This is a genomic window from Micromonospora sp. NPDC006431 (genome assembly GCF_042870725.1).
Lineage (GTDB): Bacteria > Actinomycetota > Actinomycetes > Mycobacteriales > Micromonosporaceae > Micromonospora.
On record NZ_JBIAHQ010000005.1, the window covers coordinates 238869 to 295243 of the forward strand.

The 56375-nt window shown below is 74.0% G+C and carries 49 protein-coding genes and 2 pseudogenes (1 of these 51 only partly in view); 19 read left to right on the plus strand and 32 right to left on the minus strand.

What is annotated here, in order from left to right; translation table 11 throughout:
* Both ACFYM6_RS12710 and ACFYM6_RS12715 read left to right on the plus strand, forming a co-directional pair.
* Window positions 1-899, plus strand: partial view of a hypothetical protein gene (locus tag ACFYM6_RS12710; RefSeq protein WP_387274918.1) — the 3' portion only. Its footprint begins 304 nt before the window's first position; 899 of the gene's 1203 nt are visible here — the last part of the coding sequence; its start codon lies off the left edge, out of view; the stop codon is at window positions 897-899.
* A gap of 207 nt (window positions 900-1106) precedes the next feature.
* Window positions 1107-2060: a hypothetical protein gene (locus ACFYM6_RS12715; RefSeq protein WP_387274919.1), complete on the plus strand. Its 954-nt coding sequence runs from the start codon at window positions 1107-1109 to the stop codon at window positions 2058-2060.
* A 729-nt stretch (window positions 2061-2789) separates the two neighbouring features.
* Here the strand turns inward: ACFYM6_RS12715 and ACFYM6_RS12720 are convergent.
* Genes ACFYM6_RS12720 through ACFYM6_RS12730 form a run of 3 tightly spaced genes read right to left on the minus strand, consistent with a single transcriptional unit; the run spans window position 2790 to window position 6020 of the window.
* The gene (locus ACFYM6_RS12720; RefSeq protein ID WP_387274921.1) at window positions 2790-4262 is read right to left on the minus strand and encodes a pyridoxal phosphate-dependent decarboxylase family protein; all 1473 of its coding nucleotides are present in this window, start codon (window positions 4260-4262) and stop codon (window positions 2790-2792) included.
* Window positions 4263-4296: 34 nt separating this feature from the next.
* The gene (locus ACFYM6_RS12725) at window positions 4297-5676 is read right to left on the minus strand and encodes an MFS transporter (protein ID WP_387274923.1); all 1380 of its coding nucleotides are present in this window, start codon (window positions 5674-5676) and stop codon (window positions 4297-4299) included.
* Window positions 5677-5708: 32 nt separating this feature from the next.
* Window positions 5709-6020, minus strand: a complete 312-nt coding sequence (locus ACFYM6_RS12730; RefSeq protein WP_387274925.1) for an MGMT family protein — start codon at window positions 6018-6020, stop codon at window positions 5709-5711.
* 13 nt (window positions 6021-6033) lie between these two features.
* Here ACFYM6_RS12730 and proB point away from each other — a divergent pair, with 13 nt between their 5' ends.
* Complete coding sequence (gene proB, locus ACFYM6_RS12735) at window positions 6034-7191, plus strand: glutamate 5-kinase (protein ID WP_387275088.1); 1158 nt, start codon at window positions 6034-6036, stop codon at window positions 7189-7191.
* A 44-nt stretch (window positions 7192-7235) separates the two neighbouring features.
* The gene (locus ACFYM6_RS12740; RefSeq protein WP_387274927.1) at window positions 7236-8477 is read left to right on the plus strand and encodes a glutamate-5-semialdehyde dehydrogenase; all 1242 of its coding nucleotides are present in this window, start codon (window positions 7236-7238) and stop codon (window positions 8475-8477) included.
* Window positions 8478-8696: 219 nt separating this feature from the next.
* Here the strand turns inward: ACFYM6_RS12740 and ACFYM6_RS12745 are convergent.
* The 6 genes and pseudogenes from ACFYM6_RS12745 to ACFYM6_RS12770 form a co-directional block, all read right to left on the minus strand.
* Window positions 8697-9557: pseudogene (locus ACFYM6_RS12745) on the minus strand (hypothetical protein); the annotation flags it as partial.
* A 78-nt stretch (window positions 9558-9635) separates the two neighbouring features.
* The gene (gene moeZ / locus ACFYM6_RS12750; protein ID WP_387274929.1) at window positions 9636-10817 is read right to left on the minus strand and encodes an adenylyltransferase/sulfurtransferase MoeZ; all 1182 of its coding nucleotides are present in this window, start codon (window positions 10815-10817) and stop codon (window positions 9636-9638) included.
* 107 nt (window positions 10818-10924) lie between these two features.
* On the minus strand, window positions 10925-11812 hold the full coding sequence (locus ACFYM6_RS12755) for a DUF3152 domain-containing protein (protein ID WP_387274930.1): 888 nt from the start codon (window positions 11810-11812) through the stop codon (window positions 10925-10927).
* Between the two features lie 86 nt (window positions 11813-11898).
* Complete coding sequence (locus ACFYM6_RS12760) at window positions 11899-12807, minus strand: DUF3152 domain-containing protein (RefSeq protein WP_387274932.1); 909 nt, start codon at window positions 12805-12807, stop codon at window positions 11899-11901.
* A 137-nt stretch (window positions 12808-12944) separates the two neighbouring features.
* A pseudogene (locus ACFYM6_RS12765) lies at window positions 12945-13919 on the minus strand (alpha/beta fold hydrolase); the annotation flags it as partial.
* Window positions 13920-13965: 46 nt separating this feature from the next.
* Window positions 13966-16803: a hypothetical protein gene (locus ACFYM6_RS12770; RefSeq protein WP_387274934.1), complete on the minus strand. Its 2838-nt coding sequence runs from the start codon at window positions 16801-16803 to the stop codon at window positions 13966-13968.
* Between the two features lie 149 nt (window positions 16804-16952).
* Here ACFYM6_RS12770 and ACFYM6_RS12775 point away from each other — a divergent pair, with 149 nt between their 5' ends.
* Both ACFYM6_RS12775 and ACFYM6_RS12780 read left to right on the plus strand, forming a co-directional pair.
* On the plus strand, window positions 16953-17591 hold the full coding sequence (locus ACFYM6_RS12775; protein WP_073834371.1) for a TetR/AcrR family transcriptional regulator: 639 nt from the start codon (window positions 16953-16955) through the stop codon (window positions 17589-17591).
* 65 nt (window positions 17592-17656) lie between these two features.
* Window positions 17657-17884, plus strand: coding sequence for a DUF3107 domain-containing protein (locus ACFYM6_RS12780; RefSeq protein WP_073834372.1), 228 nt, complete (start codon window positions 17657-17659; stop codon window positions 17882-17884).
* 51 nt (window positions 17885-17935) lie between these two features.
* Here ACFYM6_RS12780 and ACFYM6_RS12785 read toward each other — a convergent pair whose 3' ends face one another.
* Window positions 17936-18580 (minus strand): ferritin-like fold-containing protein, encoded by a 645-nt coding sequence (locus ACFYM6_RS12785; protein WP_387274936.1) that lies wholly within the window; start codon window positions 18578-18580, stop codon window positions 17936-17938.
* 318 nt (window positions 18581-18898) lie between these two features.
* Here ACFYM6_RS12785 and ACFYM6_RS12790 point away from each other — a divergent pair, with 318 nt between their 5' ends.
* The 3 genes from ACFYM6_RS12790 to ACFYM6_RS12800 all read left to right on the plus strand — a co-directional run bounded on the left by ACFYM6_RS12790 (window position 18899) and on the right by ACFYM6_RS12800 (window position 22538).
* Window positions 18899-20551 (plus strand): DEAD/DEAH box helicase, encoded by a 1653-nt coding sequence (locus tag ACFYM6_RS12790; RefSeq protein WP_387274938.1) that lies wholly within the window; start codon window positions 18899-18901, stop codon window positions 20549-20551.
* Window positions 20552-20811: 260 nt separating this feature from the next.
* Window positions 20812-21963, plus strand: coding sequence for a class I SAM-dependent methyltransferase (locus ACFYM6_RS12795; protein WP_387274940.1), 1152 nt, complete (start codon window positions 20812-20814; stop codon window positions 21961-21963).
* A 158-nt stretch (window positions 21964-22121) separates the two neighbouring features.
* Complete coding sequence (locus ACFYM6_RS12800) at window positions 22122-22538, plus strand: helix-turn-helix domain-containing protein (protein ID WP_387274942.1); 417 nt, start codon at window positions 22122-22124, stop codon at window positions 22536-22538.
* A 4-nt stretch (window positions 22539-22542) separates the two neighbouring features.
* Here ACFYM6_RS12800 and ACFYM6_RS12805 read toward each other — a convergent pair whose 3' ends face one another.
* From ACFYM6_RS12805 to ACFYM6_RS12820, 4 genes are all read right to left on the minus strand, one after another.
* Window positions 22543-23586 (minus strand): hypothetical protein, encoded by a 1044-nt coding sequence (locus ACFYM6_RS12805; RefSeq protein WP_387274944.1) that lies wholly within the window; start codon window positions 23584-23586, stop codon window positions 22543-22545.
* The gene (locus ACFYM6_RS12810; RefSeq protein WP_073834377.1) at window positions 23579-23809 is read right to left on the minus strand and encodes a heavy-metal-associated domain-containing protein; all 231 of its coding nucleotides are present in this window, start codon (window positions 23807-23809) and stop codon (window positions 23579-23581) included. Before ACFYM6_RS12810 ends, ACFYM6_RS12805 begins: the two co-directional genes overlap by 8 nt.
* 145 nt (window positions 23810-23954) lie before the next feature.
* Complete coding sequence (locus ACFYM6_RS12815; protein WP_387274945.1) at window positions 23955-26108, minus strand: DEAD/DEAH box helicase; 2154 nt, start codon at window positions 26106-26108, stop codon at window positions 23955-23957.
* 37 nt (window positions 26109-26145) lie between these two features.
* Window positions 26146-28017, minus strand: coding sequence for a BTAD domain-containing putative transcriptional regulator (locus ACFYM6_RS12820; protein WP_387274947.1), 1872 nt, complete (start codon window positions 28015-28017; stop codon window positions 26146-26148).
* 141 nt (window positions 28018-28158) lie between these two features.
* Between ACFYM6_RS12820 and ACFYM6_RS12825 the strand changes: the two genes are divergently transcribed.
* Window positions 28159-28980, plus strand: a complete 822-nt coding sequence (locus ACFYM6_RS12825) for a hypothetical protein (RefSeq protein ID WP_387274949.1) — start codon at window positions 28159-28161, stop codon at window positions 28978-28980.
* A 205-nt stretch (window positions 28981-29185) separates the two neighbouring features.
* Here ACFYM6_RS12825 and ACFYM6_RS12830 read toward each other — a convergent pair whose 3' ends face one another.
* From ACFYM6_RS12830 to ACFYM6_RS12860, 7 genes are all read right to left on the minus strand, one after another.
* On the minus strand, window positions 29186-30301 hold the full coding sequence (locus tag ACFYM6_RS12830; RefSeq protein WP_387274951.1) for a branched-chain amino acid ABC transporter permease: 1116 nt from the start codon (window positions 30299-30301) through the stop codon (window positions 29186-29188).
* The gene (locus tag ACFYM6_RS12835) at window positions 30298-31188 is read right to left on the minus strand and encodes a branched-chain amino acid ABC transporter permease (RefSeq protein WP_387274952.1); all 891 of its coding nucleotides are present in this window, start codon (window positions 31186-31188) and stop codon (window positions 30298-30300) included. The genes ACFYM6_RS12830 and ACFYM6_RS12835 overlap by 4 nt, the downstream gene beginning before the upstream one ends.
* Window positions 31185-31970: an ABC transporter ATP-binding protein gene (locus ACFYM6_RS12840; RefSeq protein WP_387274953.1), complete on the minus strand. Its 786-nt coding sequence runs from the start codon at window positions 31968-31970 to the stop codon at window positions 31185-31187. The genes ACFYM6_RS12835 and ACFYM6_RS12840 overlap by 4 nt, the downstream gene beginning before the upstream one ends.
* Window positions 31967-32710: an ABC transporter ATP-binding protein gene (locus ACFYM6_RS12845; RefSeq protein ID WP_357438345.1), complete on the minus strand. Its 744-nt coding sequence runs from the start codon at window positions 32708-32710 to the stop codon at window positions 31967-31969. Before ACFYM6_RS12845 ends, ACFYM6_RS12840 begins: the two co-directional genes overlap by 4 nt.
* A gap of 3 nt (window positions 32711-32713) precedes the next feature.
* Window positions 32714-33916 carry a substrate-binding domain-containing protein gene (locus tag ACFYM6_RS12850; RefSeq protein WP_387274956.1) on the minus strand — a complete coding sequence of 401 codons (1203 nt, stop codon included), beginning with the start codon at window positions 33914-33916 and terminating at the stop codon, window positions 32714-32716.
* A 241-nt stretch (window positions 33917-34157) separates the two neighbouring features.
* Window positions 34158-34412: a hypothetical protein gene (locus ACFYM6_RS12855; protein ID WP_387274957.1), complete on the minus strand. Its 255-nt coding sequence runs from the start codon at window positions 34410-34412 to the stop codon at window positions 34158-34160.
* Window positions 34409-34708, minus strand: a complete 300-nt coding sequence (locus tag ACFYM6_RS12860) for a DivIVA domain-containing protein (RefSeq protein ID WP_387274959.1) — start codon at window positions 34706-34708, stop codon at window positions 34409-34411. The genes ACFYM6_RS12855 and ACFYM6_RS12860 overlap by 4 nt, the downstream gene beginning before the upstream one ends.
* 252 nt (window positions 34709-34960) lie before the next feature.
* Between ACFYM6_RS12860 and ACFYM6_RS12865 the strand changes: the two genes are divergently transcribed.
* A complete protein-coding gene (locus ACFYM6_RS12865; RefSeq protein WP_387274961.1) occupies window positions 34961-35227 on the plus strand; it encodes a GntR family transcriptional regulator in 267 nt (88 codons plus the stop codon).
* A gap of 314 nt (window positions 35228-35541) precedes the next feature.
* On the opposite strand, the gene ACFYM6_RS12870 is transcribed toward ACFYM6_RS12865, so the two are convergent.
* Window positions 35542-36657 (minus strand): glycerophosphodiester phosphodiesterase, encoded by a 1116-nt coding sequence (locus ACFYM6_RS12870; RefSeq protein ID WP_387274963.1) that lies wholly within the window; start codon window positions 36655-36657, stop codon window positions 35542-35544.
* 106 nt (window positions 36658-36763) lie between these two features.
* Here ACFYM6_RS12870 and ACFYM6_RS12875 point away from each other — a divergent pair, with 106 nt between their 5' ends.
* Both ACFYM6_RS12875 and ACFYM6_RS12880 read left to right on the plus strand, forming a co-directional pair.
* Entirely contained in the window at window positions 36764-38098 is a 1335-nt protein-coding gene (locus ACFYM6_RS12875) for a TrkH family potassium uptake protein (protein WP_387274964.1), read from the plus strand.
* Window positions 38088-38756, plus strand: a complete 669-nt coding sequence (locus ACFYM6_RS12880) for a potassium channel family protein (protein ID WP_387274966.1) — start codon at window positions 38088-38090, stop codon at window positions 38754-38756. Before ACFYM6_RS12875 ends, ACFYM6_RS12880 begins: the two co-directional genes overlap by 11 nt.
* Window positions 38757-38827: 71 nt before the next feature.
* Here the strand turns inward: ACFYM6_RS12880 and ACFYM6_RS12885 are convergent, their stop codons facing one another.
* From ACFYM6_RS12885 to ACFYM6_RS12915, 7 genes are all read right to left on the minus strand, one after another.
* Window positions 38828-40420 carry a serine/threonine-protein kinase gene (locus ACFYM6_RS12885; RefSeq protein WP_387274968.1) on the minus strand — a complete coding sequence of 531 codons (1593 nt, stop codon included), beginning with the start codon at window positions 40418-40420 and terminating at the stop codon, window positions 38828-38830.
* A 71-nt stretch (window positions 40421-40491) separates the two neighbouring features.
* Window positions 40492-42045, minus strand: a complete 1554-nt coding sequence (locus ACFYM6_RS12890) for a fused MFS/spermidine synthase (protein WP_387274970.1) — start codon at window positions 42043-42045, stop codon at window positions 40492-40494.
* Window positions 42046-42081: 36 nt separating this feature from the next.
* On the minus strand, window positions 42082-43122 hold the full coding sequence (locus tag ACFYM6_RS12895) for a coiled-coil domain-containing protein (RefSeq protein WP_387274972.1): 1041 nt from the start codon (window positions 43120-43122) through the stop codon (window positions 42082-42084).
* A gap of 201 nt (window positions 43123-43323) precedes the next feature.
* Window positions 43324-44133: an inositol monophosphatase family protein gene (locus ACFYM6_RS12900; RefSeq protein ID WP_387274974.1), complete on the minus strand. Its 810-nt coding sequence runs from the start codon at window positions 44131-44133 to the stop codon at window positions 43324-43326.
* The gene (locus tag ACFYM6_RS12905) at window positions 44126-44578 is read right to left on the minus strand and encodes a response regulator (RefSeq protein WP_387274976.1); all 453 of its coding nucleotides are present in this window, start codon (window positions 44576-44578) and stop codon (window positions 44126-44128) included. Before ACFYM6_RS12905 ends, ACFYM6_RS12900 begins: the two co-directional genes overlap by 8 nt.
* On the minus strand, window positions 44575-46311 hold the full coding sequence (locus tag ACFYM6_RS12910) for an ATP-binding protein (RefSeq protein WP_387274978.1): 1737 nt from the start codon (window positions 46309-46311) through the stop codon (window positions 44575-44577). Before ACFYM6_RS12910 ends, ACFYM6_RS12905 begins: the two co-directional genes overlap by 4 nt.
* On the minus strand, window positions 46308-47558 hold the full coding sequence (locus ACFYM6_RS12915; protein WP_387274980.1) for a PP2C family protein-serine/threonine phosphatase: 1251 nt from the start codon (window positions 47556-47558) through the stop codon (window positions 46308-46310). Before ACFYM6_RS12915 ends, ACFYM6_RS12910 begins: the two co-directional genes overlap by 4 nt.
* Before the next feature lie 186 nt (window positions 47559-47744).
* Between ACFYM6_RS12915 and ACFYM6_RS12920 the strand changes: the two genes are divergently transcribed.
* From ACFYM6_RS12920 to ACFYM6_RS12930, 3 genes are all read left to right on the plus strand, one after another.
* A complete protein-coding gene (locus tag ACFYM6_RS12920) occupies window positions 47745-50123 on the plus strand; it encodes a M28 family peptidase (RefSeq protein WP_387274982.1) in 2379 nt (792 codons plus the stop codon).
* A 191-nt stretch (window positions 50124-50314) separates the two neighbouring features.
* Entirely contained in the window at window positions 50315-50764 is a 450-nt protein-coding gene (locus tag ACFYM6_RS12925) for an iron chaperone (RefSeq protein ID WP_387274984.1), read from the plus strand.
* A gap of 144 nt (window positions 50765-50908) precedes the next feature.
* Window positions 50909-51667, plus strand: a complete 759-nt coding sequence (locus ACFYM6_RS12930) for an MBL fold metallo-hydrolase (RefSeq protein ID WP_387274986.1) — start codon at window positions 50909-50911, stop codon at window positions 51665-51667.
* Between the two features lie 81 nt (window positions 51668-51748).
* Here ACFYM6_RS12930 and ACFYM6_RS12935 read toward each other — a convergent pair whose 3' ends face one another.
* From ACFYM6_RS12935 to ACFYM6_RS12945, 3 genes are all read right to left on the minus strand, one after another.
* The gene (locus ACFYM6_RS12935) at window positions 51749-52003 is read right to left on the minus strand and encodes a Smr/MutS family protein (RefSeq protein ID WP_013736060.1); all 255 of its coding nucleotides are present in this window, start codon (window positions 52001-52003) and stop codon (window positions 51749-51751) included.
* Between the two features lie 92 nt (window positions 52004-52095).
* A complete protein-coding gene (locus ACFYM6_RS12940) occupies window positions 52096-52464 on the minus strand; it encodes a M48 family metallopeptidase (RefSeq protein WP_073834396.1) in 369 nt (122 codons plus the stop codon).
* A 91-nt stretch (window positions 52465-52555) separates the two neighbouring features.
* Window positions 52556-53326 (minus strand): ROK family protein, encoded by a 771-nt coding sequence (locus tag ACFYM6_RS12945; protein WP_387274988.1) that lies wholly within the window; start codon window positions 53324-53326, stop codon window positions 52556-52558.
* A 90-nt stretch (window positions 53327-53416) separates the two neighbouring features.
* On the opposite strand from ACFYM6_RS12945, the gene ACFYM6_RS12950 reads away from it, so the two are divergent.
* From ACFYM6_RS12950 to ACFYM6_RS12960, 3 genes are all read left to right on the plus strand, one after another.
* Entirely contained in the window at window positions 53417-55054 is a 1638-nt protein-coding gene (locus ACFYM6_RS12950) for an ABC-F family ATP-binding cassette domain-containing protein (RefSeq protein WP_387274990.1), read from the plus strand.
* Window positions 55055-55092: 38 nt separating this feature from the next.
* A complete protein-coding gene (locus ACFYM6_RS12955) occupies window positions 55093-55410 on the plus strand; it encodes a hypothetical protein (RefSeq protein WP_387274992.1) in 318 nt (105 codons plus the stop codon).
* A gap of 140 nt (window positions 55411-55550) precedes the next feature.
* Window positions 55551-56276 carry a methyltransferase domain-containing protein gene (locus tag ACFYM6_RS12960; RefSeq protein WP_387274994.1) on the plus strand — a complete coding sequence of 242 codons (726 nt, stop codon included), beginning with the start codon at window positions 55551-55553 and terminating at the stop codon, window positions 56274-56276.
* The last annotated feature ends 99 nt before the right edge of the window (window positions 56277-56375 follow it).

Genomic DNA, 56375 nt, shown 5'->3' on the forward strand with positions numbered 1-56375 from the left:
CGGTCGGCCCCACCCCGGCGGCGCCGGACGGCCGGATCAGCAGAGCACAGCTCCTCGCCGCCCGGGTCGACCTGCCCGCCTGGCTGCCCGGTCCGGTGTGCAAGGCGGGGCCGACCCGGATCGCGGCCAGGTACCGGACCGAGGGCGACGTCCTGCTGGAGGACCTCGCCTACGGCGACGTGGACGGCGACGGTGCGGTCGAGACCGTCGCACTGCTCCGGTGCTCCGTCTTCCAGCGGGGCCCGTCGCAGGTGGTGGCGTTCGACCGAGACACCGCCGGGCGGATCGTGACCCTCGGCCAGGTCACCCGTTCCGACCGACCGACGCCGGAGTGGCTGCTGGCGACGCAGGTCACCAGCCGCGGGACGGTCCGGGTGGAGATGGCGGACATCAGCCCCGGAGGCGGCTGGTCGCTGGACTGGTCACAGCGCCAGTGGCGCGGATACCGGTGGACGGGCAAACGGTTCACCCAGGTCGAGGGGCCCACCTCGTTCGGCCCGAACCAGCATCTGGCGGACCTGTCGGTGACCGCGAGCGACCTGGCCTGGGGGCCGAAGGAAGCCGACGGCACCCGCACCGGCACGATCACGGTCACCGTCCGGAACCTCAGCCGGGTCCCGGCCGGCCTGGTCGAGGTGCACCTGCGGATGCAGCCGGGCGCGACGGCCGACGGCGGCGACTGGTCCGCCTGCCAGAACCCGCCACCACCCGACGATGCTCTCAGCTGCCGATTCGGGCCGCTCGGCCCGGGCGCGACGCGCACCTTCCGGTTCGGTCTCCGGGATTCGAGCGTCATGTCCGGCACCGGCATCGCCGAGGTGGCCCCGATCGGCACCGACGCTGACCCACTGATGGACTCGTCCTGGGAGAACAACGAGGACCGCTACCGCTACCGCTGACCCGACCTGCTCGTACGGCCCGCTCGGTGACCACCCGGCGGGCCGTACGCGGTTCTCCGGCGTTGTCGACGGCGGGGCACCGGTGCTCCTCGATCGTCGCGTTGCTGACAAATGTGATCGCAACCCAGGCCGGGTCCGGAACGTGCTACCAGCGACACCGCGGCGGACGACCCGCCGCGGCAACGGGGATCACGGGAGGACTTTGACATGACCACACGTACCGGGCGCCGGCTCGCCGCCGTCCTGATCGGCCCGACCGCGGCGCTGCTGGCGTTCGCCGCACCGGCCACCGCCGCACCGGCTGGCGGCCGGCTCGACGCCGACGTCTCGGTGGGCCGGCTGGTGCTCGACCCGACCGAGCGCGGCTACCGGGGCAGCCTGCCGGTCACGGTGACCAACCGCGGGTCAGCCGAGACGTACTTCAACGTCACGATCGTCGAGCCGGTCGCCGGTTCCATCGGCAACCTGTCCCCGGACAGCCCGTGCGGCTACGGGAGTCCGCAGGACAACCGGCGGGTGATCAGCTGCTCGGTTCCCGGTGCCAACCTGAAGCCGGGCGAGCGGCGGTCGTTCTCGGTCGCCTTCGAGGCCCTCACCACGCCGCGGAACGTGGCGATGATCGCGGACGGGGGCCGGATCTCGGTCAACGTCGGCGACGGCAACCCGGCGATCGCCGACCGGGAGAGCTTCGCGGCACTCTTCCGCTCCACCTCGGGCTCCCTGCGCAACCCGGTGCCCTACGTCCAGGACAGCCAGGCGCGGGGGTCGATCAGCGCGGCGGGTGCCGCGACGTTGGTGCGGCAGCCGGACGGCAGCTACCGCGGCCGACTGCCGGTGACCGTCAGGTGGGCCGGTGACGCCGCGCATGAATTCCTCTTCGTCGCTGCGACCACCCTGCCGGCGGACGTGCAGATCTGGGGCACCGACCCGCAGGACCTGCCGAGCTTCCCCACCAGCTTCATCGTGCCGGGCGGACCCTTCATGGCCGGCGAGGAGCGGAGCTTCGACGTGCTGCTCCGCGCCGACCCGGGCACCGTCCCGGGTGACCTCGGCGAGGTCACCTTCCAGCTCGACACGCGGTGGGGCATGGATCTGGTGCCGGACGCCGACCCGGCGGACAACCTCGCCTCGTTCACCCTGACGGCCGCCGACGCGAGTTGACCATCCGCGAGGGCCCGGGACCGCACCGCACGGGTTCCGGGCCCTCGTCATGGATGCGGGTCGCCGGGCCCGTTTCGTCCACCGGGAACACCCGCCGGCGGTCGGCTCGCTGACGACCACCGACCCGCTCGCCGGCTGTGTCTACCTCGAGAAGGTGAACGGCCTGCGCCAGATCCACTGCGGGGGCGGCGCGGTCATCGAGCCCGGCGCGAGCCAGCTGGTCCGCATCGGCTTCCAGGTGCTCACCAGGACGCGGGACTACCCGATGATCATCGGCGGCGGCCAGATCGTGGTGCTGCCGGAGACGGGCGGCATCCCCGCCGACACCACCACCTACGCCACGCTCTTCCGGTCCACCAAGGGCAAGCTCCGCAACCCGGTGCCCTACGTCCAGGACACGCTCAGCAACGCCAGCATCACCACCCATGACGTGACGCTGACCCGAACCTTCCCCGGTGCGGAATACCACGGCGAGATGCGGGTCACCGTCACCTGGAACGGCGACGCGGGCCACGATTTCCTGCAGGTCGAGGCGAACCTTCCCGCCGGGGCCCTGGTCACCGGGACGGACCCGTGGCTCGAGCCGAACGGCTTCCCCGGCACCTGGTTCGAGGTCCCCGGCCGCAAGTTCATGGCGGGCGAGTCGCGGACCCTGACCGTGTACTTCAGCGCTCCGGCGGACACCCGGGCCGGGGCCGGCACCACGTCGGTTCCCGGCCCCGGACGGGCTCACCAGGTCGGGCGTTGCAGCAGCCCGACGAACTCCACGAGCAGCCGCTCGCGCAGCCGCACCGGGGCGGCGTCGAGCAGGGTGTGCACCGCCGCCATCCGGTCCGGCGCCGGCCCGGCTCCGAGCCCCAGGCCGGCCGCCAGTCCGGCGATCAGCTCCGGGGTGAGCGCCTCCGGGGCCAGCGACGCCGCGAGCGCGCGCAGCTCCGGCGGCAGCGCGACCGGACCGGCCGCCCGCGCGGCCGCCGCCGCGCCGGCCAGCGCCGGGCCGAACTCGGCCACCCGCGGGGCCACCGCCGCGGTCACCGTCAGGTGCACGCTGGCCGGCAGGCCGGCGTACCCGAGCTGGGGCTGGGTGTGCCAGCCGCGGGCGGTCAGCTCGTCGACCAGCACGAACAGGTCGAGTCCCGGGTCGTCGCTGGTGAAGCAGACCACGGTGGACTCCGGCTCGGCCAGCAGCCGGAGCCCGTCGACCGCGCGTACCGCGTCGGCCAGCCCGGACACCGCCGCCCGGGTCAGCGCCGCCAGCCGCAGGTAGCCGGCCTCGCCCAGGTGGCGCAGGGTGGCGTAGGCGGCGGCGATCGGGCCGCCCGACCGGGTCGAGGCGATCACCGGGTTGACCATCGTGTACCCGGGCCAATCCGCGTACCCGAAGTACTGCGGCGCCCGCAGCGCGGCATCCCGGTGCAGCAGCACCGACACCCCCTTCGGGGCGTACGCGTACTTGTGCAGGTCGACGGAGATCGAGGTGACCCCGTCGACCGCGAAGTCGAACGCCGGCACCGGCTCGCCGAGCCGCCGCAGCCAGGGCAGCGTCCAGCCGCCGAAGCAGGCGTCCACGTGGCAGCGCACCCCGACGGCCGCCGCCACCGCCGCGATCTCCGCGACCGGATCGACCACGCCGTGCGCGTACGCGGGGGCGGAGCAGGCGACCAGCACGGTCTCCGGCCGGATCGCGGCGGCCACGTCGGCCACCGCCGGCCGCAGCGTGACCGGGTCCACGGGCACGGTGTCGAGGGCCACCCGCAGGTAGTGGGCCGCCTTGGCGAACGCGGCGTGCCCGCTGGCCGGCACCACGAGCCGCGGCTCGGCGAGATCCGGCCGGGCGTCCCGGGCCGCCTTGACGGCCAGGATCAGTGACTCGGTGCCGCCGCCGGTGACGCTGCCGACCACGTCCGGGGCGCTCGTGCCCGGCCCGCCGCCGAGCAGCCGGGCGGCCGCCCCGACCAGGGCGTTCTCCATCGCCAGCAGGGACGGGAAGGCGGTCGGGTCGAGCCCGTTGACGTGGGCGCTCTCCGCGTACGCGGCCCGGGCCAGCTCGTCCAGCCCGGCCACCCCGGGGTCGTAGACGTACGCGAACAGCCGCCCGCCGTGGGTCGGCCGGTCGGCCGCGCGCAGGGCCCGGATCTCCGCCAGCACCCGCTCCGCGGGCACCCCCTCGACGGGCAGCGCGCCCGTCCCTCCCTCGGTCATCGATGGCGCCCTTCCTCGTGAACGGTTCGGCGGCTCATGCGCCCGCGGTCGCGGCAGGCTGCTGCGGCGGGCCGGCGGCGAGCTGGGCGGGGGTCAGCGTGTAGGCGCGCAGCAGCAGCACCGGGGCGGCGACCAGCAGGGCCGGGAGGATGGTGAAACCGAGCAGCACGCCGAGGCGGGCGCCGGCGGGCTGGTCGGCGGCGACCCCGGTCGACGACGACACGTACCCGGAGAGCTGGAGGACCAGGCCGTAGATACCGGGGCCGAGGGCCAGACCGAACGTCTCCCCGGCCGTCCACAGCCCGGTGAACACCCCGGCCTGCCGCCGCCCGGTGCGCACGGTGTCGTACGCGATGCAGTCCGGCAGCATGGCGAGGGCGAAGACCTGCTGGCCCGCGTACCCGACGCCGATCAGCGCGACCACGGCGTAGACCCCGGCGGCCGGCAGCGCGGGCGCGGCGACGAGGGCCAGCGCGCCGGCCGCGAAGAGCAGCGACGCCACAACCAGCGCGGCCCGCTTGCCGACCCGCGCGCCCACCCGGGTCCAGAGCGGCATGACCAGCAGCGCCGGCCCGACGAAGCAGGCGAAGAGCAGGGTCGGCCCGGCCTCCGGGGCGCGGAGCACCTGGCCGGCGAAGTAGCTCACCCCGGCCAGCACGGTCGCCACCCCGGCGGACTGCACCACGAAGCAGACCAGCAGGGCCCGGAACGGCCGGTTCCGGCCGGCGACCGCGAGCTGGGCACGCAGGCTCGGCTCGCTCTCCCCCACCGTCCCGGTGGGCGTGGACCGGGTGCCGAGGAACACGCCGACCGCGCCGGCCACGATCAGCGCGGCGACGAACAGGCCCATCCAGCGGTGTCCCGGCACCCCGTCGCCGCCGGCGGTCACCACGGCCGGGGCCACCGCGCCGGAGACCAGGATGGCCAGCGCCAGCACGGCGATCCGCCAGCTCATCAGCCGGGTACGCTCCGCCGGGTCACCGGTCAGCTCGGCCGGCATCGCCACGTACGGCACCTGGAAGAAGGCGAACGCGGTCGCGGTGGCCAGGAACGCCACCGCCACGTACGCCCCGGCGGCCGGGCCGGCCCCGAACGGCGCGGCGAAGATCGCGGCGAAGAGGACGGCCAGCGCCAGCCCGCCGCCGAGCAGGTATGGCCGGCGGGCACCCCAGCGGGACCGGGTCCGGTCGGAGATCCGCCCGGCCACCGGGTTGACCAGCACGTCCCACGCCTTGGGCAGGAGCACCAGCAGGGCGGCCGCCCCGGCCGCGACGCCCAGCGTGTCGGTGAGGTACGGCAGCAGGAGCAGCCCGGGCACGGTCCCGAACGCCCCGGTGACGAGCGAGCCCAGCGCGTACCCGAGGTGCACCCGGCGGGGCAGCCGCCCGCTCGGCTGCGACCCCGTCCCGTCCATGGGCCCGAACGCTACTCACGTTATGGCGTGGATCACATCCCCTCCTCCGGCGACCAGGCCGCCGCCATGTCCACCCCCGACGGGCGCAGCGGACAGCCCTCGGCCCGCAGCCGGGCCCGCGCCTCCACCTCGTGCCCGGGTGGCAGCCGCCCGGCCGAGTTCACCACCCGGTGCCACGGCACTCCGCCCCCGTGCCGGGCCATGATCGAGCCGACCAGCCGGGCCGAGGCCCGCCCCGAGTGCTCGGCGAGCGCGTCGGCCACCGCCCCGTACGACATCACCCGGCCCGGCGGGATCCGCTCGACCAGGTCGAGCACCGCCTCGACGTACTCCTCAGGCGTCATGACCGGCCACGATATGGGAACGCGTCCGGGCCCGGGGGACCCGGACGCGCAGAATGGTCGGGTGCGCGAAGCAGTCACCTCGGCCCGCCGGATCGTCGTCAAGATCGGATCGTCCTCGCTGACCACGGCGGCGGGCGGCCTGGACGACACCCGGGTCGACGCCCTGGTCGACACCCTCGGCGCACTGGCCGGCGCCGGCCGCGAGGTGGTGCTGGTCTCCTCCGGCGCGATCGCCGCCGGTCTCGCCCCGCTCGGCCTGCCCCGACGCCCGCGCGACCTGGCCACCCAGCAGGCCGCCGCCAGCGTCGGGCAGGGCCTGCTCATCGGCCGGTACGCGGCCAGCTTCGCGCGGCACGGGCGCACCGTCGGCCAGGTGCTGCTCACCGTGGACGACGTGACCCGGCGGGCGCACTACCGCAACGCGTACCGGACCCTGCGCAAGCTGCTCGACCTGCGGGCGGTGCCGATCGTCAACGAGAACGACACGGTGGCCACCGAGGAGATCCGGTTCGGCGACAACGACCGGCTGGCCGCCCTGGTCGCCGCGCTGGTCGACGCCGACCTGCTGGTGCTGCTCTCGGACGTGGACGCGCTCTGGACCGGCGACCCGACCCGACCCGGCAGCACCCGGATCACCGAGGTGCACGGCGAGGGCGACCTGGCCGGCGTCGACGTCGGGGGCGCCGGCCGGGCCGGGGTGGGCACCGGGGGCATGGTGACCAAGGTCGAGGCGGCCCGGATCGCCACCGGCTTCGGCATCCCGGTGGTGCTCACCGCCGCGCCGCTGGCCACCGCGGCGCTCGCCGGCGGGCCGGTCGGCACGTTCTTCCACCCGAGCAGCCGCCGCCCGGCCGCCCGGCTGTTCTGGCTGGCGCACGCCACCGCGCCCCGGGGGCGGCTGCACCTCGACCCGGGCGCGGTGCAGGCGGTGGTCGGCCGGCGCAAGTCCCTCCTGCCGGCCGGGATCACCGCCGTGGACGGTGCGTTCACCGCCGGCGACCCGGTCGACCTGGTGGACGCCGCGGGCGCGCCGGTGGCCCGGGGGCTGGTCAACTACGACGCGGTGGAGCTGCCCGGGCTGCTGGGCCGCTCGACCTCGGAACTCGCCGCGGCCCTCGGCCCGGCGTACGAACGGGAGGTCGTCCACCGCGACGACCTGGTGCTGCTGTGAATCCGGGACGGGTGGCCGTCCCACTGACGCCTGAGGAGTGCAGGATGAGCGTCGTCGAGCAGGCTCGGCGGGCCCGGGACGCGGCGGAGGCCCTCGCGGTCGCCACGCGTACGGTCAAGGACGCCGCGCTTCACGCGATGGCCGACGCGCTGGTGGCGCGTACCCCGGAGCTCCTGGCCGCGAACGCGACGGACCTGGCGGCCGGGCGCGAGGCCGGGCTGACCGGGGCGGTGCTGGACCGGCTGGCGCTCGACGCCGACCGGGTGGCCGGCATCGCCGACGCGCTGCGCCAGATGGCCGCGCTGCCCGACCCGGTCGGCGAGGTGGTCCGCGGCTCGACCCTGCCGAACGGGCTGGAGCTGCGACAGGTCCGGGTGCCGTTCGGGGTGGTCGGCATCATCTACGAGGCCCGGCCGAACGTGACCGTGGACGCGGCCGGGATCTGCCTGAAGTCCGGCAACGCGGCGCTGCTGCGCGGCTCCTCCTCGGCGGCCCACTCCAACGCCGCGCTGGTCGCCGTGCTCCGGGACGCGATCGCGGCGGCCGGCCTGCCGGCGGACGCGGTTCAGCTCCTCGACGCCAGCTCGCGGGACTCGGTGAAGGAGCTGATGCGCGCGCGGGGCCTGGTCGACGTGCTGATCCCGCGCGGCGGGGCCTCGCTGATCCGGACCGTGGTCGAGGAGTCGACCGTGCCGGTGATCGAGACCGGGGTGGGCAACTGCCACGTCTACGTGGACGCCGCCGCCGACGTCGCCAAGGCCGTGGCGGTCACCCTCAACGCCAAGACCCAGCGCCTCTCCACCTGCAACACCGCCGAGTCGCTGCTGGTCCACGCGAACGTCGCGGACGCCTTCCTGCCGGCGATGCTGGCCGCCTTCGCCGACGCCGGGGTCACCGTGCACGGCGACGCCCGGGTCGCCGCCCACTCCGCCGCAGTGGTCCCGGCCACCGAGGAGGACTTCGCCACCGAGTACCTCTCCGCCGACATCTCGGTCGCCGTCGTCGACTCGCTCGACGCGGCGGTCCGGCACATCCGGCGGTACGGCACCGGCCACACCGAGGCGATCGTCACCGACTCCCAGTCCGCGGCCCGGGAGTTCGTGGCCCGGGTGGACGCGGCGGCGGTGATGGTGAACGCGTCCACCCGGTTCACCGACGGCGGCGAGTTCGGTTTCGGCGCCGAGATCGGCATCTCCACGCAGAAGCTGCACGCCCGGGGCCCGATGGGGCTGCCCGAGCTGACCAGCACCAAGTACGTGGTCACCGGGGACGGCCACCTGCGCTGACCCGCCTGGGCGCCGACCCGCTCAGACAGTCGGTGTGGCCGGCTCGGGCGACGCGGGCGGCCCCGCCGGCTCCGGCCCGGACAGCGGCACGACGGGCGGCGGCACGGCGCCCGCCGGGGGCGCCGGACGCGGTGCCGGCACCGCGGGCGGGCTCGGCAGCGCGGCCGGCTGCGGCGACACGAACGGACTGCCGGACAACCGGGCCTCGGGGGCGCTCGGCCGGCAGGCCCGGATCGCGCGCAGCGTGGTGTGCACGTCGAACTGGTGGCCGTCGTCGCTGTCCCAGCCGCCGTCACTGCGCTGGGTCTCGGCGAGCCGCTGGCGCGCTGCCACCATCAGCCACTGCTCCTCGCCCACCTCGACCCGCCGCAGCGTGGCGGCCAGCCAGGCCACGTCGGCCGGGGACAGCTGCGGGATCCGCTCGGCCAGCACCGCCTGGATCCGCGCCGACTCGTAGTACATCTGCTGGCGGTGCAGCACGGCCGCGGCCAGCCAGCCGGCGGAAAGGAAGGACGGCCAGCTCCCGTCGGGGGCGAGCTGCGCGGCGAGCGCCTGCGCCGCCGCCTGCACCACCCCGGCGTACGCCCCACCGACCCGGTGGTCGAGCGGGCCGGCGGCGCGGGCGTCCAGCCCGGCGACGGTCAGCCAGAACCCGGCGTTGGCGGTCAGGTACAGCTGCGCCTCCGGGTCACCCGGGGTGGCCCACTCGGGGGCGAACCCGGCCAGTGACTGGTCCTCGTCCCAGCCGCCGTCGGGCAGCTGCCGGGCGGCCAGCCAGTCCAGGGCGTGCCGGGCGGCGGGGCGGCTCAGCCCCCCGAGGTCGTCCAGCTCGGACAGCCGGAAGCAGGTCGCGTCGACCGAGGCGACCTTGCCGTCGAGCAGGGCGGGCCAACCACCGCCGGGTGCCTGCCCGGCCTCGGCCGCGTCGAGCAGCTCGGCCGGCACCGGAGCACCGGTGCGCAGCCGGGAGAGGCGGGCGCGGTCCACCGCGTCCCCATGCGCCACGACGAAGCCGATGGCGGCGTCCAGATCGACCACGACGGAGACGCTACCTGCGGGAACGTGCTCCCGCCTCGGTATCTCGGCTGAGGAGGGCCCGGCTCACCGGCGGGTACGAGCGGGCCCTACCGGCATCGCGGAAGGCCCGCTCGGTCCGACTCAGTAGGTGGGCAGCGACGGGTCGATCTGCTTGATCCAGGAGAGCACGCCACCCTGGACGTGCACCGCGTCCTTGAAGCCGGCGGCCTTCAGCGCGGCGAGCGCCTCGGCGGAGCGGACGCCGGACTTGCAGTGCAGCACGATCTGCCGGTCCTGCGGGAGCTTGGCGAGCGCCTCGCCGGAGATGATCTCGCCCTTGGGGATGAGGGTCGCGCCGGGGATCCGGACGATCTCATACTCGGCGGGCTCCCGGACGTCGACCAGGAAGACGTCCTTGCCGGCGTCCTGCCACTCCTTCAGCTCCAGCGCGGTGATGGTCGAGTCGACCACCGCCTCCTGCGCCTCGACGGAGACCGCGCCGCAGAAGTCCTCGTAGTCCTCCAGCAGGTCGGTGACCGTGGGGTTCTCGCCGCAGAGCACGCAGTTGGGGTCCTTGCGGACCTTGATCTTGCGGTAGCTCATCTCCAGGGCGTCGTAGACCATCAGCCGGCCGACCAGCGGCTCGCCGATGCCGGTGAGCAGCTTGATCGCCTCGTTGACCTGGATCGACCCGATGGACGCGCAGAGCACGCCCAGCACGCCACCCTCGGCGCAGGACGGGACCATGCCGGGCGGCGGCGGCTCCGGGTAGAGGCAGCGGTAGCAGGGGCCGTGCTCGGCCCAGAACACCGACGCCTGGCCGTCAAACCGGTAGATCGAACCCCAGACGTACGGCTTGCCGAGCAGCACCGCTGCGTCGTTGACCATGTAGCGGGTGGCGAAGTTGTCGGTGCCGTCGACGATCAGGTCGTACTGGGAGAAGATCTCCTTGACGTTGTCCCGGTCCAGCGCGGTGTTGTGGATCTCCACGGTGACCAACGGGTTGATCTCGCGGATCGACGCGGCGGCGGACTCGGCCTTCGACCGGCCGACGTCGGAGACGCCGTGGATGACCTGCCGCTGGAGGTTCGACTCGTCGACGGTGTCGAAGTCGATGATGCCGAGGGTGCCGACGCCGGCGGCGGCGAGGTACAGCAGGGCCGGCGAGCCGAGACCGCCGGCACCGACGCAGAGCACCCGGGCGTTCTTCAGTCGCTTCTGCCCCTCGACCCCGACGTCCGGGATGATCAGGTGGCGCGAGTAGCGACGGATCTCGTCTACGGTCAGCTCGGCGGCGGGTTCGACGAGCGGGGGCAGCGACACGGTGGACTCCCCGGGATCGGCGGCGGGACCGGGTAATTGTCACTCGCCGCGTTAGGGATCGGCCATGATGAGCGACACGTAGCCCGACATGCGGGAGCGGGAATAGTTCAGACCCCCTCGGTCAACTCCCCCTCGTAGCGGACCCCGTCAACGTACGGCCAGGCGTTGGGCAGGCAGCCGTCCAGTCCGTACGTCTGCTGCTGCATCACCGGGGCCGGCTCGCCCGGCCTCGGGCAGGCCTGGTGCAGCTCGCCGAACTCGTGCCCGACCTCATGGTTGATCACGTATGTCCGGTAGACCTCGAGCGGCGCACCGTAGTCCGGCACCGCCTCCATCCAGCGCGCCAGGTTGATGACGACCCGGCCGGGCAGCCGGCAGGAGGTGTATCGCTGGGTGCTCAGGCCTCCGTCGGCGCACATCCGCTCCGAGGTGGCCGGGGTGGCCAGGTAGATGGTGAAGTCGGCGGCGGACGCCTCGGCCACCCGCTGCACCCGCAGTTCCCGGGAGGCGATCCAGCTCCGGGGGTCGCCGAGCACCGCGTCCACCGTGGCGGCGAACTCGTCCGCGTCCTGCCCGGTGTCCTGCTCCACCTCGACCCGGTAGCGGCGCAGCGGCCCCTCGTACCCCCGGACCGGTGATCGGCCGTCGGCCGCGGCGAAGCTGCCGGGGCCGACGGTCGGGTAGCCGGTCGGCGCCACCCGGGGTTCGTCGCGCCCGCCGTTCGCCGACCGCTGGTTCGAGGTGGCCATCGGGGGCCGGTCGGCGGACCGGTGGACCAGGACCGGCAGACCGGCCACGCTGCCACCCGCCGCCAACACGGCGATCAGGAGCAGGGCGGTCCGACGGCGCCGCCACGGCAGCCGGCGCGGCCCGGGCGGGACCGGGGCGACGGTCCCCGGACGGGCCGGCGAGCGGTCGAAGTCGAGCCGGGCCGGACCGCCGGGCGGCGGTTGACCGGGCTCCGCATTCGGGCCGGAAGGGGACGGCGAGGTCATACGGCCAGCGTGTCATGCGATTCGGGTGACCGGCCGCCTTTGCCGCAAGATAACGCGAATGGTTCTCATCATGCTGTCGGGGCGCATCAGAGCGCCGGGCCGGTGTACCGCTTGCCGTTGAGGTATGGCCACGGGTTCGGCCGGCAGCCGTTGAGGAAGAGGGTCTGCTGCTGCATCACCGGTGCCGCCTTCCCCGCCCCCGGGCACCCCTCGTGATGGTGCCCCAACTGGTGGCCGACCTCGTGGTTGATCACGTAGAGCCGGTACGTGTCCAGCGGCACCTTCGCCGCGACCAGATGCGGCGCCGAGGTACGCCAGCGGTCCAGGTTGATGACCACCTTGCCGGGCACCCGGCAGGACGTGTACGGCCGCCCGCCCACCCGGATGTCGATTCCGCCGGCGAGACACAGCCGGCCGGCGGTGTCCCGGGTGGCCAGGTAGACGGTGAAGTCATACCGCTCGCCGGGGGCCACCCGCTGCAACCGGAGCCGGCCACTGTCCACCCAACTCCCGGGCCCGGCCAGGGCCCGCTGCACGGCGTCGCCGAAGGCGGGCACCTCCTCGCCGGAGCCGTCCTCCACCGCCACCCGGAAGCGCCGCAGCACTCCTGCCCGGCCCAGCACCTCGCCCGGCCGGTCGTCGTACGCGAAGCTACCCCGCCCGTGCGCGGGCACCGGACCGGGCAGGCTCAGCACCGCCTCCGGGTTGACCGGGCCCGGCGTCGGCGACGGGCTCACCGGGGCGGACGGCGTCGGCGCCGGACTCGTCGGGGCGGACGGCGTCGACCCGGTGCTCGACGGCGCCGGCGGCTGGATCAGCCCCTCGTCGCCGACCAGCACCTCGGCCCAGGCCAACGGCCGTTGCACCGCGGCGGCCACGGCGATCCCGGCGGCGCTCAGGAACGCGAGCAGTACGATCGCGGACCGCCAGCGGGCTGCCGGGCGACGGGCGGCAACCGGCGCGGCGGCGCGGCGCGGACGGGGGGCGGAGGACATCGCGCTCAGCCTGCCATGTCCCGGCGGAGGGCGCTGTCCTCCGTTCCGGCGAGCAGGCAGTCCCGGGGGTCGGCGGGCGCCGCGCCGCCCCGGGCCTCGGCGGACACTCCGCTGCCCCGCGGCTCGGCGGGCACCGCTCCGGCCCGCGACCCGGCCGCCGCCGCGTCGGCCCGGGTCTCGGCGAGCAGTGCCAGGACGGCCCGCGCCACCGTCCGGGGCACCTCCAACTGGGCCACGTGCCCGACCCCGTCGAGCATCAGCAGGCGGCTGTCCGGGATCACCCGGGCGGCCTGCGGCGCCACCCGGACGTCCACCAGCCGGTCCTGCCGTCCCCCGACCACCAGGGTGGGCGCGCGCACCGCCGCCGCCAGCCGCCACAGCGAACCGGTGCCCGGCAGGTACGACCGCAGGAAGCTGGCGACCAGGCCCCGGAACGTCCGGACGTACACGGCGGCGTAGTGGTCCGCCTCGTAGCGGATCCGGATCTCCTCGATCGCCTCCTGCCGGCGCTGGTCACAGATCCGGGTCAGGTCGGCGATGCACGCCTCCATCACCTCCTGGGCCAGCATCTCGGGGGCGAGCTGGGTCAGCCGCCAGGCGGCCACCCGCTCCCCTCCGGGGAATGCCAGCAGCGGCAGCATCCGCCCCTGCACCGAGCGGCGGAAGTCCAGGAACGGCAGCGCCGGGGAGACCAGGGTCAGCGTCCGGACCAGGTCCGGCCGCAGCGCCGCCACCCGTACCGAGACGGCCCCGCCGAGCGAGTTGCCGAACAGGTGCACCGGGCCCCGGCCGCTGTGCTCGATCCAGCGGATCACCCGGTCCGCGAAGGCCGGCACGGTGTATCGCCGGCCGGGCTCGCTGCGGCCGAAGCCGGGCAGGTCGATCGCCTGCCCGTCGAGCCGGTCGGCGAGCAGGCCGGCCAGGTCCGTCCAGTTCTGCGACGAGCCGCCCAGGCCGTGCACGTAGAGCGCCGGCTCGGCGCCGGGGCCGGTGGCCGGGGTCTCCCGGACGTACGTCACCGTGCCGTCGAGGCGTACTTCCCGGCCCGGCCAGGGCGGCGGGACATGGTGCGCGGGCAGGAGATGATCCGGCCAGAGGGCGGCGCGTTTCATGGCTCCAGTGTTCCCGCGCCCCGGCCGCCCGACACCGGTCTTCGGCTCAGGCGAGCAGCGCTTCCAGCCGGCGGTTCACCGCGGCCAGGGTCGCCCGGACCGCCGCCTGCCGGGGATCGCCGGCCACCAGCGCCGAACCGGCCAACTGCTCCACCCAGCCGGCGCAGACCAGCAGCACCACCACGGTCGCCACCTCGCAGTTGCCGAACGGCACCACCGCGGCGTGCTCGACGAAGCAGCGTCCCCGCTCCCCGGTCGAGGCCGCGCGGCCGAGCAGCTCGTCCACCGCCGCCGCGGCGGCCACCGCGCAGAGCCGCAGCACGTAGCCGTCGACGGCCGGCCCGGTGGCGTGCCCCTCCGCCGTCCGGTCCCCGGCGATCAGGCGTACCTCCACGGTGGCGTCGAGGCCGAAGGTGCTCATCTGGACGTGGTCGATCAGCACCCGGGGCCCCGGCGCGCCGCCGGTGTCCAGCGGTCGGGAGGGTGCGGTCTCCGTCGTGGTCATCTGCCCGCCCGAGTACGACGTACCGAGCGTGACCGGGCTTCCGGTGGCCGCGCCGGCCGGGGCGGCGGCGAGCGACGACTCCTCCACCGCGGCCCGGCCCCGGTGGGTCGCGGCCTGCCGGCGCCGGCGGGGCGGCTCGGCAGCCGGCTCGGCGCCCTCGGCCGGCAGCTCCGCGGGCCGGCCGGCTCGCGCCTCAGGCGCGCCGAACGGGCCCTCCGCCGACCGGCTCGGGACCGGTCGGGGCGCACCCGGTCGGTCCGCGGCCACCCGCGGCTCGCCGGTGGCCCGCTCCGGGCGCGGCTGGGCCGACCGGCGACGGACCGGGGGCGGTGCGGCGGCAGGAGCACCGGGCAGGTTCTGCGGGGCCGCGGCCAGCCCCATCCGCTCCTGGAGCAGGCGGGCCACCATCCGGCTCACCTCCGCCGGGTCGGCGCCGTCGGCGAGGTCGAGCCGGAGGCTGTGCGCCCCGGCCGGGGTACGGCGCAGCGCCGCGTCCCGGACGCCGGCCACCTCCCGGACGGCGTCGAGGATGGCGTTGACGTCGAAGCCCTCGGGCCGCTCGCGCAGCGGCGCGGGCTCGTCGTCACGGCGCAGGTGGGTGGCGATGCGGGCGAGTTCCGGGGTTTCGGCGGGCGGTTCCACAGCTGGCGGCTCCGGCACGACGGGCACGTCCGGTTCGGCGGGGACGCGCTGCGGCAGCACCGCCGCGGCGGGGTCCGTCGGCCGGGTCTCGGCGGCCGGCTCGGCCGTCGGCACCGGTTCGGGGGCGGACCGGCGGGCCGCGTAGGGGGGCGCGCTCGTCGGGGCGGACGCGGGAGTGCGGTCGACGCGGGACCCACCGCTGGCGACGGGGCCCGGTGTCTCGTCGGTGCGTGGCCGGTACGACGCGCCCTCGCGCTCCTCCGCCCGGGCGCCGGCCGGCGGGCCGTACCCGGCGGGCGGGGCGCTGGCCGGGGCCTCCCGCGGCACCGGCGGGGCGCTGGTCGGAGCGGCGTGCGGCGGCGCGCTGAACGGGGCCACCGGCACCGGCGGCCCGGCCCAGGAGGGCCGTTCGCGGCTCTCCCGCGCCACCGGCTCGTACGCCGGGCGGGACTCGGCGTCGCTCCGGGACACCTCGTACGGCCGGGCCGGCTCGGGGCGCGGTGGCCCGTACCCGGACGACGGCTCGGCCCGGACCGGCTCGTGCGGGCGGGTCGGCTCGCCGCGCGGCGGCTCGTAGGGCGTGGGCTGCTCGGCCGGCTCGGGTGTCCACTCGGCGGCGCGCTCGTCGCGGGCCCGGCGGCCGACCGGCTCCTCCTCGCGGGCGCGGCGGCCCGTTGTCTCGTCATCCCGGGCCCGGCGGCCCGCCGGTTCCGCCTCGCGCGACCACGCCGGCGCCCAGCCGCCGCCCCAGCCGGGCTCGGACCACTCCGGCTCCTCGGCCGGCGACGGCCGGCGTTCGTCCGCCGGCGCGCGCCGGTCGTCGGCCGCCGGGGTGCGGGGCTCCTCGGGCGGGCCCGCAGCCGGCCCGGCCGGCGGCGCCGACGAGGGGCGCTCGGCCCAGCCCCGGGAGAGCGACGGCGGCTCGGCCGGCGAGTCGGCCGGGGCCCAGCGCGACAGCGCCGGCGGCTCGCCCGGCCCCCGGTCGGCCCAGCCCCGGGACCCGGACGGCGGCTCGGCCGGTGACTCCGGCGAGCGCTGGTCGGCCCAGCCCCCGGACGCGGTCGGCGGCCCGGCCGGTGGCTCGGGCGGGCGCGGGTCGGCCCAGCCCCGGGAGAGTGACGGGGGCGGCTCGGCGGCGGCCCGCTCGGCGGCCGGGGCGTGGAAGCCGGGCGGGACCTCGAAGCCGGAGGCGGCCGCGCCGACCGGCGGCACCTGGAGGGCCGGCGGCGCGGAGGTGGGGCCCCTGCCCTCCGCCCGGCGCGACACGCGGCCGGGCAGCGCTTCGTCCGATGAATGCCGGGCCGGCGGCGGCTCCGCCTCGGCGGACGGCTGCTCCACCGCGGGGGCGGGCCGCTGGGCCGGGACGACCAGGCGGTCGGCGTCGGTCTCCCGGCGTGGCTCGTCGACGGGCGGGGCACTCACCGGCGCCTGGCGGGTCACCGGCGACTCCTCCCCGGCGTGGTCCACGCCGTTGACGTGGCGGCCGTTGACCCGACCCGACGGTTCCTCGGCGGGCAGCCCGGGCAGCGGGGCCGGGAGGTCGCCGTGGCGGGGCGACGAGGCGCCCCAACCGGTGAGATCGGCGCGGGGCCAGGCGGCCGGCGGCTCCGCGCCCCGGGCCCAGCCGGACGCCGGGGGCGCCCACCCGCCGCCGGTGCGGGCCAGGTCGTCGTGCTGACCCGTCCCGTCGCCGTGCTCTCCCGGGGTGGCGGCTCCGGGTTGCCCTGAATCACTCACCGCGCGCTCCTTGGTCGCCCCCGCTGAGGCTACCGTGTGGCGACAGTGGCGATAAGTTACAGCGGCGGGCCAATTCCGCGACGGGTTCACGAGCCCCGACCGGTTCGGGTGATAAGTGCCGGCTCGTACGATGAAACTCGGAGGTTCCCATGACCGCTGTGGGGAACGGTGCACAGACCGCCGGCCGGCCCACCCGCCTGCCCCGCTCGGCGCGCCGCAAGCAACTGCTCGCCGCCGCCCAGGAGGTGTTCGTCGCGCAGGGCTACCACGCTGCCGCGATGGACGACATCGCCGAGCGGGCGGGAGTCTCCAAGCCCGTGCTCTACCAGCACTTCCCGGGCAAGATGGAGCTCTACCTCGCGCTGCTGGACACGCACTGCGACGCCATCGTGGCGAAGGTGCGCGACGCGATGCGCGGCACCAACGACAACAAGGAGCGGGTCAGCGCGTCGGTGCGCGCCTACTTCGACTTCGTCGATCACGAGAGCGAGGCGTTCCGCCTGGTCTTCGAGTCGGACCTGCGCAACGACCCGGCCGTCCGGCAGCGGGTGGAACGGGTCGAGCAGGGCTGCATCGCCGCGATAACCGACACCATCATCTCGGACACCGGCGTGAGCCGGGCACACGCCGAACTGCTCGCCTCCGGCCTGGTCGGCGCCGCCGAGACGGCCGCCCAGTTCTGGCTGGCCAGCGGCCGGCAGGTGCCCAAGGCGGAGGCCGAGGCGCTGGTGGCCGCCCTCTCCTGGCGGGGCATCGCCAGCTTCCCGCTGCAAGGCGAGTCAGCCTGAACATCGGTACACCAGATCGGATAGCCTTCTCACGGCGGCTTTTTCGCCCCAGTTGAGGAGGCACCGTGGAGGTCAAGATCGGCGTGCAGTACGCGCCGCGTGAGCTGGTCCTGGAGAGCGGGCAGTCGCCGGCCGAGGTCGAGCAAATCGTGACCGACGCGATCGCCAAGGGGGAGGGCACGCTCTCCCTGACCGACGAGAAGGGCCGGCGGGTCATCGTGCCGGTCGGCAAGGTCGCCTACGTCGAGATCGCCGAGGCCGCACCCCGCGCGGTCGGGTTCACCGTCCGCTGATTTCCTGCCGGAGGCGCCGCGGCGGGCACCCCGCCACGGCGGCTCCGGGCGTCAGTTGTTCAACCCCGCGGCGGTCATCCGCGCGGTGTGCGCGTCGGTCAGCCGGCGGAACAGCGCCGGCACGTCCACCCCCTCCCGGCGCGCGATCAACGCGGTGAGCGCCCCCCGGTCCGCGGCGGCGACCCGGCCGGCCTGGGACAACGCCTCCCCGACCAGCCGCCGCGCCCACATGGAGAGCCGGTTGGCCACCCGGGGGTCGGCCTCGATGGCGGCCCGGATCTCGGTGGCGGCGAACTCGGCGTAGCGCGAGTCGTGCAGCACGTCGAGGATGAGCTGCCGGTCCGGCCCGTCGAGCCCGTCGGCGATCTCCCGCAGGAAGTCGTCGCTGACGGCGTCCCCGACGTACGCCTTGGTCGCCGCCTCCAGCCAGTCCTTCGGCTCGGTCGAGTCGTGGTACGCCTGCAACGCCTCGACGTACGGGCCCATCGCCTCGTCGGGCCGTACGCCCAGCGCCGTGATCCGGTCGGCGATCCACCGGTAGTGCGCGATCTCGGCGGCGGCCATCTCGCTGAGCGCGGCCCGCCGGGGCAGGTCGGGGGCGAGGCGGGCGTCGGCGGCCAGCCGGTCGAAGGCGAGCAGTTCGCCGTAGGCCACGAGGCCGAGCAGGTCGACCAGGGCGGGATCGGGGGCGGACACGAGCGCAGGCTACCGCCCGGCCGCCACCCCCGCTGACCCCGTCGATCTGTGGCCCAGGTCACGCCCGCTGCCCCCGGAACAGCAGCCCAGCAGCGGAATCAGGACGACCCAGGGGCTGTTCAGGTAGTATGGAACAGTTGCCGTGGGCACCGATCCGATCAGCAGCGGACATCAACCGAGCTGATCACTGTCCGGCCCCCGGCGCGCGTGCGGCCCGGTCCGGCTCGGCGTACCGCCCCCGACCGTGTGGCCCGCGCCAAACCGACCGCGCCCTGAGGACATGAGGGGCGCACCACGAGAGGGCACCCCCAAATCCATATGAGCGAGCAGATTCAAGGCCAGGAACTGGCCCCCACCGCTCCGGTTCGTCCGGAAGCTCCCACTTTCGCCGAGCTCGGCGCCCGCCAGGAGACCGTCGAGGCCCTCGCGGCCGCCGGCATCACCCGCGCGTTCGCCATCCAGGAGTACGCGCTGCCGATCGCGCTGCGCGGCGTCGACCTGATCGGCCAGGCGCCGACCGGCACCGGCAAGACCCTCGGCTTCGGCATCCCGCTGCTGGAGCGGGTGTTCGCCCCGTCCGAGGGCAGCGACGGCGTGCCGCAGGCGCTGGTCGTCGTACCCACCCGCGAGCTGGGCATCCAGGTCGCCAGGGACCTCGACGCCGCCGGCCGCACCCGGGGCGTCCGGGTGCTGGCGATCTACGGCGGCGTGGCCTACGAGCCCCAGATCGAGGCGCTGCGCAAGGGCGTCGAGATCCTGGTCGGCACCCCGGGCCGGCTGCTGGACCTGGCCAAGCAGAAGCACCTGCGGCTCGACCGGGTGCACGCGCTGGTGCTCGACGAGGCCGACCGGATGCTCGACCTGGGCTTCCTCGACGACGTCGAGAAGATCCTCGCGATGCTGCCGGAGGACCGGCAGACCATGCTCTTCTCGGCCACCATGCCGGACCCGATCGTCGCCCTGTCCCGGCGCTTCCTGCGCCGGCCGGTGACGATCCACGCCGGGCACACCGCCGAGACCGGTCCGTCGCCGCAGACCCAGCAGCTGGCCTACCGCACCCACTCGATGAACAAGGTCGAGATCGTCGCCCGCATCCTCCAGGCCGAGGGCCGAGGCCTGACCATGATCTTCACCCGCACCAAGCGGGCCGCCGACCGGGTCGCCGAGGACCTGGACTTCCGCGGCTTCGCGGTGGCCGCCGTGCACGGCGACCTGGGCCAGGGCGCCCGGGAGCGGGCGCTGCGGGCGTTCCGCGCCGGCAAGATCGACACGCTGGTCGCCACCGACGTGGCCGCCCGGGGCATCGACGTCACCGGCGTCACCCACGTGATCAACTACGACTGCCCCGAGGACCAGGACACCTACACCCACCGGATCGGCCGTACCGGCCGGGCCGGGGCGACCGGCGTCGCGGTGACCTTCGTCGACTGGGACGACATGCCGCGCTGGCGGATCATCGACAAGACCCTCGGGCTCGACATGCCCGAGCCGCCGGAGACATACCACACCTCCGCGCACCTCTACACCGACCTGGACATCTCCCGCGAGATCACCGGCACGCTGCCGACCGCCGAGCGCACCCGCGCCGGGCTGTCGGCGGAGGTCGAGGAGGACCTGGGCGGTGGCCGGTCGCGGCGCGGCGAGCGCGGTACGCGGCGCGGCGAGGGCCGGGGCCGGGAACGCGGGCGGGGTCGGGGCGGCGACGCCGCCGCGACACCCGCCGACGGCGACAGCGGTGCCGAGCCGTCCGAGGCGCCCGAGGGCAGCCGCACGCCGCGCCGCCGCCTGCGCCGCCGGGCCGGTGAGACGCTCGCCGGCGAGCCCACCGCGGCGGTCACCGCCGAGGTCGGGGCCGAGCCGGCCGCGTCGGCCGCCGCCGAGGGCGAGGGCCCGACCAAGCCGCGCCGCCGCCGGCGCCGCCGCAGTAGTGGTTCGGGCAGCGGTACGCCGGCCGAGGCGACCGCCGACTGACAGCGATGGGCGACGGCCCTCGGACCGGTCCCGGTCCGAGGGCCGTCCCCGCTTCAGATCGACTCCACGTCCCGCACGTCGCGGTGTCCGGGCTCCCTGACACCGCAACATCCCGCACCCCGAGTGGACCAACAGACCGCTGCGTCCATGGCTGCAGAGCGCTCTGCAGCCACGGGCGCAGTGCGGCAGGGATGGCGACGCGGGACACCCGCGAGACGGGGCGCGGCGGTGGCCCGCCCGGCGACGAGGAAGATGAGGCCATGCCGGAACCGTTGGACGCCGCCCTGACCGAGGTACGGGCGCTGCTGCTCGACCCCGCCCTGACCCGGGCGGTCGCCGCCGGGCGGCGCCGCGGCGAGCGTCCCTCAGTGGTCCGCGCCGAGCTGCGCCCGGTCACCCTGAAGGCCGGCCTGCGGCTACAGATCGCCACCTCGGACGGCGTCCGGCCGTACACCCGCAACGTGGCGCCGGGCGCGGAGGCCGGCGCGGCGGTCGACGCGCTGCTCGCCGAGCCCTTCGGCAACTGGCATGTGGAGACGGCCGACACCACGCTCCAGCTCCGGGTGACCAAGTCGGGCGAGGCGCAGGTGCACCGGGCGGCGGCGAGCCGACCGGCGCCGGAGCCGGGCGGCCACGACCGGGCCAAGGACTACCTGCTCGACCCGGGCGACCCGATCTTCGCCGAGATCGGCGGCTCGGCGGCCAAGCGCCGCCAGGTGGACGCGTTCCTGCGCGCGCTGGCGGCCACCCTGCCCGACGACCTGGCCGGGCCGTTGCGCGTGGTCGACCTCGGCTGCGGCAACGCGTACCTGACGTTCGCGGCGTACCGCTATCTGATCCGGCGCGGGCTGGACGTGACGCTGGTCGGGGTGGACGTCCGCGAGGACCAGCGCCGCCGCAACACCGAGCTGGCCGAGCGGCTGGGCTGGGCCGACCGGGTGAGCTTCGTGGCCGGCACCATCGCCAAGGCGGTGGTCGAGCCGGCACCCGACCTGGTGCTGGCGCTGCACGCCTGCGACACCGCCACCGACGAGGCGCTGGCCCGCGCCGTCCGGTGGAATGCCCGGTGGGTGCTCGCCGCCCCCTGCTGCCACCACGACGTGGCGGCCCAGCTCCGCGCCCGGACGACCCCGGGGCCGTACGAGCTGCTCACCCGGCAGGGCATCCTGCGCGAGCGGTTCGCGGACGTGCTGACCGACGCGCTGCGGGCCGGCCTGCTCCGGCTGCACGGCTACCGGGCCGACGTGGTGGAGTTCGTCGACTCCCGGCACACCCCGCGCAACCTGCTGATCCGGGCCCGGCACACCGGGCACACGCCGACCGCCGACCAGCGGGCGGAGTATCGGGAGCTGGTCGACCAGTGGGCCGTGACGCCCCGGCTGGAGACCCTGCTGTCCGGATCGCCGACCTGACGGCGGCCGGTCGCGGTAGTTGATTCGGGACAACCGATCTGCCGTCCCGGCCGTCCCGCCACCCGACCGATCAGTCAATTACTTCGGCCCTCGTTCGTACTACCCTGTCGGAGGCCGCACCGTCCGGTGCTTGCGCCGGAGAGGGAAGACCCGGAGGGATGGGTTCCGCAGAGGTTTCGCCGCAGATGGCGTTCGCCCGCTTCGTGCGGCGCGCCATCGACGACGCCCGCGAGGAGCGCGGCTGGACGGTGACCGAGCTGGCCACGCACACGGGCGTGGGGCGGTCCACGGTGTTCCGCTGGCTGGCCGGTGACTGGCAGGACTACCCGGAGCTGGCCAAGGTGCGCGGCTTCTGTGCCGCACTCGATCTGCCGGTGGCGGCCGCCTTCCGCGCTCTCGGCCTGCCCGACGCCGGCCAGGTCCCCCGCCGCCGCGCCGAGGACGCCCCGGTGGAGGCGGACGTCCGGGTGATCCTGGCGCGGCTGGCCGATCCCACCGTCCCGGCCGAGGAGAAGCACCACATCCGGGACCTGCTCCGCTACCTGGCACGCCGCCCGGTCCGCCGGGCCGGCTGACGCCTCAACCGACCGTCACGGTGAACGCGGCGGTACGCACCACGCCGCCGACCTGGAAGTCGAAGAACATCCGGTAGCGGCCCGGCCCGGGCGCGCTGAGCGAGAACGTGACCGGGTCGCCGTCCCGCCGGGTCTCCGGGTGCACGTGCACGTAGCCGAGGTCGCCCTCGCGGAGCGCGACCAGGTGGCCGTACGCGCCGAGGTAGGGCTCCAGCGCCGCGGCCGTGCCGCCGGGGGTGAGCACCTGGAACCGCAGCGGGGTCGCCGCCCCCGCCGTCGGGGTGCCCTCGTATCCGACGGTGAACCCGTCGACCGTGGTCGAGGTGGCCGGGGCCGGCAGCGGCCGGGGCGCGTACCCGCCGGGCGCGGCCAGGTCGGTGCCGAGGGTGACGGCGGTCTGCCGGCCGTCGTCGGCGACCGCGGTGAAGTCGGCGTACGCCCGCCAGACTCCCGCCTCGGGCAGGGTCAGCGGCACCGACCAGGTGCCGTCCGCCGCCATCGTCGGGTGCAGGTGCTGATAGCCGGTGAGGTCGCGGCGCACCACGATGAGGTGCATCGGCTTGTCGTGCACGACGGCGAACCGGGTGACCGGTCGCCGCCGCTCGTCCCGGATCTGGAACCGCAGCTCACCGGCCCGGCCGGGGGTGAACTCCACCGTCAGGGCGGTGAGCGTGTAGCCGGCCGAGCTGAGCGAGAGCCCGACCGCGTCCGCGCCGTCGCCCTGGGTGACCGTGGCCCCGCCGTGCGAGTGCGCGCCGGTGCCCGGCGCGTGGCTGTGCGTCGCGGTCGTCGGGGCGGCGCCGGACGCGGTGGTCGGCGGCGGGTTCAGCCGTCCGAGGCCGAAGCCGAGCAGCACGGCGAGCACCAGCCCGCCCACCGTCAGGGCGAGCCGCAACGTGGCCCCGTCCACCATGCCGGGGCCCGCCCCGGGTGGCGGGTCGCGGTCGAGCACGGCCGGCGACGCGTCGGGACCGGCCGGGGTGGTTGACGCGTCGGGACCGGCCGGGGCCGGTGCCTCGGGACGGGTGACGGACGGCGACTCAGGCAACGCCGCCGGCCAGTTCGTAGCCCGCCTCGTCGACGGCGGCCCGGACGGTCTCGACCGGCAACGCATCGCTGCTGGTGACGGTGGCCGTACCCGCGGCGAGATCGACCCGGACCTCCTCGACGCCGGGCAGGGCGGACAGCTCCTCGGTCACCGCCCGCACGCAGTGCTCGCAGGTCATCCCGCTGACGGCGTACGTCTGGGTGACGGGTCGCTGCTCGGTCATGCGCCCACGGTACCGCCAACCGGGGTGCCGCCCGGGGCACCGTCGGAGACGGTGGCGACGCTCGCAATCCGGCCGGCCCGGGAACTTACCCCGGCCGGTGGACGACTACCCCAGATCGAGGGCGCGACCGGAAGCCGTCGACGGATCAGCCGGCGATCGCGAGGGCCAGCGGGAGCACCTCCGGGGCGCCGGCCCGGCGCAGCAGCCGAGCCACCATGGTCATGGTCCAGCCGGAGTCCACCAGGTCGTCGACGAGCAGCACCGGCCCGTCCAGCCCGACCAGGGCGTCGGCCAGCTCGTCGGGCAGCGCGAAGGCGTCGTGCAGGGCGCGTACCCGCTGGGCGCTGTTGCCGCGCGGCCCGCCGGCCCCGGACGGGCCGGTCCGGGCGACCCGGCCGAGCAGCGGCAGCCGGCCCACGGTGGCGATCCGCTCGGCGAGCGAGCCGACCAGCGCCGGACGGGTGCGGGAGCCGACCGCCACCACGCCGACCGGCCGGCGCGGCCACGGGTCGTCGCCGTGCGCCCACGCCTTCAGCACCTCGACCACGGCCGCCGCAACGTCGTCGGGGACCGCGCCGTCCGCCGCGTCCGGCCCGACCAGGCCGCGCAGCCGACCACCCCAGCCCAGGTCGGAGAGGCGACCCACGGCCCGGCCGGGCAGCGCCTGCTCCGCCGGGGGGATGCGTCCCTTCAGGGGTACGCCCACCGCGTCGAGGCCGGTCGGCCAGAGCTTCTTCGGCGCGATCGCCACGCCGGGGCGGCCGAGGAAGGTCTGCGCGGCGGTGAGCGCGGTGTCGCTTACCTCGGCGCCGACCACCGGGCCCGCGCAGTTGTCGCAGCGGGCGCAGTCGTCCGCCCCGCCGTCGTCCAGGCATTCCCGCAGGTAGCGCATCCGGCAGCCGGTCGTGCTCGCGTACCGGAGCATGGCCTGCTGCTCGGCGGCGCGCGCCTGGGCGACGCGCCGCAACCGGGGCTCGTCATAGACCCAGGGCTCGCCGGTGGCGAGCCAGCCGCCGCGCACCCGGCGCACCGCGCCGTCCACGTCGAGCACCTTGAGCATCAGCTCCAGCCGGGCCCGGCGCAGGTCGACGATCGGTTCGAGGGCCTGGGTGGAGCTGGGCCGGTCCGGGTGCAGCGCGGCGAGCACCGCCCGCACCTGCTGCTCGGGCGGGAAGGCGAGGGAGGCGAAGTACCGCCAGATCGCCGCGTCCTCGGCGCCGGGGAGGAGCAGCACCTCCGCGTGCTCCACGGCCCGGCCGGCGCGGCCCACCTGCTGGTAGTAGGCGATGGGCGAGGGCGGCGCGCCGAGGTGCACCACGAAGCCGAGGTCCGGCTTGTCGAAGCCCATGCCGAGCGCGCTGGTGGCCACCAACGCCTTGATCTTGTTGTCCAGCAGGTCCTGCTCGGCGGCGCGGCGGTCGGCGTCGTCGGCCTGGCCGGTGTACGCGGCCACCTGCCAGCCCCGGGCGCGAAGGAACTCCGCCGTCTCGCCGGCCGCCGCGACGGTGAGCGTGTAGATGATTCCCGAACCGGGGAGCCCGTCGAGGTGGTCGGCGAGCCAGGCCAGCCGGTGGGCCGGGCTCGGCAGGTCGACCACGCCCAGCCGCAGCGACTCCCGGTCGAGGGTGCCGCGCAGCACCAGGGCGTCACCGAGCTGCTCGGCGACGTCCTCGGTGACCCGGGCGTTGGCGGTGGCGGTGGTGGCGAGCACCGGGGTCCGGCCGGGCAGGTTGCCGAGGAAGGTCCGCAGCCGGCGGTAGTCCGGCCGGAAGTCGTGCCCCCAGTCGGAGACGCAGTGCGCCTCGTCCACCACCAGCAGCCCGGTGGTGGCGGCCAGCTTCGGCAGCACCCCGTCCCGGAAGTCCGGGTTGTTGAGGCGCTCCGGGCTGATCAGCAGCACGTCCACCGTTCCGGCGTGGATCTCGGCGGTGATCTCGTCCCACTCGTCGAGGTTGGCCGAGTTGATGGTGCGGGCCCGGATGCCGGCTCGGGCCGCCGAATCGACCTGGTTGCGCATCAGCGCCAGCAGCGGCGAGACGATCACTGTCGGGCCGGCTGCCTCGCCTCCCACGCCGGCGGCGGGCCCGGCGGCGCCGGCCTGGCGGAGCAGCGCGGTGGCCACGAAGTAGACCGCCGACTTGCCCCAGCCGGTGCGCTGCACGCAGAGCACCCGCCGGCGGTCCACCACCAGCGCCTCGATGGCCCGCCACTGGTCCTCACGGAGCCGGGCGTGCTCACCCGCCAGCCGCCGCAGCACCGCCTCGGCCCGCTCCCGTACGGCCACCCGATCCTGGCTCATCCGGCATTTCTACCAGGCACCCGGGCGGCGTCCGGGATCACGAGGGCAAGTTGCCCGGCGGGGGCGGCAGGAAGAGCAGCACCTCACGGAGCGGATCGCTCACGGCGGGCGGCAGGAGGCACCGCGCGGCCAACTCCTCCATCGAGGCGTACGCGCCGCGCACACGCCGGTCCAGCACCAGGTGCTGCGCCTGCGCCGGGCTCAGCCCGGGCAGCCCGATGATCACCTGGTCCGCCACCGCGTTGATGTCGACGAGACCACCGTCGTCGTACGCCCGGGGCAGGTCGGGGCGGCCGATGCGCAGTTCCCCGCGCGCCGTCGGGTAGTGGTAGAGCAGGTAGCGGGCATGCTCTCGGCGCAGCCGACGGTCGTCCGCCGGCGGCCGGCGGCCCCAGTGGGCGCGGAACCAGTGGAGCAGCCGGCCGTTGAGCAGCACGACGTGCACCGCGCCCGCCAGCCCGGTGATCAGCCAGATGGTGATCAGGAAGCCCTCGAAGTCGGTGACCTCGTCGGTCTCGCTGCCGCCGACGCCGGCCAGGAAGGACACGGCCACCGCCAGGTAGTAGGCCGCGGCGAGCCCATTGCGCCAGCTCCGTCGCCAGATCGCGTACAGGAGCACCACCAGCCAGGTGAGGAGGCCGAAGGAGGCCAGGGCGGTGAGCGCGGACACGACGGTGGTGCCGATGCTCAGCCAGCGTGGCACGCCGCGGCGCGCGACCGCGGGCATCGGCACCGGCGGCGGGCCGCCGGCGGGCCAGCCGGCGGTGTCGGGCGGTAGCCAGCCGACGGACGGCGGAGGGACCGGTCCGGCAGCCGGGACCGACGGCGGCGCCGATATGGGCGGTGCGGCCGGGTGCTCAGGTGCGACCGGTGCGGCAGGCGCGGCCAGGTGCCCGGGTGCGGCGGGCGCGGCCGGGTGCTCGGATGCGACCGGCGCGGCGGGCGCGGCGGGCGCGGCCGGCGCGGCGGGCGCGGCGGGCGCGGCGGGCGCGGCCGGCGCGGCGGGCGCGGCGGGCGCGGCCGGCGCGGCGGGCGCGGCGGGTGCGGCGGCGGTGAGCCTCTCGGTCGGGCGCGCCGACTGGACCGGCACGGCCCGGGTCGGGTCCGGTGCGGTGAGCGCGCGCTGCGGAGGCGGGAGCAGCAGCGTGGCGTCCGAGCGCAGCATCCGTCCGTGCAGCTCCCGTAGCACCTCGCCGGGCTCAATGCCGTACTCCTCGCGGAGCAGGACGGCGAACTCCCGGTACGCGGCGAGCGCCTCCGCCTGCCGGCCGCTGCGGTACAGCGCCAGCATGAGCTGGTACCGCAGCCGTTCCCGGACCGGGAACTCGGCCACCAGCTCCACCAGTTCGCCGACCAGCTCGCGGTGCCGCCCGCTGTCCAGTTCCAGCTCGGCGCGGGTCTCCAGGGCGACGGCCCGCAGCTCCACGAGGCGGTGCCGCGCGGTGTCGAAGTACAGCCCCGAGAACCCGGTGAACGGGTCACCCTGCCACAGGTCCAGGGCGGCGGTCAGCTCCGCCAGCGCCTCGGCGGTACGCCCGGCCGCGTGCTGCTGCCGGGCCCGGTGCACACCGCGCTCGAAACGGACCGCGTCGACCGACTCCGGCGGGACCCGCAGCAAGTAGCCGGCGTCGGTGAGGGTCAGCACCCGCCCCGGCGTACGCGGGGACCGGTCCGGTTCCAGCACCCGGCGCAGCCCGGCGACGTACTTCTGCACGACGTTGGGGCCGTTCGCGGGCGGGTCCTCCGGCCAGACCGCCTCGACGACCTGTCCGGTGGAGACCGGGCGGCCGGCGGAGAGCAGCAGCACGGCGAGTACCGCCCGCTGCTTGCCGGCGCCGAGATCGAGTGGGCGGTCCGCGTACCAGGCTCGCTGCGGCCCGAGGATCTCGAAGCGCAAGACCTGTGACATGCGAGTTTCCGCTCCTACACCCCGCCCCGTACGCCGACGGCGGCCCGCGGCAGTCGAACCGCAGCATATCGGCAGCGGGACGGCCGTGGTGACCTGCCAAGATCTCCCCGCAACAGCCCCTTCGGAAAGTGAGTCAACGAAATGACGCAGCGTATCGGCACCGCCGCGACGATCCGGCGGGTCGCGGGCATCGCGACGGCCGTGCTGGCCGCCACCACCCTGTCCGCCGGGTGCGGCACGATCAAGGACGGCGCCTCCACCGGCACCGGATCCACCCCGGCGGCGTCCCCGTCCGTCGACCCGAAGCAGGCGCTCCTCGCAACAGTCCCGGACGAGGCCACGAGCGCGTTCCGGTTCACCGGCAAGGACGCCTCCAGCAATCTGAGCGGGCGGATCGATCCGGCCTCGAAGGCGCTGGAGATGAACATGGCGATGCCACCCGAGGACGGGATCACCGTGAAGATGTCCTTCCTGGTCATCGAGGACAAGGTCTGGATGAAGGCGAAGTTCAGCGGTAAGCCGGGCCTGCCGAAGCTCCCGGAGAAGTGGATGGCGCTGGACAAGGCCAAGCTGACCGACGCCAGCGGCGTGCCGAGCTACGACGGCGCGGACCAGGGCAACGCGGGCCCGCTGCTCGACGCGGCGACCTCCGTCGAGCAGCAGGGCCCCGGGAAGTACGCCGGGTTCATCGACGTGACCGGCGGCGAGGCGGCCAAGGCGCTGGACGACGGCGAGGCGGCGGCGCTCGGCGAGGCCGGCAAGCACGTGCCGTTCACCGCGCAGGTGGGGCCGGACGGGCACCTCACCTCGCTGGTGCTGGAGATGCCCGCGGCCGGTAAGCAGAAGGCGTACCAGTACGTCGTCGCCTACACCGACTTCGGCAGCACGGAGAAGATCACCGCGCCGACCGGGAGCGCGGTGACGAAGGCACCTTCGCTGGCGTACGAGCTGTTGAACGGCTGACCCACGACGGGAGGGGGCGGCGGCCACACGGGGGGCCGCCGCCCCCGCGTCGTTTCTCGGGTCAGCGGCCGAGGACCGAGCCGCCGTTGACCCGAGGACCTGGCCGGGCCGAGCTCCGTCGATCATGAGGTTAGCCCGCTCGGCGCCGGCGTGTCGTGCCGCCAATCTCATGATCAACGAGACGGGAGAGCCCGGGAGGTAGGGGTCAGTGGCGGCGGAGGGCGGACAGCACTGGGGCTAGGCGGGATCGGAGGCTGGCCAGGCCGCCGGGGAAGAAGTAGACGGCCAGGATGAAGACGGTGCCGAGGACGAAGAGCGGCTGGGACAGCGGGTGGCTGAGGAACGCCGGGAGGCTGTTCACCGCGTCGCTGGTGCCGAAGGCGGTCAGCCGGTGGTCCAGGTACATGTAGAGGATGCCGCCCAGCACCGGACCCCACCGGGTGCCCGGACCGCCGAGCACCACCATGACCAGCAGCGACAGGGTCAGCTCGGACGACGTGACGTGCGGGCTCGCACCGCCCACGATCAGGCAGTAGACCACCCCGCCCGCCGTCGCCAGCCCGCCGGCCAGGGTGAACGCGACCAGCTTGAAGCGGTACGGGTCGAGCCCCAGCACCCCGATCCGGCGCTCGTCGTCGCGCAGCCCGGCCAGCACCCGGCCGGTGGGCGAGCCGCTCACCCGGTGCACCACGAAGACCACGAGGGTCAGGTATGCCAGCGCCAGCCAGTAGAGGTTCACCGTGTTGGCGACCCCGACAAGCGCGGACGGCAGCCCGGACACGTCCAGCGGCAGCCCCTCCTCGCCGCCGGTGAGGCCGCCGAAGTCGCGAGCCACCAGGATCGCCCCGACCTGGGCGAAGGCCAGCGTCACCATGGCGAACGCGATCCCCACGGTGCGCAGCGCGACCGCGCCGAGCAGCGTGGCGAGGATCGCCCCGCCGACGACGGTGAACAGGGCGGCCTGCCACAGCGGCAGCCCGAACCGGGTGATCAGGATGTCGGTGCCGTACACGCCGGCGGCGAAGTAGAGAGCGTGCCCGAAGGAGAGCATCCCGGTCCGCCCGAAGAGCAGGTCGTAGCCGGCCGCGAGGCCGCCGAACACCAGGCAGATGGCGAGCAGTTGCAGGGTGCCCGGCGAGTTCAGCGGCCCCTCGAAGACGCCCGGCAGGTTCAGCGTCGAGTACGGCAGGATCGCCGCCACCACCAGGGCGGCCAGCGGCGCGTACGGGCGCAGCCCGAGCCAGCGGGAGTGCCCGGGGGTCAGCTCGTCGGGCACCGCTGCGGGCGGCGCCGCGACCTCGGGACTCTTCACCTCGGTCATGCGTGAGCCACCTTTCCGGCCAGGCCCTGCGGACGCAGCAGCAGCACCACGGCGAGCAGCCCGACGACGCAGAGGTCGCCCAGCCCGGACGTGCCGTAGTAGTTGACGAACTGTTGCAGCAGCCCGACCGCGACCGCCGCGTACGCGGACCCGACCACCGAGCCCATCCCACCGATGACCACCACGATGAACGCGAAGATCAGCAGCGAGCCGCCCTGCCCGGGCGAGACGGTGCCGAAGTAGACCCCGCCGAGCGCGCCGGCCAGCGCGGCGGCCGCCCCGCCGATCGCGAAGACCAGGGTGAACGCCTTGCGTACGTCGATGCCGAGCGCGGTCACCATCTCCCGGTTCTCCACGCCGGCCCGGATGATCAGGCCGTACCTGGTGAACCGGAGGAAGGCGAGCAGACCGCCGAGCACCAGCACCGCGGCGATGATCAGCAGCAGCCCGGCGTTCGGCACGTTCGCGCCGAGGATCGAGGTCACCTCGCGGGTCCACGCGGGGCGCGGGAACGGCCGCGGGTCGGCGCCCCAGGTGGCCTGGAGCAGTGCCACCCCGGCCAGCGACAGGCCGACGGTGACCAGCACCTGCTCGATGGTGCGGGAGTAGAGCGGTCGGATCAGCACCAGCTCGACCAGCACCGCCATCAGCGCCCCGGCGAGCACGCCGAAGGCGACCGCCACCACGAACCCGAAGCCGCCCGACCCGGCGCCGGGCAGGTTGGCCGCCGCCCACCAGGTCGCGTACGCGCCGACGCCGAGGAACAGGCCGTGCGCGAAGTTGAGCACGTCGGCCAGGCCGAAGACCAGGGAGAGGCCGGAGGCCACCAGGAAGTAGAGCGCCGCCAGGCCGAGCCCGGTCAGCGCCAGCAGGATCACCGTGCTCACGCGATGCCATCCTTCGTTCGCGACTGCGCGGCTCGCGGACCCGGCTCGCTCCTCGCGCTCACCGTCACCTCCGAGCCGACGCCCAGCAGCGACTTGGTCAGCGTGGTCTCCAGCAGCAGTTCCTGCGCGTCGCCGGTCCAGGCCACCTTGCCGGTGGAGAGCACCACCGCGTCCCTGGCCAGCCGCCGGACCACCGCCAGGTTCTGCTCGACCAGCAGCACCGGCACGGATTCCGCCACCCGTTCCAGCACCTCGGCCACCTCGGTCACCACCTTCGGCGCCAACCCCTTGGTCGGCTCGTCGATCAGCAGCAGCCGGTTGTCGTTGAGCAGCACCCGACCGATGGCGAGCATCTGCTGCTGCCCGCCGGAGAGCGAGCCGGCCCGTTGCCGTCCGCGCCGGTCCAGCTCGGGGAAGAGGGCGAAGACCTTGTCGTACGCCGGGGTGGTGCCCCGCCGTTCGGCGAGCCGCAGGTTCTCCGTGACGGTGAGGCCGGCGAAGACGCAGCGGTCCTCCGGCACGTAGCCGAGGCCGTCGCGGACCAGCCGGTGGGTGGGGCGGGCGAGCAGGCTGCGCGCGCCCATCCGGATCGTGCCGCGCACCTCGCCGTTGCGGGGCGTCAGCCCGACGATCGCGCGCAACGTGGTCGTCTTGCCGACGCCGTTGCGGCCGAGCAGCACGGTCACCCCGGTCGGCGCGACCTCGAACGACACCCCCTGGAGGATGTGCAGCCCGGCGATCCGCACCGACAGGTTCTCGACGCTGAGGACAGGCTCACTCATAGCGATTCCCCCAGGTACGCCTCCTGCACGGTGGCGTTGGCCATCACCGTGTCCGGGGTGTCGCAGGCCAGCAGCGCCCCGTGGTGCATCACGGCGATCCGGTCGGCCAGTTCCAGGATCACGTCCATGTGGTGCTCCACCATGAGCACCGACCGCCCGCTGTCGCCGGTCAACGACTTGATGACGGCGACCAGTTCGGGCACGTCCTCGGCGCTGACCCCGGCCATCGGCTCGTCGAGGAGCATCACCCGGGGCTCCCCGGCGAGCAGCAGGGCGATCTCCAGCTTGCGCTTCTCGCCGTGGGCCAGCGCGCCGGCGAGCGCCGTACCCCGGTGGGCCAGGCCGACCCGGTCGAGCGCCGCGTCGGCGGCGGCGGCCACCTCCCGGTCGGCCGCCGCCCGCCGCCACAGCTTCATCGAGCCACCCCGATGCGCCTGTACGGCGAGCCGGACGTTCTCCCGCACCGTCAGCGAGCCGAACACCGAGGACGCCTGGAAGGTGCGCCCCAGCCCGAGGCGCGCCCGCCGGTGCGGCGGGAGGGCGGTGACGTCCTCCCCGTCCAGCAGGATCCGCCCCTCGGTGGGCCGGCGCAGGCCGGTGATCAGGTTGAACAGGGAGGTCTTGCCGGCGCCGTTCGGCCCGATCACGCCGAGGAACTCGCCGGGCGCGAGGTCGAGATAGACGCTGTCGACGATGGCGACCTCACCGATCCGCCAGGTCAGACCGCGGGTGGCGAGCACGGATCAGCCCTTCATCTGGGTGACCGGCGGCGCGGTCTCGTCACCGGTGAGGGTCTTCTGCGCGGTCGCCGTGTACGCGGTGCCGCTGCCCGACAGCTTGGCCTGGTACATCGGCTGGAGCAGCGCGTGGTCCTCGGGCCGGATGGTCATCTGGCCCTTGATGCTGTCGAACTGCCAGCCCTCCAGCGCCTTGATCATCTTGTCGACGTCGTCGCCACCCTCCTGCGCGGCGCGGACCACCATCTGGGCGGCGGCGAAGCCGTCCGGGTGGAACAGGTCGAGGGTGCCGCCCGGGATCTTGGCCTTGGCCGCCTTGGCCGCCTCGGTGTCGCTGGCCCCGTCGAAGTAGTGCGACAGGAAGGAGATCTTGCTGCCGGCCGCGCCGAAGGTCGGCCAGGAGGCGCGGATGTCCAGGCCGGTGACGACCGTGGTGGAGGCGAGTACGCCCTGCTGGTCGAGCGTCTGCCACATGGCGGGGGCGGTCGTGCCGGCCCACGCGACGAAAAGCAGGTCCGGCTTGGCGGCCTTGATCTGGCTGGCGAACGGGGTGAACTCGGTGGCGCTCGCCGGGGCCCGGACGCTGCTCACGGTCGCGCCGGCACCGCCGATCACCGCCTTGACGGCGGCCTCGTTCGCGTCACCGAAGGCGCCGTCCTGGGCGAACACGACCACCTTCTTGCCGGTGGCGTCGCCGATGAAGGACTTGGCGGTCACCACGTCCTGATAGGACTGCCGGCCCGACCGGAACGTGTACTTGTTCGCCCCGGTCACCGCGTCGGTGGCGGCCGGCCCGGAGATGAAGAGCACCTTGTTCTGCGCGGCGATCGGGGCGACCTGGAGGGCCACGCCGGAGGAGGTGGAGCCGGCGATGATCTTCGCACCCTTGCCGATCAGGTCCTTGGCCGCGGAGACCGCCTTCGCCGGGTCACCCGCGTCGTCGACCTCGGTGAGTTCGATCTTCCGGTCACCGACCTTGCCGGTGCCCTTGGTGGCGAAGTCGAGGCCGGCCTTGAACCCCTCGATGTACTGCTTGCCGTAGCTGGCGAGCGGCCCGGACTGGGAATACACCAGCCCGACCTTGACCGGGGCGGTTTCGCCGCCGCCGGAGGCGGTGTCCTGCGGGCTGCCACACGCCGTGACGGCCACCGCGGCCGCCATCATCGTGGCGGCGGAAAGGAACACCCGTCGCGTGTGCCGGATCGTCATTGCGACTCCAGGTGAGGACAGGGGGGAACGTCAGTTGTCGGCTCACGCTAGAAGTGACGTCACCCACGAGCTATGTGGTCGAAACACACAAGTGATCGGGGTGGGATGGCCCCGTGTAACAACCCCCGACATCCTCGCGTAACCCCGTCGACTCCGGATGGCCGCCGCCGCCATCGATGCGCCGGCCGGTGTGTCGCACCCCGCCATCGCGGAGCCGTACCCGAGAGGGGCCGCCCGCCCCCTATCCGGGCACGCCCGACCCGCACTCGCCGTCGTGGTCCGCCGGGCGCGGGCAGCGCCGGCCGCCGTCGAGCAACCGGTCGCAGTAGACCCAGTGGCGTACGGACTGCGCGTCCTCCGTCGACACGGTCGCCCCGGCCCGGTCCACGTCGGCGAGGAAGCCCAAGGCCCGGCAGATGGACCGGGCGAACCGCCGCGCGCCGTCGAGGTCGGTCGCCAGCACCGGCAGGTGCACCACGAAGCGCTCCCGGTTCACCGGAGCACTCCCGGGCTGAAGCGGGACTGCCAGCTCCGGAGCGCCCGCTTGATCCGGACGTTCTCCTCCTGGATCAGGGCCAGTTCCCGCCGGGCGGCGGCCAGGTCGCCGGCGACCCGGTGCAGAAACGCGTGCACCTCGGCCGGGTCGAGCCCACGCCGGACGTTGCGGAACTGCCGCGCGCGGATCTGCCCCACGGTCAGCGGCCGGCACGTTTCGGAGCGGTACCAGCCGCCGTTCGGCGGCCGGTTCGCACGCTTCCTCGCCGGCCGAAACAGGTTCAGCACGTTTCGCATGACCACCCTCCTCGCCTGGTCGCGCCGTGGAAGGCGGGCCGGCCCACGGACAGGGGACGGGGCCGACCCGCCGGCCCCGCGACCGCAGCCCAGTCGGCGGTACGACCCCGGAGCCCACTTCTGGTCCGAACCCCAGGGTTTGCCGAACCAACCGGAGCCGGACCCCGATGAGATTACACAAAATGCTTGTGTAGGCCGACCCCTCACGGTGACGACCCGACAGCTTGTTGCAGTTACTGGTGTAGGCCGGGCATGATCGAGGACGCCGAACCAACCGGAGTCCTCACCATGCCCACAGCCGAACCGCCATATCGCACAATCGCGAACGACCTCACCGCAAAGATCAAGAGCGGCGAGCTGAAGCCGGGCGACAAGCTGCCGTCCACCCGGGAGCTGGCTGAGGCTTACGGCGTCCACATGAACACCGCCTCGCGGGCCCTCTCGCTGCTGCACGATCGGGAGCTGATCACCGGCCACCCCGGTCGTGGCACCTACGTCGCCGAGCGCCCCGGGCAGTAGGGTCCGCACTCCCTACAGACCTGATGTCGTAAACGATTCAGGCACGCTAAGCCGCGCCTGAATCGTTCGCGCCATCAGCTCCAAAGGAACCGATGAGCGCAACCTCCGCCCGGCTCGCCGATCCATTCACGTCATCAAGTTCGTAGCGTCGAACGGGAGCACTCTCGCCCCGCCCAGCCGGCCAGGCCAAGCCGGGCCACGGCAGCGCCACCGCCGCACCCAAAGGGGAAAAAAGCACGTGGGTGCCCGGACACCGCCGAGCACGTCGCGGAAGCGCCGCGCCGGGGCCCCGAGCGCCCCGGCGCGGACACCGTCTACAGGCCGGCGCGGGCCGCCACGGCGGTGTCCGGCTGGTCGGCGAAGGCGCCGTCCAGGCCGAGGCCGAAGAACAGCTCGTACTCGGACGTGATGTCACCGCGGGCGTTCGGGTCGGCGCCGATCCGGTAGTCGACCGGGAGGAACTGGTTCTCCGCGCGGAACGTCCAGGCGTGCACCAGCAGCTTCACCCGGTGCGCGTCCCGGATCACCGTGGTCGGGGCGAGTAGCTTGCCGGCCGCGTCCCGGGGCACGATCAGGTTCTTGTGCAGGCCGACGCCGTCGGCATACCGGGCCACCCAGGCCAGGCCGGAAGCTGAGGCCAGGTCGGCGTAGCTGCGCGGGTCGCCGGCGGCGGTGAAGTCGTACGGGCGGCCGGCCGCGTCCATCAGTTGGACCAGCCGTACGTCGATCATGCGGTCCAGCTTGCGCAGGTTGGCCGTCTCGAAGCTCTGGATGAAGACCGGGTCGTTGCGGTGGGTCAGCTTGTTGGCTTCGAGCACCGCGACCAGCGGCTCCTCCAGCGGGAGCCCGATCGAGGTGAAGTAGCTGGGGTGCTTGGTCTCCGGGTAGACGCCGATGGTCCGGCCCCGAGCCTTCGACTCGGCTCGGGCCAGGTCGACGATCTCCTGGAAGGTCGGCACCTCGAACTTGCCGTCGAACGCCGTGTTGGCCACCCGCACCTGGGGCAGCCGCTCCTTGGCCCGCAGCGTCTTCAGCTCGGCCAGGGTGAAGTCCTCGGTGAACCAGCCGGTTACCTGCACCCCGTCGATGGTCTTCGTCGCCTTGCGGGCGGCGTACTCGGGGTGGGCGGCCACGTCGGTCGTACCGGAGATCTCGTTCTCGTGCCGGGCGACCAGCACGCCGTCCTTCGTCGAGACCAGATCGGGCTCGATGTAGTCGGCGCCCATCCGGATGGCCAGCCGGTAGGCCTCCAGGGTGTGCTCAGGCCGGTAGCCGCTCGCGCCGCGGTGGGCGATCACGATGGGGCGGTGGGCCGCGCGGGACTGGTCGGCGGCGGCCTCGGGCCGGGCCTGGGCGGCCACGGCCGGCACCGCCACGGCCGCCGCGAGCAGCGTGCCGGCCACGCCGAGGGCGGAAAGCGTACGTCGCAACACCTTCTCCTGTCGTCGATGGGTACGCACAGCAGACCGGTCGCGGTTGGCCGGCAGTTGGTCGTTTCCTGACCTGCCGGTGAATGTCCGGACGGAAGATGACCTGGTGCGCCGTCTGCTCCGTAACCCCGTGCGGCTGGTGCCGCTCGGGTTCCTGGCGGCGATCCTGTTCGGCACCGGCCTGCTGATGCTGCCCTGGGCCACCAGCCAGCAGCGGTACACCCCGTTCGTCACGGCGCTGTTCACCGCCACCTCGGCGGTCTCGGTCACCGGCATGGCGATCAACGACACCCCGAACTACTGGAACGGCTTCGGGCTGGCGATGATCACCGTGCTCACCCAGCTCGGCGGCCTGGGCATCCTGACCATGGCGGCACTGGTGATCCTGGCGGTCTCCCGGCGGCTCGGCCTGCGCAACCGGCTGCTGGTGCAGGCCGAGACCCTCGAGTTCGGCATCGGCGACGTCCGCTGGCTGCTGGTGCGGATCGTGGCGGCGGTCTTCGTCACCGAGGCGGTGATGACGGCGGTGATCACCAGCCGGCTCTGGCTGACCTACGGCTACCCCCCGTGGCGGGCCCTCTGGTTCGCCGCCTTCGACTCGATCCAGGCGTTCAACAACGGCGGCTTCACCCTCTACTCCGATGGCCTGGTCGCCTTCTCCCGCGACCCCTGGGTGGCGCTGCCACTGGGCCTGGGCGCGATCATCGGCGGGCTGGGCTTCCCGGCGCTCTTCGAAGCGGTACGGGAGTGGCGGCGGCCGAGGGGCTGGGCGATCGCCACCAAGCTGACGATCTGGGGCAGCCTGACGCTGATCGCGCTCGGCTTCGGCGCCCTGCTTTTCGCCGAGTGGCGCAATCCCGCCACCATCGGCACCTACGATGCCCGGGGAAAGGTCCTGGCCGCGTTCACCCAGATCGCGCTGAGCCGCACCGGCGGCTTCGACGTGATCCACATCGATCGGCTGAGCGAGGAGAGCTACCCGCTGCTGATCGTCCTGATGTTCATCGGCGGCGGCAGCGCCAGCACCGCCGGTGGGATCAAGGTGTCCACCTTCTTCCTGCTCGCCTTTGTCATCTGGGCCGAGCTGCGCGGCGAACCGGACGTGACGGTGGGCGGCCGACGGGTCGCCACGGCCAGCCAGCGGCAGGCGATGACCGTGGCGCTGATCAGCGTAGCGCTGGTCGTCGCCGGCACGGTCGTGGTGATCGCGGCGACCAAGCACGTCCGCTACTACACCGCGCTCTTCGAGGTCACGTCCGCGTTCAGCACCACCGGCCTGACCACCGGGCTCGCCGCGCAGCTGAAGGAACCCGGGCAGTACCTGCTGACCGCGCTCATGTACATCGGCCGGATCGGCCCGCTCGCCCTCGGGTCGGCGATCGCGTTGAACACCCGACGACGCCAGTACCGCTACCCGGAGGAGCAACCCATTGTCGGCTAGGAAGACGGACGACAGCGGCATCGCGGTGATCGGCCTGGGCCGGTTCGGCTCACGGCTGGCCGGCTCGCTGGCACACCTCGGTCACGACGTGCTGGCCGTCGACCGCAGCCCGGAGCGGGTCCAGCGCTGGTCGGCGCGGCTGGACCGGGTGGTGCAGGCGGACTCCACCGAGGAGAACGTGCTGCGCCAGATCGGCGTAGCGGACTTCCGGCGGGTGGTGGTCGCCATCGGCGCCTCGGTGGAGGCGAGCGTGCTGACCGTGCTGGCCCTGACCGAGCTGGACATCCCGCAGATCTGGGCCCGGGCCACCTCGGAGAAGCACGCGAAGATCCTCAGCTCGGTGGGGGCGCATCACGTGATCTTTCCGGAGGCGGAGACCGGCGAGCGGGTCGCGCACCTGATCGTCAGCAGGATGCTGGACTTCGTCGAGTTCGGCGACGACTTCGCGATCGCCAAGGTACGCGTACCGCGGACGATGGTCGGGCGGCCGTTGCGGGAGCTGACCCCGGCGGACCGGTACGGGGTGATGGTGGTCGGCGCGAAACTGCCCGGCGAGCCGTTCCGCTACGCCGGCCCGGACACGGTGCTGCAAGCGGACAGCGTGCTCGTCGTGGAGGGCAGCATCAGCCAGGTGCAGCGCTTCGCCGCGCTCGACTGAGCATCACTTCTGCTTGGCCTTGACCTTGCCCCGGTCCTTGTCCTTGCCGCCGTGGTCCCCCTTTCCCTCGGTCAGTCGCCTTTTCCCTTGCCGTCCCCCTTGCCCTTGCCATGCTTCTCGGGGTTGGCGCGGCTGCCGCTACTCTTCGCCGTGCTCGCTTTCGGGGGCGGTTTCGGGGCCGCCGTGCGGGCCGGGGCGGTGGTCGGCACCGAGCCTGCCACCCCGGAGACCTGCACCCCACAGGTGCTGTCGCCGACCTTGAACTCCACCGGCAGCAGGTTGCCGCCCGTGTAGCGACCGGTCAGCGAGATCTTCCGGGACGCGCCCGGCGCCAGCGCCGGGTCGGTGGCCGGTGCCTGGAGCTGCACGGTCCGCCCCTGCTGGTGGACCGCCGGCTGGGCGCTCGTCACGGTCTGCCGGCCCGGGAAGGTGAAGCTCATCGTCCAGCCGCGCAGCTCCCGGTTACCGGTGTTGGTCAGGGTCAGCTCCGCGGTGAAATCCTTTCCGGAGTCCCGCCGCAGCGTGTAGTCGACCGCGCAGGGGATCGGCTGCGGCAGGTCCATCCGGGCCTGGGCCGGCTCGGCGCCGCCGCTGGCCGAGCTCTTCGAGGTCATCCCCCACATGATGGCGGTGACCGCGACCAGGCCGGCGGCGGCCACCCCGACCTCCACCCTGCGCCTTTGCGTGGCGGCCCGGGTACGGGTGCGGACGGCGGAGAAGGGCAGCGCGTCGGTCTCCGCCGACCAGGGCAGGATGGTGGTCCCGGCGTTCTCGACCAGCGTCGGATCGACCTGGCCGACCGCCGGGGAGACCGGCACGATCGCCGAGATGCCGGCCGCCTCGGCGAGCGTACGGGCCACCTCGGCGGTCGCCGGCCGATCCGCGCAGCGCTTGGCGAGGCACTGCCGGACCAGCTGCGCCACCTCGTCGGGGAGCCCCAGCACCGGCGGCATCGGCTCCGGATCGTGGTACATGTGCGCCCGGAGCATCTGGGTAGTGGTGCTGGCCTGCCAGGGCAGCCGGCCGGTGAGCATCCGGTACAGCAGCAGGCCGACCGCGTACACATCGGTGGCCGGGGAGACCTGGCCGTTGTTCAGCCGTTCCGGAGCCAGGTACGCGGGCGTGCCGAGCAGGGCGCCGTCCGGGCCCTGCTCGCTCTCCCCGGCCAGCGCCGAGATGCCGAAGTCGACGACCTTCACCCCGGTCGAGGTGAGCATGACATTGCCGGGGGTCACGTCCCGGTGGACCACGCCCCGGGCATGCGCGGTGGCCAGCGCCGACGCCACCTCCGCGCCGATGGTCACCGCCTCCCGCCAGGGCAGCTGCCCGCCGCGGCCGAGCCGGGCGCTGAGCGGGCCGCCGTCGACCAGTTCCATCACCACGTACGGCACGGTCAGCCCGGCCTGATCCGACTCGCCGTAGTCGTACACGTTGGTGATGTTGGGGTGGCAGAGCCGGGCGGCGGCCTGCGCCTCGATCCGGATCCGGTGCCGGAACGCCTTGTCGCTGGCGAGCCGGGAGGCCAGCACCTTGACCGCGACCTGCCGACCGAGCACCTCGTCGTAGCCGCGCCAGACCACCGACATGCCACCCGCACCGAGCTGCTCGACCAGCCGGTACCGCTCACCCAGGAGCTGCGCGCCGCCCCTCACCGCTGCACCCATGGTCGGTCCTGTTGCCCGGAGCGGACCGCCGTACACCTGAAGGGTCGGAATCGGTCAGGAAAGTCACTCGTTCAGGCGGTCGCCAGCAACTGGTCCACCGGGGCGTAGTCGTCGGTCAGCACCAGCGCGTCGCCGACGTACCCGGTCAGCTCGTCCCCGGACAGCAGGCTGGCCGGCTCGGGCAGCATGCCCAGCCGGGACAGGGCGCCGGCCAGCGGCAGCGGCGCGTCCGAGGCGACGATGAGGAAGTTCGCACCGGACCGCCCCTCGATGCCCCAGGGCGGGGCGATCAGCGCGACGTGCCGGAACTCGGCCCGGACGGTGGCCAGCTCGGCCCGGATGAACCGGCCCGGCGGCACGTCGATGACGTTCTGCACGTAGATCCCGCCGGGCCGGAGCACCCGGCGGACCTCCGCGGCCATCTCCCGGGTGGCCAGGTGCCAGGGCACGACCAGGTGCCCGAAGGCATCGCCGACGATGAAGTCGCGGCTGTCGGTGCGCTCGGCGCCGAGCAGCACCCGGGCATCCCCGACCCGGGCCTGCAACTGCGGTCCGGTGCGCACGCCCAGCTCCCGCCGGTCCAGGTCGACCAGCCCGCCGTCGATCTCGAAGACCAGGTTGTCGGTGCCCGGCCGGGTCGCGGCGAGGTAACGGGGCATGGTGAAGCCGCCGCCGCCGAGGTGCAGGGCGTCGAGCCGCCGCCCGGCCGGCGCGGCCAGGTCGGCGACCAGGCCGATCCACTGGGTGTACGCGTACTTCAGGTGGGTCGGGTCGGCCAGGTCCACATAAGAGTGCTCGGCCGAGTTGAGGTAGAGGACGCGCCCCTGCGTCCACTGCGAGTCCGTCTCCACCTTCGCGCAGTGGTACGCCGTCTCCACGTCGCACGGGTTCGGGGCGACCGCGGAGAGGCCCGCCGCGGCCAGGCCGAGCACCGCCAGGGTGGCCTTGACCCGGGTCGGGGCGGGCAGCCCGGTCCCGGCCCGCCGGCGCAGGTACGCCCCGAGCGCCAGCCCGGTCACCCCCAGCACCGCCGCCAGCCCGAGCACGATCACCGTGCTGGACAGCGCCGCCACCAGCACGAAGCCGGTGACCAGGGTGGCCGTGATCCCGCCCAGCGTGCCGATGCCGGAGAGCCGGCCGACCACCTGCCCGGTCCGTCGCAGGTCGGCGAGCTGGAGCTTGACCACCAGCGGGGTCACCCCGGCCAGCAACGCGGCCGGCACCAGCACCGCCAGCGCGGTCAGCAGGAGCACCCCGCTCGCCGCGCCACCGCGCAGCGCCTCGCCGGCGTACCGGACGACGGGGAGGGTGACCGCGGTGGCGATGCCCGCCAGCACCAGCGCCGGGGCGAGCAGGGTGCGCGGGTCCCGCCGGTCGGCCAGCCACCCACCCATCCACGCTCCGTACGCGATGGCGCCCAGCGCCATGCCGATGACCGAGCTGGTCACCTGGAGGGTCACCCCGACGTAGGGGCCGACCAGGCGCAGCGAGACGGTCTCCAGGACCAGCACGGCCCCGCTGGAGAGGAAGACGAGGAACGCGGCGAGCCCGTTCGGCAGGGCCCGGGGCGGGGCCGGCGCGCTCGGGGCCGGCTCCGCCTCGACGTCGGACGATGTGCTGCTCACCGTGGCGATGCTACGCAGCGTTCCGGGCAACCAGGGTCAGTACATCGAGACATGAACATGGTTTGTGTGGTCGGCGGCCGGACTGCCCCCGCCGCTGTACGACCGCCAGCCGGTGTTCGGCATCCAGATCTGCCGGTACCAGATCACGTACATGACGCCGAGCTTGCTCGCGTTGTTCTTGAGGTAGCTGGCGAGGCTGTCCCCGTACGCCTTGTCGCCGCCGGTGGCCGAGACGTTCTCGAAGCCGCCGCTGGCGGCGGAGAAGTCGCACGCCCGCCCCTTCGGGTGCTCGCCCCCGCCACCACTGCGGTGGCAGGAGACGTACCGCTTGTAGCCGGCCGCCTTGGCCTGCTGGAGCATGTGCAGCGTGCGTGGGGTGATGCAGCCGTCGGCCGGCGTCGGGTCGTTCACCGAGCAGGACTCCGCCGGCCACGAGCCGTCGGGGTTGCGCGGGGCGGGCTTGGCCGACCCGGAGCCGCCGCTGAACCCGCGGCTGCCGCCGGAGCTGACCTTGGCCAGCGCGATCTCGGCGTCCCGCTTCTTCTTCGCCAGGATCGCCAGCTGCTTCTGCTGCTCGCGGACCTCGGCGTCGAGGGCCAGCTTGGCCCGGGTGGCCTCGGCCTGCGCCTCGTGCAGGTCCCGCAGCCGCCGGCCGTCCCGCTGGGCCATCACGTCCAGCTCGGCGGCGCGCTGCAGGAACGAGTCCGGATCGGTGCTGGCCAGCAGCGCCGACACCGGGGTCAGCCGGCCCACCCGGTACGAATGCGCGGCCACCTCACCCACCTGCGCCTTCAACTCGACCAGGCGTAGCTCGATCTGCTTGAGCTGCCCGTTCAGCGCGACCTGCCGGCGCTTGGAGTTGTCGAGGCGGGCCTGGGCCTCGATGTGCCCCTTCGCCGCCGCCTCCAGGGCCGCCCGGAGCTGCTTGCTGCCGCCCTCGTCGGGCGCGCTCGGGCTGGGCGCGGCGGCGGCGGGCCCAGCCGGGAGGAGGCCGGCGCCGAGCAGCAGGGCCGCCGCGGCGAGCAGGGCGAGCAACGGCCGGCCGGCGCGCCGCCGGATGAGTCTGGTCCTGGGCACGAGAGCGTCCTTCCGTCGACCGCCGACCCCCGGTTGACCGCTGCGCGGCGGCGGCTCCGCCGGCCACGACGGCGGCCTGCTGGCGGAGGCCGCCGGTCACGATACCGGACCACGCGCGCCACGCCAGGCCCCCGACCTCGGGCGACACGGATCGTCGACGCATGGTGCCGATCCTGTCGCGGACCGCGACAGAATGGGGGCTCAGCCACCCAGCAGCGCCGCCCGGACCTCGTCCCAGATCTCCTCGCTGGCCGCGACCAGCAGGCCCCGGCCGCCGTCCGCCGGGTGGTAGTCGGTCCCGTCGAAGCGGCGGGCCACCCCGCCGGCCTCGCGTACCAGCAGGGTGCCGGGCGCGTGGTCCCAGGGCAGGGTGCGCCAGAAGAGGACGAACTGCTGCGCGCCGGTGAGCATGTCGAGGTATTCCCGCCCGGCGCAGTGCTGCCCGGGCAGCAGCTCACCCAACCGCTCGCCGCCCGCCTCCACGGTCCGCCGGGTGTCCGGCGGCAGGAACCGGGTCATCGCGGTGCCCCGCAGGGCACCGACCTCCGGTGCCGACCGGCTGATCCGGACCGGCGTGCCGTCCAGCCGGGTGCCCGCGCCGCCCCGACCGGCCGCCATCGTGCCGGCCAGCGGGTCGTACACCCAGGACGCCGCCGGCAGGCGCTCGGTCAGCAGCGCCACCATCAGGGCGAACGGGCGCCGGCCGGCGGCGAAGTTGGCGGTGCCGTCGATCGGGTCGACCAGCCAGACGTCGCCGGCGCCGCGCAGGTGCCGCAGCAGGTCCGGGTCCTCGGCGACCGCCTCCTCGCCGACCACCACCGAGCCGGGGCGCAGCCGCCGCAGCCCGGCGGAGATCAGCTCCTCCGCCTGGCGGTCGGCGACGGTGACCACCTCGCCCGGCGCCTTCTCGGAGATGTCGGCGTCGTCGAGCCGGCGGAACATCGGCACCACGACCTCGGCCGCGGCCTTCCGCAGCAGGTCGCCGACGTCCTCCAGCAGCGGCTCAGCCACGCGGCGGCAGCTTGACCACGCTGACGAAGAACTCGTCGATCTGGCGGACCACCGAGATGAAGCGCTCGAAGTCCACCGGCTTGGTCACGTAGGCGTTGGCGTGCAGCTGGTAGCTGCGCAGGATGTCCTCGTCGGCCTGGGAGGTGGTGAGCACCACGACCGGGATCCGGCAGAGCTGCTCGTCCTTCTTGATCTCCGCCAGCACCTCCCGGCCGTCCCGGCGGGGCAGGTTGAGGTCGAGCAGGATCAGGTCGGGGGTCACCGCGTCCGCGTACCGGCCCTCGCGGCGCAGGTAGGCGAGCGCCTCGGCGCCGTCCGAGACCACGGTGAGGCGGTTGCGGAGCTTGTGCTCCTCGAACGCCTCCTGGGTCATCAGCACGTCACCCGGGTCGTCCTCGACCAGCAGGACCTCGATCGGGCTCCTGCCGTCTGCCGGCGCCGTCATCCCACCGTCTCCTTCATGCCACCCGTTGTACCCTCCCGGACCGCGCCCTGGGTCGTCTCCCCCGGTCCAGCGTCCGGCTGCCGGCCGACGGACGCCTCCGCACCGTCCCCGGTCGCCGCCAGGTCCCCGGTCGACTCCTCACCGGCCGCCGGCTCGTCCCCCTCCGTCGCCGGCGCCGCCTCGACGTCGGCCGGCGGCGCGGGCAGGGTGAACCGGATCGCGGTGCCCTCCTCGGTGCCGGTGTCCACCCAGACCCGGCCGCCGTGGTACTCCGCGATCTTCTTGACGATGGCCAGGCCGATGCCGGTGCCCGGGTACGCGTCCTTGGAGTGCAACCGCTGGAAGATGACGAAGATCTTGTCGGCGAACTCCGGCTCGATCCCGATGCCGTTGTCCTGGCAGTTGATCTCCCACTCGTCGCCGACCAGCCGGGCCGACACGTGCACCTTCGGTGGCGCATCCGGGCGGCGGAACTTGATCGAGTTGCTGACCAGGTTGGCCAGCAGGTTGGTCAGCAACGGCTCCTCGCCGCGGATCACCGGCAGCTCGTCCCAGGTCAGCTCGGCGTCGGCGAACTGGCGGGCGGCCTCGGTCTGGGCGGCCACGTCGCCCATCACCTTGTTCAGGTCGACCTCGGTGAAGCCGGTGGTGAGGCGGCCGATCCGGGAGAACGCGAGCAGGTCGTTGATCAGCCGCTGCATCCGCTGCGCGCCGTCGACGGCGAACGCGATGTACTGGTCGGCGCGCTCGTCGAGCTGGCCCGCGTAGCGCCGCTGAAGGAGCTGGCAGAAGCTGGCCACCTTGCGCAGCGGCTCCTGCAGGTCGTGCGAGGCGACGTACGCGAACTGCTCCAGGTCGCGGTTGGACCGGGTCAGCTCCTCGGCCTGCTTCTGGAGCTGGCTGTTGACCCACTCGATGCGCTCCCGGGCCTCGCGTACCTCGTCCAGCTCCCGGGCGATCTTCTGCCGCATGCCGTCGACGTCCTCGGCGAGGCGGCGGAACTCCGGCGGCCCGGACCCCTCGATGTGGTGCCGGTAGTCGCCGCCGGCGACCTCGCGTACCTGGCCCGCCAGGGCGGCCAGTGGCCGGATCAGGATCCGGTCGAGCGAGAGCAGCAGCAACGCGCCGGCCACCGCCACCACCAGGGCCGCGGCGATCAGCAGCACGACCAGCACGTTGCTGGTGCTGCTGACCCGGTCGGCGGTCTGCTGCCGGACCAGGCCGATCTCGTCCTGGAGCTGGTCGACCGCGGCCCGGACGCCGTCGAACTGCTGCCGGGTCTGGTCGGTGACCAGCGCCTGCCCGGCCCCCGGGCCGCTGCGCTCAATCGTGCTGATCACCGGCTCGGCGACGTCCGCCCGCCACCGCGCCGCCCGCTGCTCGACCACCGCCAGCTCGCGCCGCACGTCCGGGTAGTCGGTGGCCAACCGCTCCATCGAGGCGACCGTGTCGCGTTCCCGCTTCCGGCCCGAGTCGTACGGGGCGAGGTCCTTGCGGTCGCCGTTCACCGCGTACCCGCGGACAGCTGCCTCCTGGTCGAGCAGGGCGCTCATCAGCTCCTGACTCTGCAACTGGAGCGGAGCGGTCTTGACCAGGACGGCGTCGATGTTCTGCCGGTTCTTCTCCGCGACCAGCGCCTCCGCCGCGGCCAGTCCGAGCAGCAACAGCAGGGCCACGCCGAGCAGCGCGACCACCCGGCGCCGCAGGGTCCAGCCCTCCCGGTACGCCGTCACCGGCCATCGCCCCGGGTGACCAGCAGCATGGCGACGTCGTCGGCGAGCGGGCCCCCGTTGAGCTGCTCGGCCCGGCCGACCAGCCACCCGGGCAACTCGGGCAGGGACACCGCCTGGTTGGCGGGGTCGGCGAGCAGGTCGGTGAGGCCGGGCACGTCGAGCCGATCGTCGCCGGCGCCCACCCGACCCTCGATGAGGCCGTCGGTGTACATCAGCAGAGACCAGTCATCGGTGTCGAACTCCAGATCGAAGGCCACGGGCGGGCGCGGTCGTACCCCGAGCAGCAGGCCGCCCCGGGCCGGCACGGGGGCGACCTTGCCCCCGCTGAGCAGCAGCGGCGGCGGATGCCCGGCGAGCCGCACGGTGGCCCGGTCGGCCGCCAGGTCGAGCCGGGTGGTCGCCACCGTGGCGAAGATCTCCTGGAGCCGGCGCTCGCTCATCAACACCTGCTCCAGGGCGGGCAGCACCTCGTCGTCCGGCACCCCGGCCAGCACGAGGGCCCGCCAGGCCACCCGGAGCTCGACGCCGAGGGCGGCCTCGTCCACGCCGTGGCCGCAGACGTCGCCGACGATCAGGTCGATCCGGTCCGGCCGGGTCTGCACCACGTCGTAGAAGTCGCCGCCGATCAGTGCGGCGTGCCGGCCGGGACGGTAGAAGGTGTGCACCGACACCTGGTCGGTGGTCATCAGCGGCTGCGGCAGCAGACCCCGCTCCAGGCGAGCGGACTCGGCCTGGCGCAGCTCCACCTCGCGGAGCCGGCGGGCGTTCTCGTCGGCCCGCTTGCGTTCCACCGCGTAGCGCAGGGCGCGGGCCAGCAGGACCCCGTCCACCTGGCCCTTGACCAGATAGTCCTGGGCGCCCTCGGCGACCGCCACGATGCCCAGGTGCTCGTCGGAGCGGCCGGTGAGCACGCAGACCGCCGCCCCGCTGGCCATCTCCACCACCCGGCGCAGCCCGTCCAGGCCCTGCGCGTCGGGGAGACCGAGGTCGAGCAGCACGCAGTCCACCCCGGTCACCCGCTGCCGGGCCTCGCTGAGGCTGGCGGCGACCAGCAGGTCGATGTTGGCGTTGGTCTCGGCGAGCAGCTCGCCGACCAGGAACGCGTCGCCCTCGTCGTCCTCGACCAGCAACACCCGCAGCCGCTCACCGGGCGGCACGTTCGCGTGATGCCCGAAACCACCCTGCGGAACGGCCCGGGGCGCGACGGAGGCCCCGGGCAGGCCGGGCCCCCGGTGCGGCCGGGTCACCGCCGCGAGACGCGGGAGTTCGCTGGTGATGTCGGACTCCTTCCGAGTGCCCTGCTGATCCTGTATCAGACCACGGTCGCACACAACACGACCGGAGCGCCCACCGGCGGCGGCCCAGGTGGGGAGTGTCGCCACGGTCCGCCGGGGGGCAGGATGATCCCACCCCGACCACCCCGAGGAGTTCCCGTGGGCGTACCCCCCACCCGAGCGGCCGACCGGGCGCTGGCCCGGCCGCGCCGCCGGCTGCTCGCCGCCGCCGCGGCGCTCGCGGCACTGCTGGCCGTCGGCGCGGGCGTCCTCGTCGACCTGGCCACCCCGGCACCCCGCCCCGCCACCGCCCCGGCGGACCAGTTCAGCGCCGACCGGGCGTACGAGCACGTCAAGGTCGTCGCGGCCCGGCCGCACGTGGCCGGGAGCCCGGCCAACGACCAGGTCCGAGAGCATCTGGTGGGGGTGCTGCGCGGCCTCGGCCTGGAGACCACGGTGCAGGACACCGTCGCCCCGGAGGCCGGGCAGCTCAGCGGGGCCGCCGGCGGGGCGACCGTGGCCCGGGTGCGCAACGTGGTGGCCCGGCTGCCGGGCACCGCCTCCACCGGGCGGGTGTTCCTGGTGGCGCACTACGACTCGGTGCAGTCCGGCCCTGGCGGCAACGACGACGCCGCCGGCACCGCCAGCATCCTGGAGGTGGCCCGGGCGCTGGCCGCCGGCCCGCGCCCGCGCAACGACATCGTGTTCGTGCTCACCGACGCGGAGGAGGCGTGCCTCTGCGGCGCCTCCGCGTTCGCCGGCAGCCACCCGCTGGCCGCCGACGGCGGGGTGGTGCTCAACCTGGAGGCGCGCGGCTCCACCGGTCCGGTGATCATGTTCGAGACGTCCCGGGACAACGCGAAGCTGGTGGACGTCTTCGGCCGGGCCGCCCCGCACCCGGTGGGCACCTCGTTCGCCGTGGAGATCTACCGGGCGCTGCCGAACGACACCGACTTCACCGCCTTCCTCGACCACGACTTCGTCGGGCTGAACTCGGCGTACATCGACGGCGGCGCGATCTACCACACACCGCTGGACGTCCCGGCGGTGCTGGACCGGGGCAGCCTCCAGCAGCACGGCGACAACGCGCTCGGGCTGGCCCGCGAGTTCGGCCGGACCGACCTGACCACGCTGCACGCCGACCACGACGCCACCTACTTCCCGGTGCCGGGCGGACTGGTCCGCTACCCCGGCTGGCTCACCCTGCCGCTGGCGCTGCTCGCCCTGGCCGCGGTCGGCCTGCTCGGCTGGCTGCTGCGCCGACGCGGCCGGGCCGCCACCGGCCGGCTCGCCGCCGGCGTCGGACTGGCCCTCGTGCCCGTCGTCGTGGCCCCGCTGGGCGCGTGGCTGCTCTGGGCCGCGATCACCAAGCTCCGCCCCGGTTACGTTGAACTGCTCGACCCGTACCGGCCGGTCTGGTACCGGCTCGCCGTGGTGGCGCTCGCCGCGGCGGTCCTGTTCACCTGGTACGCGCTGACCCGCCGGTGGGCGGGTCCGGCCGCCCTCGCGTTCGGCGGGCTGACCTGGCTGGCCCTGTTCGGGGTGCTGCTCGCTCTGCTGGTTCCGGGTGGCGCGTACCTGACCACCCTGCCCGCGCTGGCCGGCGCGCTCGCCGGGCTGGCGGCGCTGGCCACCCGGCTGGACGGTCCCGGGCCGGTGGTCGCGGTGACCCTGGCCGGCGCGGTGGCCGTGGTGATCCTGCTCCCCACCGTGGTGCTGCTCTTCCCGGCGCTCGGCATGGCGATGGGCGGGGTGGCGGCGCTGTTCGCGGTGCTGCTCGGCCTGGCCGCGCTGCCGGTGGTCGACCTGCTGCACCCGCAGGCCGGCGGCCAGCGCGGCCTGCTGGCGCTGCGGGCCCGCCGGCTCGCCCCGCTGCCGGCGGCCGCCGCCGGGCTCGCCGCCGTGGTGCTCGCCGGGGTCGGCCTGGCCGTGGACCGCTTCGACGCCGCCCATCCCGTGCCCACCCACCTGATGTACGCCTTGGACGCCGGCACCGGCGAGGCCCGGTGGCTCAGCCGCGAGGACGAGCCGCAACCCTGGACCGCCGGGTACCTCGACGAGACAGTCTCCGCCGCCGACGACTTCCCCGCGCTGGGCGACGCCAGGCTGCGCAGCGGCCCGGCGCGGACGGCCGACCTGCCCGCCCCGAAGTTGCAGGTGCTCTCCGACACCACCGTCGGGGAGCGACGCACCCTGCGGGTCCGGGTGACCCCGCAACGGCCGGTCCGCCTGCTCTCGCTGCACGTGGACTCGACGACCGTGGTGGAGTCGTCGACCGTCGACGGGGTAGCGCTGGACGTCGGCCGGTACACCAGGGATCACCCGTGGGGCTTCGGCGTCGTGTTCCATGCGCCGCCACCGGAGGGCGTCGAGATCACCCTGGTGATGGCGCCCGGACACCGGCCGCTGCTGCGGGTCATGGACGCCAGCGACGGCCTGACCGGCGTACCCGGGTTCCGGCCCCGCCCACCCGATGTCGGCGTGGTCGGCTCGCACAGCTCCGAGATGCTGGCGGTGGCCCGCACATATCCCCTGTGACCCGGACCGGGCGGCCGGAACCCGCAAGCGCGCCGCCCGGGCTCCGGCCGTCCGCCGGCGAACGGCAGGTACGGGCCGCCTCGGCTGGCCCCGATCCGATCAGGAATCAAGAAGCGCCAGGCTGTCGCGGTGCCTAGCCTTCCTTATGGCCGGCATCGCGCCGAGCCTTGAGCGTCGAAAGGCAGCCCGAAATGCCCACGAAGAACTCCCAGACCGAGTCCGCCGGCTTCAGCGCCGAGGAGCGCGCCGCGATGAAGGAGCGCGCCGCCGAGCTGCGCGCCGAGGGCAAGAAAGGCGCCAAGAAGGCCGACGATCTCCAGGCCGCCCTCGACAGCATCGCGAAGATGGCGCCGGAGGATCGTGAGCTCGCCGAGCGCGTGCACATGGCGGTGACCACCACCGCCCCGGAGCTGTCGCCAAAGACCTGGTACGGGATGCCCGCCTACGCGAACGCGGACGGCAAGGTCGTCGTCGCCTTCAAGAACTCGGGCAAGTTCAACTCCCGGTACTCGACACTGGAATTCCAGGACGCGGCCAACCTTGACGACGGGGACATGTGGCCGGTGTCGTACGCGCTCCAGAAGTGGAGCCCCGTGGTGGAGCAGAAGATCGTCGAGCTGATGAAGGCCGCGGTCTCCTGACCGTGACAGCCCGACCTGACCCGCTCGCCAGCGGCACTACTTCCAGCGGTATGGATCCAGTTCGTGGAAGTCCTCGAGTCCCGAATCCGGACCCGAGGGGCGTGGCAACTAGCGCCGGACGGAGACACCTGACAATGTGAACCGATGCTGAATCAGGTGGCCGACGGCGTCTGGGTCCGGCAGAGCGAGTGGGTCTGGAGCAATGCCATCGTGGTGCGCGCGGAAGATGGGTTGATCCTGGTCGATCCCGGCATCGACGGTTCCGATCTGAACCAGCTCGCCGATGACGTGGACCGGCTCGGCATTCCGGTGGTCGCCGGGTTCTCCACCCATCCCCACTGGGACCACCTGCTCTGGCATCCCCGGTTCGGCGACGTGCCGCGCTACGCCACCCCCGCCGGCGCCCAGGCTGCCAGTGAAGCCCGAGAGCGGGCGCAGAAGATGGCGGCGGAAAGCGCATCGGGCATCCCTCTCGAGGTGATCGGGCTCCTCACCCCGCTGCCTGCGGACGGGGGACCCGTGCCGGGCGAGATCGTCGAGCATCAGGCGCACGCCATCGGCCACGCCGCGATCGTCCTCGCGGACCGTGGCGTCATGATCGCCGGCGACATGCTCTCCGACGTCCTGATCCCGCTCCTCGACCCGCGCCGCCCCGATCAGGTGGGCGCCTACGAGACGGCACTCGACCGGCTGGGTGAGGCTGCCAGCCACATCGAAGTCCTGATCCCCGGCCACGGGGCCGTTGCCGAGGGTCCCGAGGTCGCGGCCCGCCTCGCCGCCGATCATGCCTACATCGACGCGCTGCGGCGAGGAAAGGAACCAGTCGACGCGCGTCTGGGTCAAGACTGGCTCTCCGGCCCCCACCAGTCGAACCTGGAGCAGGCCCGCCGCTCATCCGGATGAACTTCGGCGTCATCGCGCTCATGGTCGCCACCCGGTGAGCCTCCGATCGGCGGCCACGAAGGCAGAGAGCGCATGTCGTCGCTACTTCCAGCGGAAATGCACGAAGAGGCGGCCGAAGTTCTTCGAGTCCTTCTCGACCCGGTGGTAGAGCTGCTTGACGTCCTTCTGGTCGAGGAAGCGCAGCACCCGCTTCTTGAGCTGGCCGGAGCCCTTGCCGGGGATGATCTCCACCAGGGTGGCCTTCTTCGCCACCGCCTCGTCCATGATCCCGCGCAGCGCGCGGTCGATGTCGTGCCCCTTGTTGAAGATGTCGTGGAGATCGAGCTTGAGCTTCACCAGCCCATCGTAGGCACGCCGGGCCGCCGGGCCCGGCGACGGCGAAGGGCAGCCCGCCCGGGCTGCCCTTCGCCGTCTCGTACTGGTGGCGGTCAGCGACCGCCGCTGACCCGGCTCTCCACCCGGCGCAGCGCCTCGGCGTAGTCGGCGTTGGTCGAGTGCATGGCCGCCGCGATGCGCAGGTGCCGCAGGGCGTCGACGGGCCGGTTCAGCCGTTCCAGGGTCCGGCCCAGCACGTGGTGGGCGTAGTGGTCGCTCGGGTCCCGGTCGACCAGCTCCCGGAGCTGCTCCTCGGCCCGGTTGAGCTGGGCCGACTGGAAGTACGCCCGGGCCAGCAGCTGCCGCACCGAGGAGTTGCCGGGCTCCGCCTCGACGATCGGCTCGAGCAGCCGGGCCGCTCCGGTCGGGTCACCCGCTTCGAAGAACATGGTCGCCCGCCGGTACTCCGCCAGAAGATCCACTCGACCCACCTCCTCGTGTCGCACCGCCCTTTGTCCGACGCTGGCACAACATCAGCCGGACCGCGAGTGTTCCCCCGGTCGAAGTTGCGCCTCAGGCCGTCTGGTCGTACCGGTCGCCGACCAACTCCCAGGCCCGGACACCACCGACGATCCCGGCCGTGTTCGGGACGACCACCACGTCGTCGCCCATCCGGGTGAGTTGTTCCGGCCGGATCAGTCGCGAGTTGCCCCCGCCGAGATAGAGCCGGTCCCAGCGGAAGACCGGCCGCAGCCCCTCCACCACCTGCCGGATCCGCCGCGACCAGAACGCGTCGCCCAGGCGCCGGCGTTCCGGCTCCCCGATGTACGTGTCGTAGGTGGTGTTCCAGCGCACCGGGGCGTGCGACAGCTCCAGGTGCGGGGCGAGCACCCCGCCGTCGAAGAGCGCGCTGCCCAGCCCGGTGCCGAGGGTCAGCACCAGCTCACAGCCGGTCCCGGCGACCACGCCCGCGCCGTGCACCTCGGCGTCGTTGAGCACCAGCGCCGGGATGCCGAACGCCTCGGCCAGGGCGCTGCGTGCGTCGTATCCGGACCAGTCGGCCACCAGCGCCGGGTCGATCTTGCTGCGCGGCCCGGACCGGGTGACGTAGTGCGGGGTGGCCACCACCACGCCGTGCCGGATCATTCCGGGCATCCCGACCGTGAGCCGGTCCGCCGCCGGCAGGCTGCCGGCCAGGTCCAGCAGCGTCTTGACGAAGAGCGACGGCGGCAGCGGGTACGGCGTCGGCACCCGTACCGGGCGGGCCCGCATGGTCCCGGCGCCGTCCAGCACGGACGCCTTGATGCCGCCACCGCCACAGTCGATCGCCAGAGTGGTCACCACGGCAGTGAGTCTCCCTCAGCCCGGTCACGTTCCGAGCCCCGGTTCTCCTGATCGGCTGCGGAGTGCCGCGCCGGTAGGCTCGATCTCCTCATGAGCGCCACGTTGATCGCCAAGAACCTCACCGCCGGGCACGGTGACCGCCTGCTCTTCGCCGACCTAGACCTGGTCGTCGCCCCCGGCGACGTGGTCGGGCTGGTCGGGGTGAACGGCGCCGGCAAGTCCACGCTGTTGCGTACCCTCGCCGGGCTCCAGCCACGGGAACACGGCTCGGTGGCGTTGAACCCGCCCACCGCCACGGTCGGCTATCTGCCCCAGGAGCCGGAGCGCCGGCCGGGCGAGACGGTCCGGCACTTCCTGGCCCGGCGTACCGGGGTGGCGGCGGCGCAGGCCGCGCTGGACGCGGCCACCGAGGCGCTCACCGCCGGGGCCGAGGGCGCCGACAACGCGTACGCCGAGGGTCTGGAGCGCTGGCTCGACCTCGGCGGCGCGGACCTGGACGAGCGGGCCGAGCAGGTGGCCGCCGAGCTGGGCCTGGCGGTCGACCTGGACCATCCGATGACCGCCCTCTCCGGCGGCCAGGCGGCCCGGGCCGGGCTGGCCTCCCTGCTACTCAGCCGGTACGACGTCTTCCTGCTCGACGAGCCCACCAACGACCTGGACCTGGCCGGGCTGGAGCGGCTGGAGCGGTTCGTCACCGGGCTGCGGGCCGGGACCGTGCTGGTCAGCCACGATCGGGAGTTCCTCACCCGGACCGTGACCCGGGTGGTGGAGCTGGACCTGCACCAGCGGCAGGTCCGGCACTACGGGGGCGGCTACGCGGCGTACCTGGAGGAGCGGGAGGTGGCCCGCCGGCACGCCCGGGAGGAGCACGAGGAGTACGCCGAGACCCGAGCCGAGCTGGAGGCACGGGCCCGGATGCAACGGGCCTGGATGGAGAAGGGCGTGAAGAACGCCCGACGCAAGGCCACCGACAACGACAAGATCGGCCGCAAGTTCCGCACCGAGTCCACCGAGAAGCAGGCGGCGAAGGCCAAGCAGACGGCGCGGCTGATCGAGCGGCTGGAGGTGGTCGAGGAGCCGCGCAAGGAGTGGGAGCTGCGGATGGAGATCGCCGCCGCACCCCGCGCGGGTGCCGTGGTGGCCTCGCTCCGGGGTGCCGTCGTACGCCGGGGCGGCTTCGCGCTGGGCCCGGTGAACCTCCAGATCGACTGGGCCGACCGGGTGGCGATCACCGGGGCGAACGGCTCCGGCAAGAGCACGCTGCTCGCCGCGCTGCTGGGCCGGCTGCCGCTGGACGAGGGCCACGCCGCGCTCGGCCCCGGGGTGGTGGTGGGCGAGGTCGACCAGGCCCGGGGGCTGTTCCTCGGCGACCAGCCCCTGGTGGACGCCTTCGGCGCCGCCGTACCCGAGTTGAACCCGGCGGATGTGCGGACCCTGCTGGCGAAGTTCGGCCTGCGCGCGGACCATGTGCTGCGGTCGGCGGCGACTCTCTCCCCCGGCGAGCGGACCCGGGCCGCGCTGGCCCTGCTCCAGGGGCGCGGGGTGAACCTGCTGGTGCTGGACGAGCCGACCAACCATCTCGACCTGCCGGCGATCGAGCAGCTCGAGTCGGCCCTGGCCACGTACCCGGGGACGCTGCTGCTGGTGACCCACGACCGGCGGATGCTGGACGCGGTGAGCGTCAACCGGCGGCTGCGGGTCGACGCCGGACGGATCGCCGAGGACTGATCCGTGCCGACCCGGTCGCGCCGGGTGACAATGACCCCATGCTCAAGTGGGAGTACGCGCTACTGGTCCGCCGGCGCCAGGCGGCCACCGGCGACGCCGGCTGGGAGATCGTGTTCGTCTGGTACGGCCCGGACGGTTCGATGGTCGACGTCACCCCGTACGGTGACACCGCGCTGGCCCACCTCAACCGGGCCGGTGACCAGGGCTGGGAACTGGTCGCGATGAGCGAGGACCCCTCGCTGCCGGGCAACAACGAGCTGCACCGGTACCACCTCAAGCGGCCCAAGCCGGCCGTGGCGCCGCCCCGCCAGCGGATCCGGGGTGCCAACCGGGGCCGCCGCAGCCTCTCCGGCTGACCCGGCGCCCGACCGTCGCCGGCTCGCTCGGCGGTTGCCGGCCGGCGGTCGCCGCTGTCTGGGCTGCTCCCGCGGGTGTCGTCTGGCGGTCCGAGGCATACCGGGCGGCGATGCGGGTATCGCGCGCCCGGAGGTGGCGCATGGTCACGATGGCGCAGTCCCCACCCTCGGCCCAGCGGCTGCGGATGATCGACGGGTTCCTCGTCGAGGCGTGGGCCGATCTCGCCCGCCACGATGAGCGGCTGCGCCCGCTCACCGTGGAGGTGCGCTTCGACCGGGGCATCGCGCACCTGAGCGGAGAGGTGGCCGACCCGGCCGAGCTGCGCCTGGTCCGGGACATAGTGGGCCGCCTCGCCGGGGTGCTCGGCGTCTGGTGCCGGGTGGCCGTCGCCGGCCGGGCGCCGGTGGTGGTGGACCTGGGCTGCGGCGCGACCAAGCAGTGGCCGGGCAACCTGGGGCTGGACATCTACCCGGCGCCGGGGGTGGACGCGGTGGCCAACCTCGCCGGCTCGCTGCCGCTCGCCGACGACTCGGTGGACGTGTTCTTCGCGGTGCACATCATGGAGCACCTGATCGACTTCCTGCCGCTGTTCGACGAGTGCCACCGGGCGCTGCGGCCGGGAGGCGTGCTGCACGTGATGAGCCCCTGGTGGCGACACGTGAACGCGGTCGCCGACCCGACCCACGTACGACTGCTGGACGTGCAGACCTTCAAGGGCATCTGCGGTCAGCGCCCGCCCGGCACCCCGCGCTGGTACCCGCTGCACGTCGGCTGCGACGGCGCCTCCATCTTCGCCGACCTCACTCCCCTCGCCCCCGACGACCCACCCCCACCCCCGTACCACCTGGCCCGCTTCTTCGACTGACCAACCCGCTCCCACCCCACCCGCCCCACCCGTCTCACGGGTTGGTCATGAGGTTGACGGCGGACGCAGTGATCAAGAACGCCGCCACCTCATGATCAA

Excerpts from the sequence above, each read along its gene's own strand:
- ACFYM6_RS12715 (WP_387274919.1), top strand. The coding sequence starts at position 1,107 with ATGACCACACGTACCGGGCGCCGGCTCGCCGCCGTCCTGATCGGCCCG.
- ACFYM6_RS12720 (WP_387274921.1), bottom strand. The coding sequence starts at position 4,262 with ATGACCGAGGGAGGGACGGGCGCGCTGCCCGTCGAGGGGGTGCCCGCG.
- ACFYM6_RS12725 (WP_387274923.1), bottom strand. The coding sequence starts at position 5,676 with ATGGACGGGACGGGGTCGCAGCCGAGCGGGCGGCTGCCCCGCCGGGTG.
- ACFYM6_RS12730 (WP_387274925.1), bottom strand. The coding sequence starts at position 6,020 with ATGACGCCTGAGGAGTACGTCGAGGCGGTGCTCGACCTGGTCGAGCGG.
- proB (WP_387275088.1), top strand. The coding sequence starts at position 6,034 with ATGGGAACGCGTCCGGGCCCGGGGGACCCGGACGCGCAGAATGGTCGG.
- ACFYM6_RS12740 (WP_387274927.1), top strand. The coding sequence starts at position 7,236 with ATGAGCGTCGTCGAGCAGGCTCGGCGGGCCCGGGACGCGGCGGAGGCC.
- ACFYM6_RS12755 (WP_387274930.1), bottom strand. The coding sequence starts at position 11,812 with ATGACCTCGCCGTCCCCTTCCGGCCCGAATGCGGAGCCCGGTCAACCG.
- ACFYM6_RS12760 (WP_387274932.1), bottom strand. The coding sequence starts at position 12,807 with ATGTCCTCCGCCCCCCGTCCGCGCCGCGCCGCCGCGCCGGTTGCCGCC.
- ACFYM6_RS12775 (WP_073834371.1), top strand. The coding sequence starts at position 16,953 with ATGACCGCTGTGGGGAACGGTGCACAGACCGCCGGCCGGCCCACCCGC.
- ACFYM6_RS12790 (WP_387274938.1), top strand. The coding sequence starts at position 18,899 with ATGAGCGAGCAGATTCAAGGCCAGGAACTGGCCCCCACCGCTCCGGTT.
- ACFYM6_RS12795 (WP_387274940.1), top strand. The coding sequence starts at position 20,812 with ATGCCGGAACCGTTGGACGCCGCCCTGACCGAGGTACGGGCGCTGCTG.
- ACFYM6_RS12800 (WP_387274942.1), top strand. The coding sequence starts at position 22,122 with ATGGGTTCCGCAGAGGTTTCGCCGCAGATGGCGTTCGCCCGCTTCGTG.
- ACFYM6_RS12810 (WP_073834377.1), bottom strand. The coding sequence starts at position 23,809 with ATGACCGAGCAGCGACCCGTCACCCAGACGTACGCCGTCAGCGGGATG.
- ACFYM6_RS12815 (WP_387274945.1), bottom strand. The coding sequence starts at position 26,108 with ATGAGCCAGGATCGGGTGGCCGTACGGGAGCGGGCCGAGGCGGTGCTG.
- ACFYM6_RS12820 (WP_387274947.1), bottom strand. The coding sequence starts at position 28,017 with ATGTCACAGGTCTTGCGCTTCGAGATCCTCGGGCCGCAGCGAGCCTGG.
- ACFYM6_RS12825 (WP_387274949.1), top strand. The coding sequence starts at position 28,159 with ATGACGCAGCGTATCGGCACCGCCGCGACGATCCGGCGGGTCGCGGGC.
- ACFYM6_RS12830 (WP_387274951.1), bottom strand. The coding sequence starts at position 30,301 with ATGACCGAGGTGAAGAGTCCCGAGGTCGCGGCGCCGCCCGCAGCGGTG.
- ACFYM6_RS12840 (WP_387274953.1), bottom strand. The coding sequence starts at position 31,970 with ATGAGTGAGCCTGTCCTCAGCGTCGAGAACCTGTCGGTGCGGATCGCC.
- ACFYM6_RS12850 (WP_387274956.1), bottom strand. The coding sequence starts at position 33,916 with ATGACGATCCGGCACACGCGACGGGTGTTCCTTTCCGCCGCCACGATG.
- ACFYM6_RS12860 (WP_387274959.1), bottom strand. The coding sequence starts at position 34,708 with ATGCGAAACGTGCTGAACCTGTTTCGGCCGGCGAGGAAGCGTGCGAAC.
- ACFYM6_RS12865 (WP_387274961.1), top strand. The coding sequence starts at position 34,961 with ATGATCGAGGACGCCGAACCAACCGGAGTCCTCACCATGCCCACAGCC.
- ACFYM6_RS12885 (WP_387274968.1), bottom strand. The coding sequence starts at position 40,420 with ATGGGTGCAGCGGTGAGGGGCGGCGCGCAGCTCCTGGGTGAGCGGTAC.
- ACFYM6_RS12905 (WP_387274976.1), bottom strand. The coding sequence starts at position 44,578 with ATGACGGCGCCGGCAGACGGCAGGAGCCCGATCGAGGTCCTGCTGGTC.
- ACFYM6_RS12925 (WP_387274984.1), top strand. The coding sequence starts at position 50,315 with ATGCCCACGAAGAACTCCCAGACCGAGTCCGCCGGCTTCAGCGCCGAG.
- ACFYM6_RS12930 (WP_387274986.1), top strand. The coding sequence starts at position 50,909 with ATGCTGAATCAGGTGGCCGACGGCGTCTGGGTCCGGCAGAGCGAGTGG.
- ACFYM6_RS12950 (WP_387274990.1), top strand. The coding sequence starts at position 53,417 with ATGAGCGCCACGTTGATCGCCAAGAACCTCACCGCCGGGCACGGTGAC.
- ACFYM6_RS12955 (WP_387274992.1), top strand. The coding sequence starts at position 55,093 with ATGCTCAAGTGGGAGTACGCGCTACTGGTCCGCCGGCGCCAGGCGGCC.
- ACFYM6_RS12960 (WP_387274994.1), top strand. The coding sequence starts at position 55,551 with ATGGTCACGATGGCGCAGTCCCCACCCTCGGCCCAGCGGCTGCGGATG.